General features: G+C 69.6%; 53 protein-coding genes (1 of these 53 only partly in view). 19 read left to right on the top strand and 34 right to left on the bottom strand.

What is annotated here, in order from left to right; genetic code table 11:
• Positions 1–627 precede the first annotated feature (627 nt).
• The 5 genes from ODE13_RS05580 to ODE13_RS05600 all read right to left on the bottom strand — a co-directional run bounded on the left by ODE13_RS05580 (position 628) and on the right by ODE13_RS05600 (position 6,719).
• Positions 628–2,103, bottom strand: a complete 1,476-nt coding sequence (locus tag ODE13_RS05580; RefSeq protein ID WP_322478367.1) for a maltokinase N-terminal cap-like domain-containing protein — start codon at positions 2,101–2,103, stop codon at positions 628–630.
• Between the two features lie 132 nt (positions 2,104–2,235).
• Complete coding sequence (gene rlmB, locus ODE13_RS05585) at positions 2,236–3,231, bottom strand: 23S rRNA (guanosine(2251)-2'-O)-methyltransferase RlmB (RefSeq protein ID WP_322478368.1); 996 nt, start codon at positions 3,229–3,231, stop codon at positions 2,236–2,238.
• Entirely contained in the window at positions 3,224–4,690 is a 1,467-nt protein-coding gene (gene cysS, locus ODE13_RS05590) for a cysteine--tRNA ligase (RefSeq protein ID WP_322478369.1), read from the bottom strand. The genes rlmB and cysS overlap by 8 nt, the downstream gene beginning before the upstream one ends.
• A 9-nt stretch (positions 4,691–4,699) precedes the next feature.
• The gene (gene ispF, locus ODE13_RS05595) at positions 4,700–6,145 is read right to left on the bottom strand and encodes a 2-C-methyl-D-erythritol 2,4-cyclodiphosphate synthase (protein WP_416210574.1); all 1,446 of its coding nucleotides are present in this window, start codon (positions 6,143–6,145) and stop codon (positions 4,700–4,702) included.
• Between the two features lie 49 nt (positions 6,146–6,194).
• The gene (locus tag ODE13_RS05600) at positions 6,195–6,719 is read right to left on the bottom strand and encodes a CarD family transcriptional regulator (RefSeq protein ID WP_322478371.1); all 525 of its coding nucleotides are present in this window, start codon (positions 6,717–6,719) and stop codon (positions 6,195–6,197) included.
• A gap of 319 nt (positions 6,720–7,038) precedes the next feature.
• On the opposite strand from ODE13_RS05600, the gene ODE13_RS05605 reads away from it, so the two are divergent.
• A complete protein-coding gene (locus ODE13_RS05605; RefSeq protein ID WP_322478372.1) occupies positions 7,039–7,599 on the top strand; it encodes a hypothetical protein in 561 nt (186 codons plus the stop codon).
• Between the two features lie 97 nt (positions 7,600–7,696).
• Here ODE13_RS05605 and ODE13_RS05610 read toward each other — a convergent pair whose 3' ends face one another.
• From ODE13_RS05610 to ODE13_RS05665, 12 genes are all read right to left on the bottom strand, one after another.
• Complete coding sequence (locus ODE13_RS05610) at positions 7,697–7,984, bottom strand: glutaredoxin family protein (protein ID WP_179541117.1); 288 nt, start codon at positions 7,982–7,984, stop codon at positions 7,697–7,699.
• 154 nt (positions 7,985–8,138) lie between these two features.
• On the bottom strand, positions 8,139–8,237 hold the full coding sequence (locus ODE13_RS05615; RefSeq protein ID WP_081652675.1) for a 30S ribosomal protein bS22: 99 nt from the start codon (positions 8,235–8,237) through the stop codon (positions 8,139–8,141).
• A gap of 99 nt (positions 8,238–8,336) precedes the next feature.
• Positions 8,337–9,554, bottom strand: a complete 1,218-nt coding sequence (locus ODE13_RS05620) for an acetoin utilization protein AcuC (protein ID WP_416210576.1) — start codon at positions 9,552–9,554, stop codon at positions 8,337–8,339.
• A 58-nt stretch (positions 9,555–9,612) separates the two neighbouring features.
• Positions 9,613–10,284: a potassium channel family protein gene (locus ODE13_RS05625; protein WP_179541118.1), complete on the bottom strand. Its 672-nt coding sequence runs from the start codon at positions 10,282–10,284 to the stop codon at positions 9,613–9,615.
• Complete coding sequence (locus ODE13_RS05630) at positions 10,277–11,668, bottom strand: TrkH family potassium uptake protein (RefSeq protein ID WP_322478373.1); 1,392 nt, start codon at positions 11,666–11,668, stop codon at positions 10,277–10,279. Before ODE13_RS05630 ends, ODE13_RS05625 begins: the two co-directional genes overlap by 8 nt.
• Before the next feature lie 10 nt (positions 11,669–11,678).
• Positions 11,679–12,524, bottom strand: coding sequence for a pyrroline-5-carboxylate reductase (proC, locus tag ODE13_RS05635; protein WP_322478374.1), 846 nt, complete (start codon positions 12,522–12,524; stop codon positions 11,679–11,681).
• A complete protein-coding gene (locus tag ODE13_RS05640; RefSeq protein ID WP_322478375.1) occupies positions 12,524–13,393 on the bottom strand; it encodes a sugar phosphate isomerase/epimerase in 870 nt (289 codons plus the stop codon). The genes proC and ODE13_RS05640 overlap by 1 nt, the downstream gene beginning before the upstream one ends.
• Positions 13,380–14,432, bottom strand: a complete 1,053-nt coding sequence (locus ODE13_RS05645; protein WP_179541121.1) for a Ppx/GppA family phosphatase — start codon at positions 14,430–14,432, stop codon at positions 13,380–13,382. The genes ODE13_RS05640 and ODE13_RS05645 overlap by 14 nt, the downstream gene beginning before the upstream one ends.
• A 6-nt stretch (positions 14,433–14,438) precedes the next feature.
• Positions 14,439–17,258: a type I DNA topoisomerase gene (topA, locus tag ODE13_RS05650; RefSeq protein ID WP_322478376.1), complete on the bottom strand. Its 2,820-nt coding sequence runs from the start codon at positions 17,256–17,258 to the stop codon at positions 14,439–14,441.
• Between the two features lie 94 nt (positions 17,259–17,352).
• On the bottom strand, positions 17,353–18,150 hold the full coding sequence (locus tag ODE13_RS05655) for a winged helix-turn-helix domain-containing protein (protein ID WP_322478377.1): 798 nt from the start codon (positions 18,148–18,150) through the stop codon (positions 17,353–17,355).
• A 114-nt stretch (positions 18,151–18,264) separates the two neighbouring features.
• Positions 18,265–19,914 (bottom strand): methyltransferase, encoded by a 1,650-nt coding sequence (locus ODE13_RS05660; RefSeq protein WP_322478378.1) that lies wholly within the window; start codon positions 19,912–19,914, stop codon positions 18,265–18,267.
• 5 nt (positions 19,915–19,919) lie between these two features.
• Positions 19,920–20,861 (bottom strand): rhodanese-related sulfurtransferase, encoded by a 942-nt coding sequence (locus ODE13_RS05665; protein ID WP_322478379.1) that lies wholly within the window; start codon positions 20,859–20,861, stop codon positions 19,920–19,922.
• 104 nt (positions 20,862–20,965) lie between these two features.
• Here ODE13_RS05665 and ODE13_RS05670 point away from each other — a divergent pair, with 104 nt between their 5' ends.
• From ODE13_RS05670 to ODE13_RS05680, 3 genes are all read left to right on the top strand, one after another.
• A complete protein-coding gene (locus ODE13_RS05670) occupies positions 20,966–21,670 on the top strand; it encodes a GNAT family N-acetyltransferase (RefSeq protein ID WP_322478380.1) in 705 nt (234 codons plus the stop codon).
• Between the two features lie 306 nt (positions 21,671–21,976).
• A complete protein-coding gene (locus ODE13_RS05675; RefSeq protein ID WP_322478381.1) occupies positions 21,977–23,026 on the top strand; it encodes a homocysteine S-methyltransferase family protein in 1,050 nt (349 codons plus the stop codon).
• A gap of 44 nt (positions 23,027–23,070) precedes the next feature.
• Positions 23,071–25,464: a DEAD/DEAH box helicase gene (locus ODE13_RS05680; protein ID WP_322478382.1), complete on the top strand. Its 2,394-nt coding sequence runs from the start codon at positions 23,071–23,073 to the stop codon at positions 25,462–25,464.
• A 119-nt stretch (positions 25,465–25,583) separates the two neighbouring features.
• Here ODE13_RS05680 and ODE13_RS05685 read toward each other — a convergent pair whose 3' ends face one another.
• The 4 genes from ODE13_RS05685 to ODE13_RS05700 all read right to left on the bottom strand — a co-directional run bounded on the left by ODE13_RS05685 (position 25,584) and on the right by ODE13_RS05700 (position 30,836).
• Positions 25,584–27,890 (bottom strand): hypothetical protein, encoded by a 2,307-nt coding sequence (locus ODE13_RS05685; RefSeq protein ID WP_322478383.1) that lies wholly within the window; start codon positions 27,888–27,890, stop codon positions 25,584–25,586.
• Between the two features lie 267 nt (positions 27,891–28,157).
• Positions 28,158–29,027: a MetQ/NlpA family ABC transporter substrate-binding protein gene (locus ODE13_RS05690; RefSeq protein WP_322478384.1), complete on the bottom strand. Its 870-nt coding sequence runs from the start codon at positions 29,025–29,027 to the stop codon at positions 28,158–28,160.
• A 43-nt stretch (positions 29,028–29,070) separates the two neighbouring features.
• Entirely contained in the window at positions 29,071–29,751 is a 681-nt protein-coding gene (locus tag ODE13_RS05695; protein ID WP_179543034.1) for a methionine ABC transporter permease, read from the bottom strand.
• 29 nt (positions 29,752–29,780) lie between these two features.
• The gene (locus tag ODE13_RS05700; protein WP_322478385.1) at positions 29,781–30,836 is read right to left on the bottom strand and encodes a methionine ABC transporter ATP-binding protein; all 1,056 of its coding nucleotides are present in this window, start codon (positions 30,834–30,836) and stop codon (positions 29,781–29,783) included.
• Positions 30,837–31,490: 654 nt separating this feature from the next.
• Here ODE13_RS05700 and ODE13_RS05705 point away from each other — a divergent pair.
• Genes ODE13_RS05705 through ODE13_RS05720 form a run of 4 tightly spaced genes read left to right on the top strand, consistent with a single transcriptional unit; the run spans position 31,491 to position 35,753 of the window.
• A complete protein-coding gene (locus tag ODE13_RS05705; RefSeq protein ID WP_322478386.1) occupies positions 31,491–31,760 on the top strand; it encodes a DUF4244 domain-containing protein in 270 nt (89 codons plus the stop codon).
• A gap of 2 nt (positions 31,761–31,762) precedes the next feature.
• Complete coding sequence (locus ODE13_RS05710; RefSeq protein ID WP_322478387.1) at positions 31,763–32,248, top strand: TadE family type IV pilus minor pilin; 486 nt, start codon at positions 31,763–31,765, stop codon at positions 32,246–32,248.
• Positions 32,245–32,649, top strand: coding sequence for an Rv3654c family TadE-like protein (locus tag ODE13_RS05715; protein WP_322478388.1), 405 nt, complete (start codon positions 32,245–32,247; stop codon positions 32,647–32,649). Before ODE13_RS05710 ends, ODE13_RS05715 begins: the two co-directional genes overlap by 4 nt.
• Before the next feature lie 35 nt (positions 32,650–32,684).
• Positions 32,685–35,753: an AfsR/SARP family transcriptional regulator gene (locus tag ODE13_RS05720; protein WP_322478389.1), complete on the top strand. Its 3,069-nt coding sequence runs from the start codon at positions 32,685–32,687 to the stop codon at positions 35,751–35,753.
• On the opposite strand, the gene ODE13_RS05725 is transcribed toward ODE13_RS05720, so the two are convergent.
• Positions 35,743–37,284, bottom strand: a complete 1,542-nt coding sequence (locus tag ODE13_RS05725; protein ID WP_322478390.1) for an MFS transporter — start codon at positions 37,282–37,284, stop codon at positions 35,743–35,745. The genes ODE13_RS05720 and ODE13_RS05725 overlap by 11 nt on opposite strands.
• A complete protein-coding gene (locus tag ODE13_RS05730; RefSeq protein WP_322478391.1) occupies positions 37,281–37,946 on the bottom strand; it encodes an NAD(P)H-dependent oxidoreductase in 666 nt (221 codons plus the stop codon). The genes ODE13_RS05725 and ODE13_RS05730 overlap by 4 nt, the downstream gene beginning before the upstream one ends.
• A gap of 183 nt (positions 37,947–38,129) precedes the next feature.
• Here ODE13_RS05730 and ODE13_RS05735 point away from each other — a divergent pair, with 183 nt between their 5' ends.
• The 3 genes from ODE13_RS05735 to ODE13_RS05745 all read left to right on the top strand — a co-directional run bounded on the left by ODE13_RS05735 (position 38,130) and on the right by ODE13_RS05745 (position 40,557).
• Positions 38,130–38,888: a class I SAM-dependent methyltransferase gene (locus ODE13_RS05735; protein ID WP_322478392.1), complete on the top strand. Its 759-nt coding sequence runs from the start codon at positions 38,130–38,132 to the stop codon at positions 38,886–38,888.
• A 110-nt stretch (positions 38,889–38,998) separates the two neighbouring features.
• Positions 38,999–39,955, top strand: a complete 957-nt coding sequence (locus ODE13_RS05740) for an RNA polymerase sigma-70 factor (protein ID WP_322478393.1) — start codon at positions 38,999–39,001, stop codon at positions 39,953–39,955.
• 137 nt (positions 39,956–40,092) lie between these two features.
• Positions 40,093–40,557 carry a DUF6069 family protein gene (locus tag ODE13_RS05745; RefSeq protein WP_322478394.1) on the top strand — a complete coding sequence of 155 codons (465 nt, stop codon included), beginning with the start codon at positions 40,093–40,095 and terminating at the stop codon, positions 40,555–40,557.
• On the opposite strand, the gene ODE13_RS05750 is transcribed toward ODE13_RS05745, so the two are convergent.
• A complete protein-coding gene (locus ODE13_RS05750) occupies positions 40,512–41,093 on the bottom strand; it encodes a TetR/AcrR family transcriptional regulator (protein ID WP_322478395.1) in 582 nt (193 codons plus the stop codon). The two genes, ODE13_RS05745 and ODE13_RS05750, sit on opposite strands and share 46 nt — an antisense overlap.
• 102 nt (positions 41,094–41,195) lie before the next feature.
• On the opposite strand from ODE13_RS05750, the gene ODE13_RS05755 reads away from it, so the two are divergent.
• Positions 41,196–41,606 (top strand): hypothetical protein, encoded by a 411-nt coding sequence (locus ODE13_RS05755; RefSeq protein ID WP_322478396.1) that lies wholly within the window; start codon positions 41,196–41,198, stop codon positions 41,604–41,606.
• An 84-nt stretch (positions 41,607–41,690) separates the two neighbouring features.
• Positions 41,691–42,425, top strand: coding sequence for a PIG-L deacetylase family protein (locus ODE13_RS05760; RefSeq protein ID WP_322478397.1), 735 nt, complete (start codon positions 41,691–41,693; stop codon positions 42,423–42,425).
• On the opposite strand, the gene ODE13_RS05765 is transcribed toward ODE13_RS05760, so the two are convergent.
• On the bottom strand, positions 42,385–42,951 hold the full coding sequence (locus tag ODE13_RS05765) for a hypothetical protein (RefSeq protein ID WP_322478398.1): 567 nt from the start codon (positions 42,949–42,951) through the stop codon (positions 42,385–42,387). The two genes, ODE13_RS05760 and ODE13_RS05765, sit on opposite strands and share 41 nt — an antisense overlap.
• An 11-nt stretch (positions 42,952–42,962) precedes the next feature.
• Positions 42,963–43,124, bottom strand: a complete 162-nt coding sequence (locus tag ODE13_RS05770; RefSeq protein ID WP_322478399.1) for a hypothetical protein — start codon at positions 43,122–43,124, stop codon at positions 42,963–42,965.
• Between the two features lie 22 nt (positions 43,125–43,146).
• On the opposite strand from ODE13_RS05770, the gene ODE13_RS05775 reads away from it, so the two are divergent.
• The 3 genes from ODE13_RS05775 (at position 43,147) to ODE13_RS05785 (ending at position 45,218) form a co-directional block, all read left to right on the top strand.
• On the top strand, positions 43,147–43,665 hold the full coding sequence (locus tag ODE13_RS05775) for a TetR/AcrR family transcriptional regulator (RefSeq protein ID WP_322478400.1): 519 nt from the start codon (positions 43,147–43,149) through the stop codon (positions 43,663–43,665).
• Between the two features lie 57 nt (positions 43,666–43,722).
• A complete protein-coding gene (locus ODE13_RS05780; RefSeq protein ID WP_322478401.1) occupies positions 43,723–44,445 on the top strand; it encodes an aminoglycoside 3'-phosphotransferase in 723 nt (240 codons plus the stop codon).
• 89 nt (positions 44,446–44,534) lie between these two features.
• Positions 44,535–45,218 carry a hypothetical protein gene (locus ODE13_RS05785; protein WP_322478402.1) on the top strand — a complete coding sequence of 228 codons (684 nt, stop codon included), beginning with the start codon at positions 44,535–44,537 and terminating at the stop codon, positions 45,216–45,218.
• A gap of 46 nt (positions 45,219–45,264) precedes the next feature.
• On the opposite strand, the gene ODE13_RS05790 is transcribed toward ODE13_RS05785, so the two are convergent.
• On the bottom strand, positions 45,265–45,615 hold the full coding sequence (locus tag ODE13_RS05790; RefSeq protein ID WP_322478403.1) for a helix-turn-helix domain-containing protein: 351 nt from the start codon (positions 45,613–45,615) through the stop codon (positions 45,265–45,267).
• 88 nt (positions 45,616–45,703) lie between these two features.
• Here ODE13_RS05790 and ODE13_RS05795 point away from each other — a divergent pair, with 88 nt between their 5' ends.
• Together ODE13_RS05795 and ODE13_RS05800 are read left to right on the top strand one after the other, a co-directional pair.
• Positions 45,704–46,525 (top strand): NAD(P)H-dependent oxidoreductase, encoded by an 822-nt coding sequence (locus tag ODE13_RS05795; RefSeq protein ID WP_322478404.1) that lies wholly within the window; start codon positions 45,704–45,706, stop codon positions 46,523–46,525.
• A gap of 63 nt (positions 46,526–46,588) precedes the next feature.
• Positions 46,589–47,290, top strand: coding sequence for a 2'-5' RNA ligase family protein (locus ODE13_RS05800; protein WP_322478405.1), 702 nt, complete (start codon positions 46,589–46,591; stop codon positions 47,288–47,290).
• Here ODE13_RS05800 and ODE13_RS05805 read toward each other — a convergent pair.
• The 6 genes from ODE13_RS05805 to nth all read right to left on the bottom strand — a co-directional run bounded on the left by ODE13_RS05805 (position 47,280) and on the right by nth (position 53,165).
• Positions 47,280–48,002, bottom strand: a complete 723-nt coding sequence (locus ODE13_RS05805; protein WP_322478406.1) for a type II secretion system F family protein — start codon at positions 48,000–48,002, stop codon at positions 47,280–47,282. The genes ODE13_RS05800 and ODE13_RS05805 overlap by 11 nt on opposite strands.
• On the bottom strand, positions 47,995–49,098 hold the full coding sequence (locus ODE13_RS05810) for a hypothetical protein (protein WP_322478407.1): 1,104 nt from the start codon (positions 49,096–49,098) through the stop codon (positions 47,995–47,997). The genes ODE13_RS05805 and ODE13_RS05810 overlap by 8 nt, the downstream gene beginning before the upstream one ends.
• Complete coding sequence (locus ODE13_RS05815; RefSeq protein ID WP_322478408.1) at positions 49,095–50,318, bottom strand: TadA family conjugal transfer-associated ATPase; 1,224 nt, start codon at positions 50,316–50,318, stop codon at positions 49,095–49,097. The genes ODE13_RS05810 and ODE13_RS05815 overlap by 4 nt, the downstream gene beginning before the upstream one ends.
• Positions 50,311–51,492 (bottom strand): hypothetical protein, encoded by a 1,182-nt coding sequence (locus ODE13_RS05820; RefSeq protein WP_322478409.1) that lies wholly within the window; start codon positions 51,490–51,492, stop codon positions 50,311–50,313. The genes ODE13_RS05815 and ODE13_RS05820 overlap by 8 nt, the downstream gene beginning before the upstream one ends.
• Before the next feature lie 121 nt (positions 51,493–51,613).
• On the bottom strand, positions 51,614–52,363 hold the full coding sequence (locus tag ODE13_RS05825; protein ID WP_322478410.1) for a CoA pyrophosphatase: 750 nt from the start codon (positions 52,361–52,363) through the stop codon (positions 51,614–51,616).
• A gap of 7 nt (positions 52,364–52,370) precedes the next feature.
• Positions 52,371–53,165 (bottom strand): endonuclease III, encoded by a 795-nt coding sequence (gene nth, locus ODE13_RS05830; protein WP_322478411.1) that lies wholly within the window; start codon positions 53,163–53,165, stop codon positions 52,371–52,373.
• A gap of 278 nt (positions 53,166–53,443) precedes the next feature.
• On the opposite strand from nth, the gene acs reads away from it, so the two are divergent.
• Positions 53,444–55,456 carry an acetate--CoA ligase gene (acs, locus tag ODE13_RS05835; RefSeq protein ID WP_322478412.1) on the top strand — a complete coding sequence of 671 codons (2,013 nt, stop codon included), beginning with the start codon at positions 53,444–53,446 and terminating at the stop codon, positions 55,454–55,456.
• Positions 55,457–55,636: 180 nt separating this feature from the next.
• Here the strand turns inward: acs and ODE13_RS05840 are convergent, their stop codons facing one another.
• Positions 55,637–56,022 carry the final stretch of a rhamnogalacturonan acetylesterase gene (locus ODE13_RS05840; protein ID WP_322478413.1) on the bottom strand. The gene runs 427 nt beyond the window's last position, so the window shows 386 of its 813 coding nt (coding positions 428–813); its start codon lies off the right edge, out of view — the gene reads right to left on this strand; it ends in the stop codon at positions 55,637–55,639.

The following is a 56,022-nucleotide window of genomic DNA, read 5'->3' on the forward strand; positions in this document are numbered from 1 at the left end:
TACGTGACACCACCACGGGGGTGGCAGTATCACGCCAACCAAATAATCAATACTTTGGTATCAACAAACTTGGCACACTATTGAGTTCTCAAACAACAGGCGCTCCCGGCACCACCGGAAGAAAACCGCTTACCTAGAATATCATATCATATTCTGTGTTCTTAGTTTTCGTTTCCGGATCGCTCCGAAGCAACTTTTCCATCCTAGAACATTTCGTTTCCGGCTGTCAAACCCGGTCCCGATCCATCCTCTGGACGGCAACTTCTCTATCTTACCTGGCCGATCCTGCCTTGTCAAAATCGCTCTGCGCGAGCTCTTCGATCCAGCAGCATGACCTCAAGGACTTCGAAGTCTGCGCCTGGCCTCTCGGCTGTGCCGGTCACCCTGGCGCGGAATGAAACTCTAGCACCATCTCTGAGCGAATGTAAACTTCGCGTGAAGTCGGCTTCGGATCCTTGTCCTGACGGGGATCCAGCCGGGTCGAGCCCCTTCTTCTCAAGCTCTGTCCCGTCTCTGTGCCCTCACCTCTCGGCGATGGTCCTCGGCCCTTCAGAAGGACCAGTCAGCACTCGACTTCTCCGGAGTCGATTCGCCCGCGCCCACCTCACCCCGCGGGGTGACCATGGATCAGGACTCAGCCTGCAGAAGCATCGAAGGGCGGAAGACCCACTGTCCCTGCCAGCGAGAGAAGAGCTCGAGCGCCTCCGCGAGCATGGCCGCACGGAAGAACACCGAATCGATCGCGGTGACATCGGCGTCGCTCTGCCGGTACCCCTCCAGGAACACCTCGGAGACGTCCTCGTACCACTGCCCCAGGTTCACCGGGTCGCCCTCGGAGGTCTTCCCCGCGGCGGGGTCCTCACTGGCCACCTCCATGACCAGATTCGCGAAGGACATCAACATGGTGACCACATCGCGAAGCGGCAGAGCATGATCGGACATGCCGCCGTCCTCGTTGAAGATCCAGCGCTCCCCGTCACCTTCGGCCAGATGAGCATGTGCCAGGCCCAGACCGCCGTGAACGCGCTGCAGCATCATCGGTTCGTCGACCTCGCGCAGCTGAGAGCGCATCACGTCGATGACCTCACTCATGTCCGTGCGCTCGTCATCGTCGAACTCCTCGCGCACCTGCTCCCACTGCTCACCGAGCGCGGCCTTGGCGTTGCCGGACATCTCCCTGAGCTGATCCCGGGTCTGCGGGTGCGCGCCGAAGGCACCGGCGAGATCCGCATGGAATGTCCCCAGAGCGAGGCCCATCTGGCGGGCCAGACGCTTGAAGGTCTTCCCCTCAGCCATCGCTCTCTTCGCCAGACTCCTGCCGTCAGGCGCCTGGCCGGTGGCATCGCGGATGATCGCCAGGTCCCCGGTGACCCAGGTCTCCTCGCCGCCGTCTGCCAGGGCTGCCGCCCGGTCCTCCCAGGAGCAGCTGACGATCCCCAGCACCTGCGAGATCGACGTCGCGTGCGCATCGGTCAGGGTCAAGGCGGTGTCCAGCTCCACGTCCCGTTCCGCACGCGGCCGCCGCTGGAACTCGACCACCACACGCTGATCCAGGCCTGCGTCCTCGGCCACAGCCTCCGGAGTGATCATGGTGCGCGTGACGGGACGCAGCTTCGACTCGCTCGCGGTCCGCCGGAGCTGCACCGTGAAAGGTGCCCACTGGTCGAAGTCGCCGTAGGCCTCCCCGCGCGACCGACCGTTGCGACTGCCCTGACGCCGTCGTGCCATCTCCAGCCAGGCGGCGAGGAACGCACGGTCCCGGGCGCCGTCGTAGAGCCAGACCTCATCACCGTGAGCCGCCGTCAGACGTCCGATGAAGGCGTTCTTGCCCGCCAGCGCGGACGGGCGACTACGGACAGCCACCGGCACCGCGACCCGGTCACGATGCCTTTCCCGGCGGCTGGCGACGTGGTCGACGTCGAAGATGTGCATCTCGAGGAAGAGCTGGGGGTCGGAATCCCCTGCAGGAGTGGGAAGGCGAAGTCCACCGACACGAGTCAGGCTGCGACGGCCGCGACGAGCGGGGAACCAGGGCTGATGGACCAACCAGCTCTCCATGACCTCCAGAAAGCCAGGCTGTTCCTCGCCACGCACTCGCGCCATCCACGCCTCCTCCGCCACTGATCCGACTGCCGCTCTGCGTCTTCTCCGACGGTACCGCAGGACGCCGGCGATCCGGCGCTGATCCGACCCATCTGCCGCGAATCGCTCCGGCGGACCCTCAGAGAGGCGGGATCAGTCCTGACTGCGGCGCAGCCTCGCCACTTCGTAGAGAGAGATCCCCACAGCCATGGAGGCGTTGAGCGACTCCGTGGACGAGGCGATGGGGATCGAGACGATCTGATCGCAGGTCTCCCTGACCAGTCGAGAGAGCCCTCGACCCTCGGAGCCGACCACCAGCACGATGGGTTCCCCCGCGAGCGCCAGCCCCGGCAGATCCACATCACCGTCGCCGTCCAGCCCCAGCACGAAGTACCCCTGCGCCTTCGCCTCACGCAGCGCGACGGTCAGGTTCGTCGCCCGGGCGACCGGAATGCGCGCGGCGGCCCCGGCAGAGGTCTTCCAGGCGGTGGCCGTCACCCCGGCACTGCGCCGTTCGGGGACGAGCACGCCATCGGCGTCGAAGGCCGACGCCGCACGCAGGATCGCCCCCAGATTGCGAGGGTCCGTGATGGAGTCACAGGCGACCAGCAGCGGCTGATGTGGGATGTGGCCCTTCTGCGCCTTCTGCAGGAGAGACTCGATGAGCTCCACGGCGTCGGCGTAGTCATAGGGCTCCAGGACCAGTGCGATGCCCTGATGCACGGCGTCGCCGGTGGTGTTGTCCAGCTGACGACGAGAGACCTCCTTGACGCGCACGCCCTGCTCTGCGGCATGGCCCAGCGCCTCACGGACCCGCCCGTCGGAGTCGACGTCGGTGGCCACATGCATCTCTCGAGCGGGGACCCGCTCCACGAGTGCCTCCAGCACCGCGTTGCGTCCGGCCACGACATCATCGGTGCCGTGACCTGAGCCCCGGCGCCCCCTCGAATGCTGCCCCTGCTGCTTCGACTGGGCGCGCTCGGCCAGCACCTTCTGCCGGTGCGCCTTGTGGTAGACGCGGTCCTCAGCCTTGGGAGTCGGGCCCTTGCCTTCGAGCTTCCGACGGCCCTGCCCGCCGGAGCCTGCGCTGGCGCCCTTCTTCTGCTTCTTCCGCACTGCGGCGGAACGGGGGCGAGAATCCTTAGCCATGAATGGCCTCCTTCTGGGACGCGCGAGTCAGCACCCAACGGGCGCCGTCGCGGGAGTCCTCGATCTGCACGCCGACCTCGGTCAGCTGGTCACGGATGGCATCCGCACGGGCAAAGTCCTTCTGCGCCTTGGCCTCGGCCCGCTCCGCGAGAAGCGTCTCCACCAGAGAGGACAGCGCCGCGTGGGCCGGGCCGCCCTCCGCAGCCTCCGGCTCGGGAACATCCAGGAGTCCCAGGACCGAGCTCATCGCGGCGACCTCCTGCGCCCGGGCGGTGGCCGCCTCGCCGTCCCCGGAGTCCAGGGCCGTGTTGCCGGCGCGGACCGTCTCATGGAGCACAGCCAGGGCGGCCGGGACGTTGAGGTCGTCATCCATGGCGGCGGTGAACGCCTGCGGCACGATGCCCTCATGGGTGACGCCCGCTCCTCCATCGGCACGCGCCAGGAAGGTCTCCACACGTTCGACCGCGGCCTCCGCCTCAACGAGGGAGCTCGGGCGGTAGTCCAGCTGGGAGCGGTACTGCGCCTGGCCCAGGAAGTACCGGACCGCCACCGGCCGGGCCGCGGCGAGCATCTCCTCCGGGGAGACCGTGTTGCCGAGGGACTTCGACATCTTCTCGCCCTGAAAGGTCACCATGCCGTTGTGCAGCCAGTATCGGGCGAAGCCGTCACCGGCGCCCGCGGACTGGGCGAGCTCGTTCTCGTGGTGCGGGAAACGCAGGTCCAGCCCGCCGCCATGGATGTCAAACGTGGAGCCCAGGTACTTCGTGGACATCGCCGAGCACTCCAGGTGCCAGCCTGGACGGCCTCGGCCCCAGGGCGAGTCCCAGGAGGCCGTCTCCGGCTCACCGTCCTTGTGGCCCTTCCACAGTGCGAAGTCCCGCGGATCACGCTTGCCGCGCGGATCGGCGTCGGGCGCATCCTGCATGTCCTCCACCCGCTGCCGGGTCAGCTCCCCATAGGAGGGCCAGGACCGGACGTCGAAGTAGACGTCGCCGGAGCCGTCGGCCGCCGGATAGGCGTGCCCGGCGTCCAGGAGCCGCTGGACCAGGGTGAACATCTCGGTCATATGACCGGTCGCACGGGGCTCATAGCGCGGACGGCGCACCCCGAGGGCGTCATAGGCCTCATGGAATGCCTGCTCGAAGCGGTAGGCCAGGGCGAACCACGGCTCCTGCTCCGGGTAGTCCGGCTCCGCCGCGAAGTCCGGTGCAAAGGAGGCCGCCGACTTCTCCAGGATCTTGTCATCGATGTCGGTGACATTGCGGACCGAGAGGACGTCGTAGCCGCTGTGCTCGAGCCAGCGGACCAGGATGTCGAAGGCGACGGCGGAGCGCACATGTCCCACATGAGGGCGACCCTGGACGGTGGCGCCACAGTAGTACAGCGAGACCCGGCCCTCTTCGAGAGGCTCGAAGTCGCGGACGGTCGCCGTCTTGGTGTCATAGAGTCGCAGTGCCACGGGGAAAGCCTATCCGACCTGTGCCGTCAGGGTCCGTGCCCCTTCGTGCCGGGGGATCAGCACTGCGGTGGCAGTGGCCGACACGCCCTCGCCGCGGCCGGTGAATCCCAGCCCGTCCGAGGTGGTCGCACTCAACGCCACCGGAGCCCCTGCCGCCTCGGTCAGCACCCGTTGGGCCTCCACCCGCCGCGGGCCGAACTTGGGCCGCTTGGCCACGAACTGCACGGAGATGCTGCCTATCTCGAAACCGGCATCCCGGACGATGCGGGCAGCCTCCTGCAGCAGCCGGGCTCCGGAGGCGCCTTCCAGCTCGGGGCGATCCGTGCCCAGAGTGTCCGCGCCGAAATGCACGCCCAGGTCTCCGACCCCCGCCGCGCTGAACAGCGCGTCGCAGGCTGCATGGGCCACCGCATCACCGTCAGAATGACCGGTCAGCCCCTGCTCGCCCGGCCAGTGCAGTCCGGCCAGCCACATCTCGCGCGGTTCGGAGGCCGGGGCGACGGCGTGGACGTCGTGGCCGATACCCACCCGCGGGGTGAGCACCATCGGGACACCCGGCCCCGTCTCAGCAGGGGCGGGCGCCGACACCGGCGCGAAGTCATCGTGAGCAGCTCCCGACGCCTCGGCGACAAGAGCCTCCGCGGCGAGCAGATCCGCAGGCGTGGTGATCTTCAGGGCACGCTCATGCCCCGGCACCACGACGACGTCGACCCCGAGCGCCTCGGCGATCATCGCCTCATCAGTCAGTGCCTCGGCCTCTGCGTCAGCGATGTCCCCCAGGTGGGCGAAGGCCCGCTGTAGGAACGCCAGGGTGAACCCCTGCGGAGTCTGGACCGCGCGCAGCTCAGCGCGCGGCACCGTCTCGCGAACCTGCTCAGCCTGCAGCTCGACGCCTGCAGCGCGGGATTCCGCCTCCTCGACAGGAAGGACCCGCTTGATCGTGTCGGTGACCGGGACCGCGGGCACCACGGCCTCCGAGCCCGCCTCGACCTGGCGGGCGACCCGGTGGGCGACATTCCCTGGGGTCAGCGGACGCGCGGCGTCATGGACCAGCACCGTCAGCCTCTCCGCATCCCAGCCGTGCCGGCGGGCATGGTCGGTGACGGCGTCCACGCCCCGCGCCACCGAGACCGGTCGTGAGCTCCCGCCTTCGCAGACCACGACCTCCACCCCGGTCCGGCGAGCATGGTCGGCGCCGAGTGCGGCGAGCTGCTCACGCGCCTCCGGCTCTCCGGGGAGCACCAGCACCAGCAGCTCGAGCTCCAGTCCGGGCGCGGCCTGGGCGCTCATCGCCTCCAGGGCGTGCGCCAGCAGGGGGCGTCCGCCGAGGTCCACGAGTGCCTTCGGCATCCCCTGTCCCAGACGCTGTCCGCTCCCGGCCGCCACCACGACGAGCGCCCGGTGCTGTTCAGCATCCGGGCGCTTCGTCTCAGCCGGTGCGACCTGGGGCCCCACCTGATGATTCACCTGTTCTGTGCCTCGCTGTGTGTTCGGGGCCGCAGGGTCATTTCTTCGCGGACGCCGGTTCGACGTCCTTGGGCTTCGGAGCTTCGTCCAGGACGTCATCCAGAAGCTTCTCAGCCGCATCCTCCTCGAGCTTCTTTGCCAGTGCCAGCTCCGAGACCAGGATCTGCCGAGCCTTGGCCAGCATCCGCTTCTCTCCGGCGGAGAGGCCCCGATCGTTCTCCCGACGCCACAGGTCTCGAACGACCTCGGCGACCTTGTTCACGTCGCCGGAGGCCAGCTTCTCCAGGTTGGCCTTGTACCGACGCGACCAGTTCGTCGGCTCCTCGGTGTACTCAGCCCGCAGGACGTCGAAGACGTGCTCGAGGCCCTCCTTGCCGACCACATCCCGCACGCCGACCAGGTCGACGTTCTCTGCAGGAACCTCGATGGTCAGGTCACCCTGGGAGACTCGGAGCTTCAGATACATCTTCTCCTCGCCCCGGATCGTGCGCATCTTGACTTCCTCGATGGTCGCCGCGCCGTGGTGCGGGTATACAACTGTCTCGCCGACCTCAAAAATCATGTAATTGTTCCCCTTTCCCGCAGACAAGTTTATCACGGATCACACATGAGACAGCGTGTCGAAGCACACCTCTGTCGTCGCGCGGCATAAGGTATGCCGCCGCAGTTCTTCGACAACGTGTAGAATCGCCGAAGACACCCGCCCACCGCGCGGGCCCGAGGTCGACGTCGATCTCGGGCCAGGTCAGCACCCTCCCCCGGGTGCCGACCCCCTTGTCCCCGCGCGGTCACCCTGCGGCGTGACGACTCCTGGCTCGGTCTGCGATGACGTAGTCTGGAATCGATCACCGTCGCACCGACATCGTGAGGAGACTCTCGACGTGAAGCTCGCCCCCTCCCAGGTCCGCCGTGCGGCCACGGCCTCCCTGGCGGCCATCGCCGTCATCGGCATCACCGGCTGCAGCGCCGTCAACTACCAGGCGACCACGCATCAGTACTCCGGCTCCGACGGGGTGCGCGCGGAGATCGACGACGTGAAGTTCCGCCACATCGCCTTCGTGGGCGCCGAAGAAGGCTCGCCCGCCCGTGCCATCGGCACCGTGAACAACGGCGGCACCGAGGACGTCGAGATCGCGATCAGCGCCGACGGAGAGTCCCACACCTTCACCGTCCCGGCCGGCGACGCCGTCTCCCTGGAGCACGACGAGGAGTTCATCATCGAGAACTTCCGCGGAGCCCCGGGCGACGTGCACGAGATCACCGTGAGCGTGGACGGAGAGGGCAAGGAGGTCGGCGCCTCCGTGCTCGACGGCGTCCTTCCCGAGTACCGCGCCCTGCTCCCCGACGGCTACGACGAGGCCGTGGTGGAGCACCTCGAGCACGGCCCCGACACCTGGGGCAGCGGCGCCGCGCACCACGACCCGGACGACGACGGCCACTGACCCGCCACCGGACGGAGCACACCGCCAGACGGTGCCCAGACACCAGGGAGGGCCCAGCCGAAGATCGGCTGGGCCCTCCCTGGTGTCTGGGCACTGTTCAGGCCTTCAGGGCCTCACCCAGCAGACGGCGCAGGCGCACCGGATCCACTCTCCAAAAGTCGCGCACCTGGCCGTCGATCCGCAGCACCGGGATCTCCTCGGCATGACGCGCCAACGTCTCGGGGTCCTCGGTCAGATCCACCTCGACAGGCTGGACGCCGAACTCCGCGCACACCTCGACGGTGACCGCCACAGCCTCCTCACACAGGTGACACCCCTGCTTGGTGAGCACCTCGACGAGCACCGACCGGTCATGCTGCTGCCCCGGGGACGTCTTCTGGACCATCCAGCCCTCCTGCCACGATGAACGGATCTGCCGCGGCTGCGCGCGGCGGGTACGGTCGGTCCGGAACGCTCTCAGGCCCGGACTGACATGCGTCGGAGACGACAAGACCCCGGGAGCGAAATCGCTGCCGGGGTCCATGTCAGCTCAGCGGAGCTCACTTCTTGTTGCGCCGCTGGTGACGAGTCTTGCGCAGGCGCTTGCGGTGCTTCTTCTTCGCCATACGCTTGCGGCGCTTCTTGATCACTGAGCCCATAGGGTGCAGATCCTTGTCTGTCGGTGAATAGTCGAAAGGTCTCGGAACAGTGTAGCGGTTCCGGGGCCCATGACTGGAATCGAGGGCAGCGCCCGGCCCTCAGTCGAACCAGGGGTCCAGGCCGTAGAGCGGGAAGAGCTCCCGGCGCGTCTGCATCACCGCGCGGTCCACCGCATCCGAGGGGTCGTAGCCCAGCTCCCAGGACCGCCACCACAGCTCGGCGTCGTCGTTCATACGCTCCGGAGCCTCCACCCCGCAGGTGCGCCGGACATGCTCGCGCCACGGCTCCGGGACCAGGGTGCGCAGGGGAATCGGGTCCCCGGCGGCGATCGCCGTCAGATGGGTCCAGCTGCGCGGCACCACCCGGTGCACCGAGTAGCCGCCGCCTCCGGTGGCGATCCAGCGGTCCCCACAGACCTCCTCGGCCAGCTGAGCGATGTCCAGGGCCAGCTGCCGCTGCCCGTCGATGCTCAGCCGCAGATCCGTCAGCGGGTCTTCCTCATGGGTGTCACAGCCGTGCTGGGACACCATGGCATCGGGTTCGAAGGCCCGCACCAGCGCCGGGACCACCGCATGGAAGGCCCGCAGCCAGCCGGCGTCCCCGGTCTGCGGCGGCAGCGCCACGTTCACCACGGTGCCCTCTGCGCTGGTGCCGTCCGGGGCCCGTCCGCCGATCTCTGCGGGGAATCCCGTGCCCGGATACAGCGAGACGCCGGTCTGGTGCAGTGAGATCGTCATGACCCGGGGATCGTCGTAGAAGATGTCCTGGGTGCCGTCCCCATGGTGGGCGTCCACGTCAAGGTAGACCACCTTGGACAGCCCTCCGTCCAGCAGCCGCTGGATCGCGACGGCGGCGTCGTTGTACACGCAGAACCCTCCGGCCCTGGCGCGCGCCGCATGATGCAGGCCCCCGGCGAAGTTCACCGCGTGCACCGCCTCCCCGGCGAGGATCGCCTCGGCGCATTCCAGACTCCCCTGCGCGATGCGGGCGGCTCCAGCATGCAGCTCGGCGAAGACCGGAGTGTCCTCGGTGCCCAGCCCGTGCACCGACGAGGCTGGTCCACCGGAGGCGGCGATCTTCACTGCGTCGACGTAGCCGGCGTCGTGCACGCTGAGCAGGGTCTCGTCCTCAGCGATGCCCGGGGAGATCACCCGGACCAGAGGATCATCGAGGATCCCGAACTCCCGGCACAGCCGCTGGGTCAGATCCAGCCGCACAGGATCCATCGGGTGGGTGGCGTGGAAGCGATACTCCAGCAGCGCCGGATCCCAGACCACGGCGGTGGGCACGGCAGCTCGGAACGAGGTCGGAGTCACACCGCGAGCCTACGCCAGGGGCACTCGGCCCGGCGATCCAGGACGGGATGTGTCACGCTCAGGCGCTCTCCGCGAAGTGCTCCAGCTTTGTGACGTCTCCGGAGACGATGATGGTGTCCCCCGGAGAGACCAGGGTGTCCGGCTGGGCATAGACAAACTCCCGGCCTGGGGACTTCACCCCCACCACGTTCACGCCATGGCGGCGTCGCGGCTGGCACTGGTCGATGGTCTTGCCCTGCAGGTCCTTCGGCGGGCGCATCTTGACGATGGCGAAGTCGTCGTCGAACTTGATGAAGTCCATCATCTGCCCGGACACCAGGTGCGCCGCACGCACCCCGGCGTCATGCTCCGGGTAGATCACATGGTGGCAGCCGATCCGCTTGAGGATCTTCCCATGGGTCGGGTTGATGGCCTTGGCCCAGACGTGCTTCACACCCAGGTCGACCAGATTCACCGCGATCAGCACCGAGGACTCGATGGAGGTACCCACCCCCACCACCGCCGAGTCGAACTCGTCGGCACCGATCTGGCGCAGCGCCTCGATGTCGGTCGCATCGGCCTCCAGGACATGGGTCAGCGTGTCCGAGTACTTCTGCACCAGCCCGCGGTGCCGCTCGACGGCCAGCACCTCCTTGCCCTGCGCGATGAGCTGCTCGGCCAGGGCTATGCCGAACCTGCCCAGCCCGACGACCAGGACCGGTCGGTTGCGTTGTTGGCGGCGATCACCCAAGGATCGGCCTCCCCTCCGGATAGCGGTAGCGCGTGCTGCGCTGACGCACGGTCAGCGCAGCCGCGAATGAAATGATGCCCACACGGCCGGCGAACATCAAGGCGGCGAGGATGTACAGGCCCGACGGCGGCAGCTCCGAGGTCAGCCCTGAGGTCAGCCCCACCGTCCCGAACGCCGATATCGACTCATACAACGGCCGCTCCATGTCCAGCCCTGAGATGCTCATCAGCGCCAGCGTGGAGAGGAGCACCATGGTCGCACCCATCGCCACCACAGAGACTGCCACACGGACCGTCGAGGACGGGATGGTCCGGGCATGCGCCACCGATTCCTTGTGCCCCCGCGCCTCAGCCAGGAACGCCAGCCAGATCACCGCGATGGTGGTGACCTTGATGCCGCCCGCCGTGGACACCGAGCCCCCGCCGGCGAACATCAGGGCGTCGGAGATGAGCATGGTGGTGGAGTTCTCCTCGTTGGAGGTCACCACCGAGAACCCTCCGGAACGCATGTTCACCGAGGCGAACAGCGAGCTCTGCAGCTTCTCCCACATCGGCATGTCACCGATGGTGGCGTTGTTGTTCCACTCCATGAACGCGTAGATCGCCGCCCCCGCCACCATCAGCAGCGTGGTGACCTCCACGGTGAGCTTGGCGTGGATGTTCCAGCTGCGGAAGTGCCAGCGGAAACGCCACAGCACATAGAGCACCGGGAAGCCCAGGCTGCCCAGGAAGACACCGATCATGATCGTCCACACCGAGATGGGGTCATAGCCGATGCCGGCCAGCCCGTCCGAGTGGATCACGAATCCGGCGTTGTTGAACGCGGAGATGGCATAGAAGACCCCGTGCCAGAGGCCGGTGAGCACGTCACCCTCGATGGCGATCAGCCGCGGCACCAGCACCGCGGCCAGCGCCGCCTCGATCGCCAGGGAGATGATGATGACGATGCGGATCAGACTGGCGACCTCGCCGAGCTGGTCAGTCTTCCAGCCCTCCTGCGCCACCAGCTTGGTGCGCACGCCCAAGCTCCGCGAGACGCTGGCTGCCAGCACCGACGCCACCGTGAGGATCCCCAGCCCGCCGAGCTGGATGGCCACGATGATGATGACCTGCCCGGCCAGGGACCAGTGGTCCGCGGTGTTGACCGGGGTCAGCCCTGTCACCGAGACGGCGGAGGTCGCCACGAACAGCGCCTCGGGCAACGACGCGGACCGTCCGCTGGAGGTCGCCCACGGCAGCATGAGCAGGGAGGTGAAGACGGCGATCGCGAAGGCGAAGATCAGCAGCGCCGCACGCGCCGGGGATGCCCCGGCGATGCCCTTGAGCCAGCCCACGAAATCGGTCCGCAGGCCTCCCCCGGCCTGCGGCTGTGCGTCCCTCTTCATGGGTGAAAGCCTAGACCTGTTCGTTCAGTTCCGCGGTCATCTCTGCGGAGCGGTGCGCGCTGGCCTTCACGGCCGCCACCACTGCGGCGGCGACGCCATGTTCGTCCAGCCGACCGATGGCCCGCTCGGTGGTGCCGTTGGGCGAGCAGACGGCCTTCCGCAGCGCCGCAGCGTCGGCCGCTCCGGCGTCATGGTTCTCCACCAGCATCCGGCCTGCCCCGTGGACCGTGTGGGCGGCCAGGTCGGCGGCCAGGGCAGGGTCCAGTCCGAGCTCGACCCCGGCGGCCGCCATGTGCTCGGCCAGGTAGAAGGCATAGGCCGGCCCTGAACCGGAGATGCCGGTGAGGGCGTCGATCTGCGCCTCCTCGATCACGTGGACGGCTCCGCAGGCCTCCAGCAGGCCCTGGACTGCGGCGACCTGCTGCTCCGTGGCATGGGCGCCGGGCACCAGCCCGACGACGCCGATCCCCACCGAGAGCGGTGTGTTCGGCATCGAGCGGATCACCGGCTGGTCCGCGCGCAGGGCCCCCTGGATCATCTGCAGGTCCACGGCAGCGGCCACCGAGACCACCACCGCCTCGGGCTTCACCGCCTCGCGGATCTCCTCGCACAGCGCCACGATCCCATGCGGCTTCACGCCCAGGAAGACGACGTCGGCCTCGGCCACCGCACGCCGGTTCGCCTCGGCGTCATCCTCTTCCGCGAGCACGGTGATGCCGTGCTGCTCGGCCCGCGCCTGCGCGGAGGCCGCCGATCGGGAGGTCGCGACGACATGGTCACGGGCCACTCCCGAGGCAAGAAAGCCGGCCAGGATGGCTCCATTCATAGAACCGAGTCCGAGCATGGCGATGCGCATCAGTGGGTCTCCTCATCCGTGTCATGGGCACTCCCCGAGGCCTGAGCCCGGGATGCCCCTCGTGCCAGGTGGTGCCGGGCGAACTCCAGAGATTCTGCCAGCCATCGTTCCTTCTCGCCCACCTGCTTCGCTCCGCGGGTGGCCACCTCGACCGCGACGACGCCCCGGAAGCCCTCGCCGTCGGCGAAGTCCGGAGAGGCGATGAGCTCCAAGGTCTCGGCCACCGGCTGCTCCCCGTGGCCCGGGATGAGGTGATCGTCCTTGAACCCGTTGGACCAGCCGTCGGTGAGGTGGACGTGCTTGAGCCGACCGCCGAGCCGTCGGCAGGACTCCAGGGAGTCCGCCTCCGCCGTGGCCGCATGGGAGAAGTCCCACGTCACATGGGGATAGTTCTGATCCACCGGGTCCCAATGCGGCAAGTACATCGCCGCAGTACGTCCGCCGGCCCTCCACGGGTACATGTTCTCCACGGCGAAGCGGACGCCCGTGTCCTCCTCCAGCGTGGCGATGCCCTCGGCGAAACGCTCCGCGTAGCCCGCCTGCCAGCGGAAGGGCGGATGCGCCACCACCGTGTCGCATCCGACGGCGGCCGCGAGCTTGGCGCTGCGCCGCAGCTTCTCCCAGGCCGAGCCCCATACCTGCTGGGTGAGGAGCAGCGTCGGCGCGTGGATCGCCGTCACCGGCAGCCCGAAGCGCCAGGAGAGCTCGTTGAGCACCGCAGACTGCTGGGTCTCGGCCCTATGGGTGACCATCACCTCCATGGCGTCGTAGCCGAGGTCCTCCGCGATGGAGAATCCCTCGGCCACCCCGAGCGGGTAGATCGAGGAGGTCGACAGGGCCACCGGAATGCGATGCTCAGCGGTGGGCATGCTCAACCGCCGCTCGTGAGGCCGCGACGTCATCCCGCCTCGGCCGGTTCAGTTCACGGGCGAGGTCCACATGGCCCACGCCGGGAGCATGGGAGACCTCCACCGCGTTCTCTCGCACCAGCGCGTCCAGCCGGCGCAGGATGAGCCCCTCGCGCAGGGCCCAGGGACAGATCTGCAGCTCCTCGACGCCGAACGCACGCATCGCCGTCTCGGCCACCAGAGCTCCTGCGAAGACCTGCCGGGCACGGATCGTGGAGACGCCGGGCAGCTCCGCCCGCTCGGCCGCGCTCATCAGCCCCAGCCTCTTGACCAGCGCCTTCAGATCCTTGTGCGTCAGGACCCGAGGCTCGTACGGTCCGGCCGCCGACGGGGCGGCGCCGGTCATCCGGGCCAGGGAGCGGAACGTCTTGGAGGTGGCCAGCACCTCGGTGTGCGAGTTGGGCGTCGGGAACTCCAGACGGGCCGCCTCGACCTCCTCCCGCACATAGGTCTTCAGCGCCTTGATCTGGTCCTTGGTGGGCGGATCATCAGGCAGCCAGTCTCGCGTCAGCCGACCGGCCCCCAGCGGCACCGACATCGCGGAGGTGGGCAGCTCGTCCTGCCCGTAGGCGATCTCGAAGGAGCCGCCGCCGATGTCGAAGTTCAGGATGTGCCCCGCGCTCCACCCGCGCCAGCGGCGCGCCGCCAGGAAGGTCATCGCCGACTCCTGGGCACCGGTGAGCTCCATGAGCTCCACATCGGTCTGGGCGGCCACCCGGGCCAGCACCTCGTCGCCGTTGGTGGCCTCCCGGATCGCCGAGGTGCAGAACGACAGCAGGTCCTCGGCCCGATGACGGGCCGCGAAGCGGGCGGCCTCATCGATGAAGCCGATCAGCTCCTCCTGCCCCTGAACGGTGATCGCACCATCGGAGTCCAGATGCCTGACCAGGGAGAGCGGGCGCTTGTGCGAAGCGAAGGCCTCCGGCTTGGCCCCGATATGGGCGTCCACCAGAAGCAGATGGACGGTGTTGGAACCGATGTCGAGCACGCCCAGACGCATGGTGCCCTACTTCCCCGAACCGGCGGTGGCCGCCTTCTTGGTGGAGGCCTTCTTCGCTGAGGAGCTCTTCTTCGCCGACGAGGACTTCGAGCCGGAGCCCGCCGTGCGACCGCCCTTCTTCGCCGGCGCCTTGGCCCGCTTCTCGGCCAACAGCTCGAAGGCCCGATCCTTGGTCAGCGACTCCACCGAGGTGCCCCGCGGGACCGTCATGTTGGTCTCGCCGTCGGTGACATAGGGCCCGAAACGACCGTCCTTGACCACGACGGGCTTCTCCGACGTGGGGTCCTGCCCGAACTCGGCCAGCGGCTTCGCCGCCTGACGCCGTCCACGCTGCTTGGGCTGGGCATAGATCGCCTGGGCCTGCTCCAGCGTGACCGTGAACAGCTGCTCCTCGGACTCCAGCGAGCGAGAGTCGGCGCCCTTCTTCAGGTACGGGCCGAACCGGCCGTTCTGCGCGGTGATCTCCTCGCCGTCGGCGTCGAGGCCGACCACCCGCGGCAGCGAGAGCAGCTTCAGCGCATCCTCCAGCGTCACGGTCTCCAGGGACATGTCCTTGAGCAGCGAGCCGGTGCGCGGCTTCACCTTCGCCGGCTTCTTCTTCGGCTTGGGCTTGCCGTTCTTGTAATACTCGGTCGGCTGCGCGTCCATGTGCGCCTGGACCTGCTCCTCGGTCATCTCCTCGACGACCTCAGTCACATAGGGGCCGTAGCGACCGTCCTTGGCGACGATCTCCCGGCCTGTCTCCGGATCATGGCCGAGCACCCGCCCAGAATGCTGGGCCTGCTCGAAGAGCTCCTCAGCGCGTGTGGCGGTCAGCTCGTCCGGGGCCAGCTCCTCCGGGATGTTCGCCCGCAGCGGCTGTGCCGCCTCGTCGCCCTCAGCGGCCGGACGTTCCAGATAGGGTCCGTAGCGACCCACTCGCAGCGTGACGCCCTCGGCGATCTCCATGGAGTTGATCGCCCGGGCGTCGATCTCGCCGAGGTTGTCGACGACATGTCGCAGGCCCTCTACGCCGCTGTCGGCACCGAAGTAGAAGCCCTGCAGCCAAGCCTCACGCTCGATCTCCCCGCGAGCGATCTGGTCGAGGTCGTCCTCCATCCGGGCGGTGAAGTCATAGTCCACGTAGCGGCCGAAGTGCTCCTCCAGCAGACGGATCACCGAGAAGGCAGTCCAGGAGGGCACCAGTGCGGAGCCGCGCTTCGTGACATAGCCACGGTCCATGATGGTGGAGATAGTGGGCGCATACGTGGAGGGGCGGCCGATCTCCCGCTTTTCGAGCTCTGCGACGATGCTCGCCTCCGTATAGCGAGCCGGCGGTGTGGTCTCGTGCCCCTTGGCCCGGACGTCCTCGCCGGTGATGGACTCGCCCTTCTCCAGCTTCGGCAGGCGCTTGTCCCCGGATCCGGAGGCGTCGTCCTTCTCCTCGCCGTCACCGGCGGTCTTCTCCCGGATCTCCTCATAGGCGGCGAAGAAGCCCGGAAAGGTGATGACCGTGCCGGAGGCGCCGAAGGTGGCCCTGCGCCCGTCCGCGGCCTGCCCGGTGAGCCGCACTGAGGCGGTGAAGCCCTTGGCGTCGGCCATCTGCGAAGCGATCGTGCGCTTCCAGACCAGCTCGTAGAGGCGGAACTCCTCCTTGGACAGCTCCCCGGCCACCTGGCCCGGCGTGCGGAAGTGGTCACCGGCCGGACGGATAGCCTCGTGGGCCTCCTGGGCCGAGTCGCTCTTCTTCGCGTAGTGGCGCGGCTTCTCCGGCACCGACTCCGGCCCATACAGCTCGGCGGCCTGACGACGCGCGGCGGTGATCGCCTCCGTGGACAGCGTCACCGAGTCGGTACGCATATAGGTGATGTAGCCGTTCTCATACAGCCGCTGGGCCACCTGCATGGTGACCTTGGAGGAGAAGCGCAGGCGCCGAGAGGCCTCCTGCTGCAGCGTGGAGGTGGTGAACGCCGGTGAAGGACGGCGGCTGTAGGGCTTCTCCTCGAGGGAGTCGACCTCGAAGCTGGCCTTCGTCAGACCCTCGGCCAGCGACTCTGCCGCCTCTCGGTCCAGCACCGTGACCTCGGACTTCGAGCGAGTGGACTTCAGCTGCCCTCGATCATCGAAGTCGGAGCCGGAGGCCACGCGGGCGCCGTCGACGGCATACAACTTCGCGGAGAAGGACTCGTCACCCTCCGTGGTGAAGGTGCCCGAGAGGTCCCAGTAGGAGGCCGGGATGAACGCCATGCGCTCACGCTCACGTTCCACGACCAGGCGGGTGGCCACCGACTGCACACGGCCCGCGGAGAGTCCGCGGCCGATCTTGCGCCACAGCACCGGCGAGATCTCATAGCCGTAGAGGCGGTCCAGGATCCGACGGGTCTCCTGTGCGTCGACCAGGTCCTCGTCGATCTGGCGGACGTTGTCCAGGGCCCGGGTGATGCCTTCCCTGGTGATCTCGGTGAAGGTCATCCGGTAGACCGGGACCTTGGGCTTGAGCACCTCGAGCAGGTGCCACGCGATGGCCTCGCCCTCGCGGTCGGCGTCCGTGGCGAGATAGAGCTCGCTGGCCTCCTTGAGCGCGCGCTTGAGCTCGGCGACCTTCTTCTTCTTCGACTCGGAGATCACGTAATAGGGCTCGAAACCGCCCTCCGGGTTGACCGCGAACTTCCCGAACGGGCCCTTCTTCATCTCCGCAGGAAGGTCCGAGGGCTGCGGCAGATCACGGATGTGTCCGGCCGAGGCGTCGACGATGAAGTCGTCACCCAGGTACTTGGCGATCGACCTGCTCTTGGCGGGCGACTCGACGATCACCAGCTTCTTGCCTGCTGCGGCCTTGGGGGGCACTGCTCTCCTCGACGTCGGGTTGGGTGGGCGGCGGTGCTCAATATATCAGTGCCCCGGATCGGTGCCCCCGCCCCCGTCCAGGGCCCTCCGCGGCCTACGGGGACGAGGCGTCGGCCGGAGCGACGGGGGAAGCCCCGAACTCAGGTGCCTCCCCGGAGCGTCCCCCGGAATCTGCCCCAGTGTCTTCCCCGGTGTCTTCCCCGGAGTCTTCCGCGGAGCCCGCCTGGGCAGGCGTCGCGGCGGCGGAACGGACAGGTTCCTCGATGGCGGAGACGAAATAGTGCAGCCGCATGTCCGGGTCCTCCTCGGGATGCTCGTTGCAGGCCTGCTCGTACTCGGCGACCAACGCATACAGACGCTGTTTGAACTCCTGGGCCCGATCCCCGTCCAGCGAGAGGATCCCCGAGGAGAGGATCGGATGCAGCTCTTCCGAGGAGGGGCCGCGCTGCTCGCGGCGCAGGATCTCGTCACTGATGCGCCGTTGCAGCGACTTGATCTGCGCGTTCGCATAGGCGTTCTTGGCATGCGCCGAGGAGTCGAAGCCCGAGATCCGCAGCCGCCGGGCGGCCGCCTGCCAGTAGCGGTTCCTGCCGTCGCCGTGACGCTCCACGCGGCGGATGTAGCCGTACTTCTCCAGGGCCCGCAGGTGGTAGCTCATCGCGGAGGGGGTGACGTCGCACTGCTCGGCCAACTCCGTGGCCGTATAGACCCGGTGGGTGCCGAAGAGCTCGTCCAGGGCCGTCAGACGCGCCTCATGGGCGAGCGCGCGGATCGCCTGGACATCCTTGATGACGACCGCGGGCGGCAGATCGGCATGGTCGTGCCCTGCCTCCGGGGCAGGCGCACCCGTCGACACGTCGTCCTGATCTGCGAATGCGGCGCGAGGTGACATGCAGGAAGTCTAGACGAGCAGATGTGACGCACACATCACGGGACGTCATGGAACACCCCTGGACCACCTGTGATGAGCGGCGGATCGACACGGCCGGCCCTCTCGGGAGCACCTTCAGAAACGCCCCGCGCCCTCTTCAGACGCCTCGGTCAGGAACCCGTCCACATAGAGGTCCAGGATCTCGCCGCGCAGACCGGCGGTGAGCTCGGCGACGTCGACCGTGCCGTCGTCGAGCAGCGCACCCACTGCGGTGATCAGCTGCCCCACGGCGAACTCGCCGTCGGCCGCCCCCAGCACCCCTGCCGCCCCGGAGGAGACCGGCCGGATGCGACGAAGCCCTCCGCCCTGCCGGGCGAGGATGACCTCCGGATCGGCGGCGCCGAAACGCTGGTGCCGCTCTTCGGTGACATCTTCGGCGACGACGAGCCTGAGGTCCAGCACAGCGTCCGGCTCCCGCGCCACGGCGAGCGCACGCTGGGTGGTGCGCCCCAGCGCCGGGCCCAGCGGCTGGTCGACCGGGTGGGTGATCTCCTCCGCCCGGCACCATCTCACCGAGGAGGAGTCATCGTCGCCCGCCTCCGGACGATGCAGCCAGACCATGCCGAATCCCACGGCGGAGACACCCCGGGCGGCGAAGTCCTCCACATAGTCGGAGCACCGGCCGCGGTAGTCGTCGATATCTCGCTGCTCGGAGGCGTCGCGAAGCCATGTCTCCGCGTAGCCGGGGCCGTCCTGCAGATCCCGTTGGATGAACCAGGCGTCCAGGCCGGCCTCCTCTGCCCAGCGACGCGGCCGCTGCTGCCAGTCGGCCTCGCCGTGGACCTCCCAGTTGCCCAGCATCTGGGCCGTCCCGCCGGGTGCCAGCACCGCCGCAAGCCCAGCGACCAGCTCTGCCATCAGCTCGTCACCGGTGCGGCCTCCGTCGCGATAGGTATACCGCTCCCCCACCCTGGCCTCGGTGGCGCGCGGGGTGATGACGAACGGCGGATTGGAGACGACCAGGTCGAAGCGCTCCCCGGCCACCGGCTCCAGGAGGCTGCCCTCACGCAGCTCGACGCGGGCATCCAGCCGGGCGGGGTCCAGCCTCAGCGCCTCGGCGTTGAGCAGCAGGTTGAAGCGGGCGAAGCCCAGCGCACGCGAGGAGATGTCGGTGGCGACCACATGCTCGGCGTGGTCCAGCAGCTGGAAGAGCTGGATGCCGCAGCCGGTGCCGATGTCCAGGGCCCGCCGCACGGGCCGCCGGTGAGTGATCGAGGCCAGCGTCAGACTGGCCTGCCCGATCCCGAGCACATGCTCGGCAGGCAGCGCGCCGTCCACCTGATGCGAGGACAGATCAGAGGCGACCCAGAGGTCCTCGGTCGAGGACCCGCCCGCCACCTGGAAGGGGCGCAGGTCCACCGACGGCCGACACAGCGGACCGTCCCGGTGGGCCAGGCCCAGCCGGACCAGCCCTGCGGCACCGACGCCGGGCAGCGCAGAGTCGACGACGACGGCGGGCACCTCCACGTCCAGCAGCCACAGCGCGGCCAGCACCGCCCCGGGATCCGGCCGCTGAGCGGCGAGCAGCCGACCCACCTGCAGCTGCCCCGGGGCGATCTGCTCCCGGCCCAGGGCCGCCACCGCGTCCTCGCCGAGCAGCTCGGCCACGTGCAGGTTGGTGAAGCCGGCGGCGAGCAGTTCGCCGCGCAGCGCGGCCACCAGGTCCAGATCTGCGGAGGAGGGGGCGGGCAGCGCCGCGGCGGACTCGCGGGACAGGCGGGGCATCGGTGTCAGGACCTCTCCAGGGGCACGGGAGCAGGGAGCTGCGAGGGCCGGGAGAGCCGGTCCTCACACGCCGCGCAGCGGGTCGTCTCAGGGATGTGGCGGCAGTCCTCGCAGTACAGCTGAAGAGTCGAGCAGCCGCGGTCGAGGCAGTTGTGGAAGGTGCTGGTGGGAGCCGCACAGCGCGTGCACTCTCCCACGGTGACGGAGTCCTGGCTGAACCGGGTGTTCATCCGCCCGTCGAACACGTACAGCTCGCCCTCCCAGAGGCCGGAGTCCCCGTAGGTCTCCCCGTAGCGCACGATGCCGCCGTCGAGCTGGTAGACCTCCTCGAAACCGCGGTTGCGCATCAGCGAGGAGAGCACCTCGCAGCGGATGCCCCCGGTGCAGTAGGTGACCACCGGCTGGTCCTTCAGATGGTCGTACTTGCCGGAGTCCAGCTCTGCGACGAAGTCTCGCGTGGTCTCGGTCTCCGGGACCACGGCGTCCTTGAACCGGCCGATCCGGGCCTCCACCGCATTGCGTCCGTCGAAGAAGGCGACCTCCACACCCTCGGCCCGGCGAGCCTCCACCAGCTCATGGACCTCATGCGGCGTCAGGTGCTGCCCCCCGCCGATCACTCCGGACTCATCGACCTGCACCTCGTCCGGGACGCCGAAGGCGACCAGCTCCGGGCGGACCTTCACCGAGAGCCGGGGAAAGTCCTCTGCGCCGCCGTCGGACCATTTGAACTCCATGTCCCGGAACGGGCCGTAGGTGCGGGTCTGCTTCACATACTGCTTCACCGCGGAGAGCTCGCCGCCGACAGTACCGTTGAGACCATGGGGAGACACGATGAGGCGCCCCTTGAGCCCCAGTTCGCGGCACAGGGTGTGCTGCCACAGCCGCACGGCCTCAGGATCCGAGAGCGGGGTGAAGGTGTAGTACAGGACGATCCGGGAGATGCTCACGGCAACCCAGGATACCGATCGGAGAGGCCTCCATCGGCGCAACTTTATGAACTCGTTGCCTCATCCCCTCCCACGGGCAGGCGTTTTATTCATATAGTCGTGACATGACTTCCGAGCTGAACGACGCACTCGTCCGCACCTGGGTGACCGGCTGGGCCAGGACCCACGACTATGACGTGGACCATGCCGGGTCGGTCCACTCGGCCCTGCGCTCCGGCGACTCGGATGAATGGGAGTACGTCCTGTACGCCCCGGACGAAGCCGACCTGCAGAAGGTCATCGCCGAGGTCACCAAGAGTCCGCGGCGCCTGCTCACGCTGATCGCTGAGCCTGGCGACGTGCGCCTGAAGGACTCTCTGAACGGCCTGGAGCGGATCAGCGACGAGGAGAAGCTGATGGCCGTCGACATGGACACCCAGGACGTCGAGGACCCCATCACACCCGAGGGCTACTCCACGACCCGCGACGACCACGACGGGTGGACGCTGTTCACGGTCCTCGACGGCGACACCGTCGCCGCCCGAGGCCGCGTCGCCATCGTCGACGAGCACGCCATCCTCGACCGGATCTACACCAACCCCTCCCACCGGCGGCAGGGACTGGGCACCTTCGTGACCCGCGCGCTGGTGGCCATCGCGCTGGAGGACGACGTCGAGATCGGCCTGCTGGTCGCCAACGCCGAAGGCCTGGAGCTCTATGAGTACCTGGGCTGGACGCTGCTGGGCGACGTGTACGTCTACGGCTCGCCCGACAGTGACCGCACCCGCCCCTCGCACTCCCAGTTCGACGATCTCAAAGGCCAGGCCTGAGCAGCGGAGGCCGTCTCCACGCCTCCGCACGACGTCCGCCGATCGAGGTCCGCGCCCCCGCCGTTCCGCCCGCTCCGGGCGGTCTCCCCGGCCGGGACGCGGCCCTCAGCCGTGTCCGGGGAGACCCTCGATGACCACCGCTGAACATAATCTTCCGCTGTGCTGATCATTCCTGTATTGTCATCGGCACTGCCACGACAGATTCATGCGCACGGCCGGTCCGTGCGCACGGCCGGACATGCGAGGCCTCGCCTCGGCCGCTCCTTCACGTGGCAGCTTCACGTCCCATGACTGAAAGGAGCGGTGATGACCGCCCACCCCTCGTTCACTGACCGTCTCGACGCCGGCCCGGTGATCTGCGCCGAAGGCTTCCTCTTCGAGCTGGAGCGCCGCGGATATCTCTCCGCCGGGGAGTTCGTCCCCGAGGTCGCCCTGGAGCATCCCGAAGCCCTACGCTCCCTGCACGTGGACTTCCAACGCGCCGGCTCGGACATCGTCGAGGCCTTCACCTACAACGGACACCGCGAGAAGATGCGGGTGATCGGCAAGGAGGAGCTGCTCGAGCCGTTGAACCGAGCTGCCCTGCAGATCGCCCGCGACGTGGCCGACGCCCGCCTAGGGGACCTCGTGGCCGGCAACATCTCCAACTCCAACATCTGGGACCCCGCCGACGCGACGAAGCAGGCTGAGGTGCGCGGAATGTTCGAGGAGATGGTCGGCTGGGCAGCGGAGGAAGGTGCCGACCTGATCGTCGGGGAGACCTTCTACTATGCCGGCGAGGCGCTGGCCGCCCTGGAGATCGCCCGCTCCGCCGAGCTGCCGGTGGTACTCACCCTGGCGCCGATGGCCTTCGAGGAGATGGCCGACGGCCTGGGCGTGGTGGAGACCTGCCAGCGCCTGGAGCAGGCGGGAGCCGACGTCGTCGGGCTCAACTGCTTCCGCGGGCCGGAGACCATGATGCCCTGGCTGCGGCAGATCCGGGAGGCTGTGTCCTGCCACGTGGGTGCGCTGCCGATCCCCTACCGGACCACCGAGTCGGAGCCCACGTTCTTCAACCTCTCCGACGACGGCGCGGCCGTTCCCTCCCCCCACGGGCGGACCTTCCCCACCGCGCTGGACCCGCTGTTCACCAACCGCTACGAGATCGGCGCCTTCGCAGCGGAGGCCCACGCGCTGGGGATCAACTACCTGGGCGTGTGCTGCGGCGCCGCTCCGATGCACATCCGTCAGGTGGCCGAGGCGGTGGGCCGCACCACGGAGGCCAGCCGGTACTCGGAACGGATGGAGAACCACTTCATGTACGGCTCGCACGACCGGCTCCCGGGGCACATCGCGGAGCTCGGCTCCCGCGCCTGACGGAGCACGACGGAGGACGGCGGCGGGGCGAGTACCCTGGCGGGATGACCCGCCCCGCAGCCGATCCCGCCGTCGATCCGTTCGCGCTGCTGCGCCGTGCCGGGCTGCCCTCCACGGTCAGCGAGTCCGGCCCGCTTCGTCACGTGCACACGCTGCCGGCACGAGGGGAATCCCGCGCCGACTGGCCCGGATGGACCCCGTCGGCGCTTCGCGAGGGGTACGCCACCGCTGGCATCGAGCACCTCTACACCCATCAGGCGACCGCCGCGGAGGCGCTGCACGCCGGTGAACACACGATCCTGGCCACCGGAACCGCCTCCGGCAAGTCGCTGGGCACCCAGCTGCCCGGGTTGGCCTCCGTGCTCGCCGAGGGCGGCACGGTGCTCTACCTGTCCCCCACCAAGGCGCTGGCCGCCGACCAGCTCGACGCACTCACCGACCTGGCCCGCCAGGTGGGCCACGCCCTGGACTCTCTGGAGACCCCCGACCCGGCGCTGCGCGCGGCCGACGGCGGGATCCGCCCGGCCGCCTACGACGGCGACACCGACCCCGAGGAACGCCGCTGGGTTCGCCAGCACGCCAATGTGGTGCTGACCAACCCTGACATGCTCAACATCGGGATCCTCCCCAACCACCGGGCCTGGGCCCGGTTCCTGTCCCGCCTGCGGCTGGTCATCATCGACGAGGCGCACAGCTGCCGGGGGATCTTCGGCTCCCATGTGGCGCTGCTGCTGCGTCGGCTGCGCCGGGTGGTGAGCCACTATCGGCACGGAGCTGAGCCCGTGTTCGCCGGCGCCTCGGCCACCAGCGGGGATCCGGCGTCGTCGTTCGCCCGGCTCATCGGCGTGCCCGCCGACCAGGTCACCGCCGTGACGCAGGACGGGTCCCCACACGGCGCCGTGGACTGCTACCTGTGGGAGTCCACGCTCTCTGAACAGACCGGCGACGGCGGCGCCCCGCTCAAGCGCAGCCTCACCGTGGAGGCCGCCGATGTGCTCACCGACCTCATGGTGGCCGGACACCGCACCCTGGCGTTCATCAAGTCCCGCCGCGGGGCGGAGACCATCGCCCGCATCGCGGCCGACAGCCTCGCCGAGATCGACGCCGACCTGATCGGCCGGGTGGCCGCCTACCGGTCCGGGTATCTGAAGGAGGAGCGTCGCGAGCTCGAGGATGCGCTGCGCGACGGTCGGCTGCTGGGCGTGGCCTCCACTCCAGCACTGGAGCTGGGCATCGACATCTCTGGGTTGGATGCGGTGATCATCGCCGGCTGGCCCGGGACCCGGGCCTCCTTCTTCCAACAGTTGGGACGAGCGGGCCGCTCCGGACAGCGCGGCGCCGCGTTCTTCATCGCCGGGGACGATCCCTTGGACTCCTACCTGCTGGAGCACCCCGAGACGATCTTCGAGACCCGAGTGGAGGACGCCGTCATCGACCCCTCCAACCCGCATGTGGCAGCCCCGCACCTGCTGGCCGCCGCCCAGGAGCTTCCCCTGACCCTGGCCGACGTCGAGCTGTTCGAACCCGGTCGGTGGCTGATCGACGCGCTCACCGAGCAGGGACACCTGCGGCGTCGGCCGCGAGGCTGGTTCTTCGCCCACGACGACGCCTCCGCGGCCGGCTGGGTGCGGCTGCGCTCCGACGGGGGCGGGCCCTATACGATCGTCGACGCCGAGGACGGCTCGGTGATCGGTGACATGGGTGCCGCCCAGGCCCAGCCGCAGGCGCACCCGGGAGCGGTGTACGTCCACCAGGGACGGACGTTCATCGTGGAGGACCTCGCCCTGGACGACGGCGTGGTGCTGGTGTCCCGGGCCTCGCCGCCGTACTACACCCAGGCCCGGGAGACGACCTCGATCGAGGTGCTGGAGACCTCCTCCTCGGAGACCTGGGGGCGGTTCGAGCTGCACTTCGGGCAGGTGGAGGTGACCTCCGCCGTCGTCGGGTTCCAACGGAAGGCGCTGGGCAGTTCCGAGGTGCTCTCCGACGAGCCGCTGGAGCTGCCGCCGTCGAGGCTGCAGACTCAGGCCGTATGGATCACCGCCCCGGAGACCGCTCTCGCCGCCGCCGGCGTGGTGCCCGAGCACGTGCCCGGGGCGCTGCACGCCGCGGAGCACGCGATGATCGGGCTGCTGCCGCTGATCGCCTCCTCGGACCGCTGGGACATCGGCGGCGTCTCCACCGCCCTGCACGCCGACACCCAGCTGCCCACGATCTTCGTCTACGACGGCCACCCCGGCGGGGCAGGATTCGCCGAACGCGGACACGCCGCCGCCTCTGCGTGGATCTCCGCGACCGCCCAGACGATCCGCGGCTGCGGCTGCGAGGCCGGCTGCCCCTCCTGCGTGCAGTCGCCGAAGTGCGGCAACCGGAACTCGCCCCTGGAGAAGATCTCCGCCCTGCATCTGCTCGAGGCCCTGCTGGCGGCAGCACCCTGAGCAGCACCCGCTCCGGAGACCAGTTGGCTCTGCGGAATGGGCCCTTATCCAGCGGAATTTCGCCTCATAAGGGCCCATACCGCAGAGCCAACGTTCAGGATGGGTGGAGGGCTCTCAGATCACTCGCAGAGGTTCAGCTCCGAGTTCTCCAGGGTGAGGTTCTCCGTCACGATGTTCTCCCCGCAGGGGCTCTCATTGATCGCGGTGTCCCGCAGCAGCAGGTTCTGGAAGGTGATGTCCGAGGTGTTGGCGAACTCGCTGCGCGCCGAGATGCGGATGTCGCCCGGACCCTCCACCACGCCCTGATCGGTGGCCAGGGTGATGTTGTGGCAGTTTTCGATCAGCATCGCGTTGGAGCCGGTGTCGCGGATCTCCAGCTTCTCGATCTCCACCCCGCCGGACTCGGAGACGCAGAAGAATCCGCGGCCGCCGCCGTCGGCGATCAGCTCGCCCACCCGGATGTTGGTCGGATACTCACCGTCGATCTGCCCGTTGCGGTTGGCGGTGCGGAAGGTGGCGTAGCCGGTTCCGGCGGCCGCGCCGTCGCCGACGACGCGTTCGATGTCGGCGTTGACGGTGTCGTTGAGCAGCAGCCCGGCATAGCCGGTGTCCACCGCGGTGACGGTGCCGACGGTCAGCCCGTCCACCCCGTAGGTCTCCACGCCGTGGGACTCGGTGCCCGAGACGTAGACGTCATCAATGGTGATGTTCCGTGCCTCGCGCACGGAGTCGTCGTCGCGGCTGTCGATGCGCATCCCGTGGCCGCCCGAGAGCTGCAGGTCCATCTGGCCGAAGTGCACGTCCGAGGAGGTGCGCAGGTAGACGCCGAAGTTCGGGTTGCCGGTGACGGAAAGGAACGGCACGGAGACGTCCTCGGCGTGCCGGATCCGCACCACCCCGACGTGCTCCTCATAGCTGAAGTTCGACTCGTTGCCGGCCACGTGGATGGTCCCGCAGACCGAGAAGGACGTGTGGCTGGGCAGGTCGACCGCCGCATCGGCGGGCATGGTGCCCGAGCCGCGCACCACCACGGACTCCTGATCGGTGCGACCCTCGGAGAGGCTGTCGACGGCGGCCTGCATGGCGTCGACCATGGCATAGCTCTGGTGGACGGTCTCCCCGCCGTTCATGGCCCGCCAGGTGTCGCCGTTGCGCAGCACCGTAGCGTCGGCGCCGTCCACGGAGCACTCCTCGAACGGGTTCCCGTTGCTTCCCCGCGCGGTGACCGGGGTCAGCAGGGGCTCCGGCTGCTCGGAGATGCCTCCGGCGTTGACCGCGAGGACCGTGTAGTAGTGGTTCACCTCGCTGGCGCCCTGGGCCGTGTAGCTGGTCCCAGTGGTCTCCGCGACCCGCTCGAAGCCGCGATCCGCGTTCAGCGAGCGATAGACGTGGTACTCCCACGCGGCGTCGTCGCCGGTCCAGCTGATGGAGGTGCCCCGCGGGTTGGCCCGGTCCAGCCGCAGGTCCTGAGGAGCCGCAGGCGCCTCCACCGCCAGGTCGACGACGGCGACCGTGTGGGCCTCGCTGTGTCCCGACTCCACCCCGGCGGCGCTGGTCTGGGTCACCACATAGTCGTAGGAGTAGCCGAGCTCGACGGCCTCGTCGGTGAGGCTGACGGCCTCGGTGGTGCCGACGGACTCGTATTCACCGGCTCCGGCGTCGGAGCGATAGAGCGTGTATTCCACGGCCCCCTCGGTGGGCTCCCAGGACAGGGTGACAGAGGGCGGCTGAATGCTCACCTCGTCGGTGTGGAGCCCGGCGGGCGGGGCGACCTGAGAGACCTCCACGCCATTGATGCGTCCGTCGCTGAAGACCTCGAGGACCAGCGAACCGTCCTCAACAGTGGTGTACACACTGTGCTCAGCGAACTCACCGGAGCCGCGCGGATGCAGACTGCCCTGATCCTCTCCTTGAACAGTCAGCTGGGTGTTGTTCGAGGCGATCTGGTCCCCCGAGATCACGGTGACGTGGTACTCACCGTCGGGCAGGTCCACCTGGAACTGCTCCCCGCCGGCCAGGACGAAGTTGCGGCGGACGTCGTCCGGAGCGCCGCGGTCCCGGCAGGCGGCCGGGGCGCTGAGTCCGAAGCCGGCGTCGACGTCGTAGAGCGTGGAGGCGGTGACCTCGAGGCTGCCCTCAGCGACCGGGTCCCCGGCGCAGCCGAAGTCGAAGGCCAGCACCTCACCCGCAGGGATCCCTTCGGACGGCGAGTAGCCGGTCTGGGTGGTGACCGTCTCGGTGGCGACTGTCTGGGTAGGGCCGCTGGGGTTCTGGTCGGTCGGGGTCGGACTGGTCTGAGCGGTGCTGGAGGCCGCGCCCAGCGGTGCGAGCAGGGCCAGTGCGGCTGCTGTCGCGAGTGTAGTGCGGCGTCTGGTGCGAGACCGCGCTCCTCGAGACCTCGGAGGTCGGACAGGGGTCGTCGACATGCTCATCTCCCTCAGTGAGTGATGCGTGCGAGTGATTCAGGTCACGTATTGAAACGTTGCAATAGAACCTACGGAATGCGCTCGCCGCCCACAAGCTCGATGCGCGATGGGCATCACCGAGGGCTTCCCCGCACGTCAACGTCATCACGTCCCACTCCGGAAGCTGACCGATGTCGGATGACAGCCGCCACTGACGGCCGCTCCCCACAGACGAGGAGGGCCCCTGCACCGCCTGGTGCAGGGGCCCTCCTCGTCTGTGGCTGAGGATCAGAACGCCGGGGCGACCTCACCGTCGGGCCAGGTCTCCTCGATGAAGTCCCGAACCTCGTCGGAGTGCAGCAGCTCGTCGAGCTTCTGCAGGTTCTCATCGTCCTCGGTGCCCTCACGCACGGCCAGGAAGTTGGCGTACGGGCTGCCCTCGGGATCTTCGACCAGCAGGCTGTCCTGGGTCGGAGAGAGCCCGATCTCGAGGGCGTTGTTGCCGTTGATCACCGAGGCGTCGACGTCGTCCAGAGTGCGGGCCAACGAGGCGGCGTCAGCCTCGATGAACTCGAAGTCACGCGGATTCTCGGCGACGTCGTTGATGGTCGCCTCGGCCGGGTCGACGCCCTCGGCGATCTCGATCAGGTCGGCGTCAGCCAGCATCGCCAGGGCACGGCCCTGATTGGAGGGGTCGTTGTTGACCCCGATCTGACCACCCTCGGGCAGCTCCTCGAGGGTGTCATGCCGCTCGGAGAACAGCGCGAAGGGCTCCACGTGGACCCCGTCGTAGTGGGCCAGCTCGTAGCCCTGGCCCTCCACCTCAGACTCGAACCACGGCTGGTGCTGGAAGTAGTTGGCGTCCAGCTCCCCGGCGACCAGCGCCGGGTTCGGCTCGGTGTAGTCCTGGTACTCGACGACGTCGAGGGCGAGGCCGGCGTCGGCGGCCAGCTCCTCATCGATGAAGCGCAGGATGTCGCCCTGCGGGACTGGGGAGACCCCGACCGTCAGGGTGGTGGTGCCGTCCTCGTTCTCGGTCCCGACGGGGAATTCGTCGTCGGCGAAGAGACCGCAGCCGGTCAGCGCGAGGGCGGAGACGCCGACGACGGCCGCCGCGGTGGAGAGACGCAGGGTGCGTCCGGAGTGTGCAAATGCCATGGATGTGCCTTTCTGGATGCGAGTAGAACGTGCAGAGTCAGGGTCAGCGGTGGTCGATGCCCCGGGCGATGCGGTCTCCGGCCCACTGGATCACCGCGACGATGATCACCAGCAGCACCACACAGGCGATCATGGTGTCGCCCTCGTACCGCTGGTAACCATAGTTGTAGGCGAGCGCACCGAGCCCGCCGCCGCCGATCGCACCGGCCATGGCCGTGTAGCTGATCAGGGCGACCACGGTGACGGTGAATCCGCCGACGATGCCGGGCAGGCCCTCACGGACCTGGACCTGGCGGGTGATGTGGCCGGAGGAGGCACCCATCATCTTCACCGCTTCCACCTTGCCGGCGGAGACCTCCCGAAGCGCGTTCTCCACCAGCCGGGCGAAGAAGGGGATCGCCCCGATGGACAGCGGCACGACGGCGGCCTGCCAGCCGAGTGCGGTGCCTACGATGAAACGGGTCAACGGGATGAGGGAGATCATCAGCACGATGAACGGGATCGAGCGTCCGATGTCCACGACGAGGCTCACCACCCGGTAGACGGGCGCGTTCGGGGTGAGGCCCTTGGGGCCCAGATTATGGAGGAGGATCCCCAGCGGGAGGCCGAAGATCGCCACGATGATCGCGGTGGCACCGGTCATGAAGAGCGTCTCCAGGATCGCGGCGGGCAGCTGGTTGTGGAAGACCGGGTTGTCCAGAAACCGACCGGAGGCGAGCGGCATCGTGCCGGTCAGGGTGGCTGCGGTGGTGCTCACTGGTGCTCCTCCTGCTGCTCGGCGCGGACGTCGTCCTCTTCATGGGCGGCCCGCTCGGCCTCGACCTCGGCGCCGGTGGTGATCTCGGCGTGGATGCCGTTGTCCCGGAGAACACCGGCGATCTGCTCCGCCTCGGTGCGATTCTTCGGCGTGATGTGCAGGCGCCCGACCTGCCGGCCCTGGATGGTCTCGATGGTGCCGGCCTCGACTCGGGCGTCCAGCCCATGGGAGGACAGCAGCGCGAAGAGCTGGCCGACGTCGGCCACATGGCTGCCCTCAGCCATGAGCACCTCCACCAGAGTGGCCCCGGGCTGCAGCGTCGCGGTCGGGGGCAGGGAGATCAGCTCCTTGGACAGCGAGGAACCGGTGTCCTGGATGACGTCGAGCAGCGCCCCGGTGCGCTCGATGCGCCCTTCGGAGAGCAGCGAGACGGAGTCACAGATCTCCCGGACCACCGACATCTCATGGGTGATGATGATGACGGTGATCCCGAGGCGGTCGCGGAGACGGCGGATCAGGTCGAGGATCTGGCGAGTGGTGCCGGAGTCCAGTGCGGAGGTCGGCTCGTCACAGAGGAGCACCCGCGGCTCGGCGGCGAGGGCGCGGGCGATGCCCACGCGCTGCTTCTGCCCCCCGGAGAGCTGAGCGGGGTGGTTGCGGCGGCGGTCGGTGAGCCCGACCAGGTCCAGCAGCTCCTCCACCCGGCGCTTCCGCTCCTTGGCAGGCACCCCGGCGATCTCCAGCGGGTGGGAGATGTTCCTCTCCGCCGTCCGCGAGTCCAGCAGGTTGTGATGCTGGAAGACCATGCCGATGCTGCGGCGGGCCTTCATCAGCTGGCCCCCACTGGCCTGGCCGAGGTCGACGCCGTCGACGCTGATGCTCCCCGAGGTGGCGGGGTCCAGACCCGTCAGGCAACGGATCAGCGTTGACTTGCCAGCGCCAGAGCGGCCGACGATGCCGTGGATCTCTGCGTCGGGGATGGTCAGGTTCACCTTGTCGAGCGCGGTCACCCCGCCGGGGTAGACCTTGCTGACCTGTGTCAGTTCGATCATGCGGACTCCATGGGTCTGGGCGTGGGCGGACCGCCCTCGTGAGGCAGGAAGATCCACCCGGGGCGATGCGCTGCGGCAGTCCCCAGTTTCTGGGCATGGGGGCGCCTCCGGGCCCAGATCATGGGCCCACGGCGGCGCTGGTGAGATGGAGTGGGGGGCGGGAAGGACACCTGGGTGTGCCGGCCGCAGTCGTTCCTTTCGTCGCTGCTCTTGCCCGTTCCATCCAGTGCTGGGGACCAGCGAGAACAGGCCGCTTCTGTCGATCCGGACCACCCGTGAACATGGGGTTGGTGAGTGACCTGTGCTGGATCGGTCAGAGACGCGAAGTCTCCGGGTCACTGCTCGTGAAGCACTCCCAGCCTAGCCGAGGGGGCGGGCACCGTCATGCTCGGCACCGCGCCGTCGTCGCGCCGCGTCACAGATGATGTGCAGATCACAGCCGCCTGGCCGAGCAGATCACCCTTGGAGCGCGACGGCGGGTGCGCCTGACACGTTGCTCCTCCACAGGCACGCCGGTGCGGCCGGGACACGCGCAGCTGTCCACAGAGCGCAGTGCGGGCATGGTCCTGGGCCTGGCCCGCGAGCAGGATCGACTCATCGCCCGGATCCCCGGGCGGCGCATCGAACCGCAGGACAGTGGAAGGACTGATCGCCATGCACTCCGTCACCACCCACCCCGTACCCCTCTCCCCCACCCCGGCACTGCCCGCCCCAGCGGAAGGGATCATCGATGAGGCTCGCCCCTCGGGCGTGGAGGAGATGCTCCGCGATCTGCACCAGGAGGAGGAAGGGCTCGCGACCGCAGAGTACGGAATCGTGATGCTGGCCGCCGTCGGCTTCGCCGGGCTGCTCGTGGTGGTGCTCTCCTCCGGTGAGGTCCGGGAGATGCTCGCCGGTATCGTCCAGCGGGCGCTGACCCTCTGACCATGCCTGCCGAGGAACAGATCGTGGCAGCTCCGGAAGTGCCAGCTCCCTCTGTCCGCGGGCAGCAGAGGAGGGTCCATCGGAGTCCTCTCGCCGACGAGCGCAGAGCCGAGGACGGCGGGGTCAGCGCAGAGTTCGCGGCTGCGCTCCCCGCCGTGGTCCTCGTGCTGGGCCTGCTGCTCAGCCTCGGCATGCATGCGGCCGCGCAGGTCTCCCTCGAAGGGGGTGCCCGCGCGGCCGCACGCGAGCTGGCCCGCGGGGAGTCGGAGTCCTCCGCCGTGGAGGCCGCGCAACGGATCTCCGGAGAATCCGTCCACGTCGCGACCACCTCCGAGGGGGAGTACGCCCGGGTGACGCTGACTCGCCCGGTGCGGCTCCTGGGACTGGTGGAGATCTCGGCCGAACAGACGGCCGCCGCTGTGGCCCGCGTGGAACAGCCTGCCCACAGGCCACCCTCCGGACGCTCCGCGCAGGGAGATCGGTCATGAGCGGCGTCCCCTTCCGTGAGGAACGCGGCTCCGGCACCGTGCTGGTCCTCGCCATGATCGCGGCATTGGTGATGCTCATCGGCGTGGTCCATGTGCTGGGAACAGCGGCGGTCGCGGCGGCGCAGGCGGCACGCGGCGCAGACCTGGCCGCCTTGGCCGGTGCGGACGCCGCCCGAGGCCTCACCCCAGGGGACCCCTGCACGGTCGCCAAGGCGGTGGCCGAGCGCAACGTGACCCGTCTGGACAGCTGTCAGGTCACCGGGCGGGACGGCACCGAGGTCCTCGTCAGCGTCAGTGTCGGCGTGCCGGTGCTCCCCGCGTCGCTGAGCGGGGAGCACCGGGGGCCATGGGAGGCCACCCGCACCGCACGGGCCGGGCCACCCTCGCCGGCAGAAATGTGACCCCGGCGACAGTGCACGCGCATAGAATGTCGACCATGAGGATAGAGGTCCTGGGCCCCATCGGGCTGCGGGCCTCCACGGGGGAGACGGTGGAGGTCCCCGAACGCAAGGTCCGTGCGCTGCTGGCCGCGCTCACCGCCGACCTCGGAGACGCCGTCCCCTCCGACACCCTCATCGAGCGCGTGTGGGGCGCCGACCTCCCCGCCCACCCGATTCGGGTGCTGCAGGCCAAGCTCTCGCAGCTGCGCTCCGTCCTGGATGCAGCGCATCCCGGCGGACGAGCTCTGCTGAGCAGCGGCCCCGGAGGCCACCGGCTCGCCGCCTGCCTCGATCGGACGCCCGACGTCGAGCCCTCCCGGCACGGGCCAGGGACCGACGCTCCCGACCAGGAGGAAGCACCTCCGGAGAGCGCTGAGATCCGGCTCGAGGTCGACGCTGAACAGCTCCGCACTCTACTCTCGGCGGCCCGCGACCATGACGATCCGGCGGAGAGGGCTCCACTGCTCCGTGAAGCACTGGGCCTCTGGCGCGGTGAGCCCTACGCCGAGCTTCGTGACGCAGCATGGCTCGCCCCGACCATCCAGCAGCTGCGAGAGCTGCGCCTGGAAGCCACGGAGATGCTCGGCGCCGCCCTCCTGGGCCGGCACGAACCGCAGCAGGCCTCACAGGTGCTGCTGCCGGCGTTCGCCCAGAACCCGCTGCGGGCCGAGCTCTGCCGACTGCTGATGCTGGCCCTGCATCGAGCACGCCGCCAGCCCGATGCGCTCGGGGTGTTCGCACGGCACCACCGGCACCTGGTGGAGGAGCTCGGAGCCGACCCCGATCAGGACACGGCCGCCCTCCACGTCCGGATCCTCCAGCAGGACCCGTCCCTGCACAACCCCGGCTCCGTGCAGGCAGGCTCTGCGTCCGACCTCCGCCCTTCTGCCGCACCGATCGCTGGGGCGCGGAGGGTCCTTCCGACCTTCGCCTCCAGCTTCCTGGGCCGCTCTCAGGAGCTGCGTGAGGTGGACCGTCGGCTCCAGCAGGGACCGCTGACCACGATCCTGGGCGTCGGCGGAGTGGGCAAGACCCGCCTGGCGGTCCGGGCCGCCGAGAGATTCATCGAGCACTCCGGCCACCCAGCCCGATTCATCGACCTCACCAGCCTCGACCCCGAACCCCCAGCCATGGAGGAACCACCGGGAGGTCCGGCCCTCGGCGACAACCGGGTCGCCCGCGCCATCGCCGAGGGCATGGGACTCACCGTGCCCCGCCGCGAGGCTCCGGACCTGCTGTCCCAGCTCGTGACGGCTCTCCAGGCGAGTCCCGGACTCCTGGTGCTGGACAACTGCGAGCATGTCGTGGGCCAGACCGCAGCCGTCGCCGATGCGCTGCTGGCCGGCGGTGCCTCGCTGCACATCCTCGCCACCAGTCGCGAGCCCCTCGGCCTGCCCGGCGAACAGCGCATTCCCCTCGACCCTCTGCCGATGGCCGGGACGGTGGAGAGCGCCATCGAGTTCTTCCTCACCCGAGCCCGGGAGGTCAGACCGGACCTCCCGGACGATCCGGCGGTCAGAGCATCCGCCGCTGAGCTGTGCCGTCGCCTGGACGGGCTGCCGCTGGCCCTGGAGCTGGCCGCCGCGCAGACCGTGGCGCTGGACCTCGACACGCTGCTCGCACGGATCAACGACCGACTCGATCTGTTGCGCCGCCCCGGACGCGGTGCGCCCCGCCGCCAGCAGACCCTTCGCGGAATGCTGGACTGGAGCTGGTCCCTGCTCGACGAGCCCGAGCAGATCCTGCTGCGGCGCTTGGCGGTGCACCCGGTCTCCTGGACGTTGGAGACCATCGAATCGATCTGTGCCGATGCCCCAGGGGATCCGTTGCGCTGCGGACAGGTCATGCCGACACTGATCAGCCTGGTCGAACGCAGCCTGGTGGTCGCCGAGGACGGCGACCACGGGCGGCGGTACCATCTGCTGGAGTCCGTCTCTGCCTACGCCGCGGAGAAGCTGCACGAATCCGGAGAACGTGAGCACCTCGCCCTGATCCACCTGCGGCATTGGCGGGACGAAGTCGCCTGCGCCCAGGAGCACCTCTTCTCCGCCCACGCCAGAGACTGGGTGGTGCGCCTGCAGCAGGAGCGGACCCACATCATCCACGCCTTCGACGAAGCCGTGGAACAGGAGCGGGGTGACGACGCCGTCGGACTGGCCAACTCCTGGTTCTGGCATCGATGGATGACCGGCGCCGTCGTCGGACTGGGTGCGGAGCTGCGACGTGCCGCGGACTGTCCCGGCCCGCGGGACGCCGCCCATGCCCAGGTGCAGCTCCTCGCGGAGATCACCGACGCTCGACGACCGGACCTCCATGGACGCATCCTGCGCGCTCTGGACGAGTTCTGCTCGCTGGAGGGCGGCGGTCCGCCCTTCCAGCCCGCGGCCGAGGTTCGCCTGGCCCGCATGCAGGTCCAGTGGTTCGCCGCCACAGCGTTCCTGGCCTCCCGAAAGCGCCGGCCGCTGGGACGTCGACTGGCTGATGAGGCCGTGGAGCATCTGGTCGACGCCGGGGACCTCCGCGGCGCGGCCTTCGCCTCGACCCAGCGCGACTGGTTCCTCCTCGACGCCGGGGAGACCGCCGTCGGGATGCCTGGACACCACGACGCGGAGCAGATCCTCCGCGCCCACGGAGATGCCTACGGACTCATACAGATCCTCGGCATGAAGCACCTCCAGGCTGAGCGCGACGACGACCGAGGCGCCTCCGCCGCCGCTGCCCAGGAAGCCGCCGCACTGGCCCGAGAGCTCGGAGCCCTCGGCGAGGAGTCCTACTGGGAGACCGTGCGCGGCCTCCATGCACTCACCGACGCTGATCCGTCCGCCGCCCGAGCGCATCTGCAGCGAGCCCAAATGCTGAGCCTGCACTGCGGCTTCGGAGCCGAGGCCGCCTTCGCCGAACTCGCACTGGCCGAGCTCGCCGACCACGAGGGCGACGACGCACAGGCTGCCCTGCACCGCTCCAAGGTCTCCTCACGGACCCCCGAGAGGTGGGTCCGCCGGGTGCTGGAGGCGACGACGCCGGACGTCCGGCCCTCAGACCAGCAGCGCCCTCTCAGCCCCTGAACCGGCGGCCGAACACCACGATGCCCACGGCCGTGAGCAGGACCACCAGGGAGAAGACCAGGTAGCCCGCCTGGGTCGCCGCGGTGAGGCCGGCGTCGGCTGCATGGAGCAGAGCGTCAGCATCGGAGGCCTCCAATCCCACGGCCGCCGCCGGGGCCGCGCCGAAGCTCTCCCCGGCGGCGTCGACGACCTCAGGGTCCAGACTCCCCGGGGCCGCGCTCCCCAGGACGGTGCGGTGAATCATCAGGGCACCGGCACCCATCAGCGCGATCGACGAGGCGCCCCCCAGGCTCGCCGCAACCTCCTGCAGCGCAGTGGCGGACCCCGTCTTCTCCACCGGGGCGGCCCCGATGAGCCGCTGGGAGAGCAGCGTGATGTACGGGGCAGCCATGAGCATCGTCACCGCCAGCAGCGCCGCGAGTTCGACCACGCCGCTCTCGGGCAGTCGCAGAGCCAGCATCAGGCCCGCGGCTCCTCCGATCCCGAGCAGCAGCCCGCCGACCACCGGGCCCCCACGATCTGCCAGCGGTGCGGCCGCGGTGCCCACGGTGGCTGCGACCGCCGGAGCCAGCAGCACCAGCCCGGCCTCCCACGGGCTCAGTCCACGGACCATCTGAAGGTGCTGCGCCATGAGCATGTCGACGAACATCGTCCCCAACATCACGAGGAAGAGCACCACCAGGAGCCCGGAGAACACCCGGCTGTGGAACAGCGAGAGGTCCAGCAGCGGGTGGACCGTACGTGCCTGGCGCCGCAGGAAGACGAGCACCAGGATCATCCCGAGCACCGCCGAGGCCACGCTGATCGGGTCGGGACCGGATGCGGCGATCTCCTGCATCCCGTAGACCAGGGCGAGGATCGCCGCCACGGAGAGCAGCACGCTGGCCAGGTCGATGCGGACCGTGCGGTCGGCGTGGTTGCGGGGAAGCAGCAGCGGTCCGCTCAGCAGCAGGACCGCGGCGATGGGCACGTTGATCAGGAACACCGTACCCCACCAGAAGTGCTCCAGGATGAAACCGCCGAACGGTGGTCCTGCCGCCATCCCTCCGGAGAAGGCGGCCATGAACAGGGCGAAGGCGATCCCGTACTGCCGATCATCCTGGAAGGTGGTCCGAATCATCACCAGCCCTGCAGGGGTGAACGCGGCGGCTCCGACGCCGAGCACGGCCCGAGCGAGGATGAGCATCTCCGCATCGGCCGCAAAGGCCGCCGTCAGCGACGCGAGCCCGTAGGCGGCCACCGCCCCCAGCAGGAGCCGTCGAGCACCGATCCGCCGGGTCAGCAGCCCGAAGGTGATCATGGTGGCCGCCGTGAGGAACTCCCCGATATGCAGGATCCACAGCGACTGGGAACCCGTGGGAGCAAGATCAGCACTGATCGCCGGCATCGCCAGGTACAGAGCTGTGACGTCGGTGGCGAGCATGAACAGCGGGACCACCATGATCGTGAGCCCGAGCCACTGCCGCGCTGTGGCCTTCGGCGCCCGAGCCCCGCCTCCGGTGTGGCGTTCACCCGTGACCGCGGTGCTCATTCGGCGATCCCCGCCGGGTACTCGCGCCGGGCCCGAGACTCCTTCAGAGAGAGCGCCCACCAGGTCAGCTGATCGAGCAACTTATGCGCCCACCGACCCATCCGTTCGGCGTCGACGGCGCGCCCATCGTGGTCGAAGCGCTCCCAGAACCTCTGGAGCACGACCGCGTCACGCAGCGGGACCGCGTTGAACTCCACGAAGACGCCACGCAGGTGCTCGATGGGAGGGAAAGCCCCGAAGTGGCCGCCATAGGCGACGAAGCCGACCGGCTTCAGGCTCCACTCGGAGTAGAACCAGTCGATGGCTGTCTTGAGCACCGGCGCGTAGCTGCGGTTGTAGGTCGGCGTCACCACGACGAAGGCGTCGGCGCGCACCAGCCGACGTCCCAAGGCTGCGACGTCCTCGGGAAGCGCCGCCTCCGGATCGTTCCCTCCAAGTCCGGGCGGCAGGTCGAACCCGGCCAGGTCGACGAGGTCGACGTCGAACCCGGCGTGCTTCTCCGCCTCCCGAGCGAACCAGGAGGCGGGGGTGGGCCCGAACCGGTCCGGGCGGGTGCTGCCGATGATGACGACCAGCCGCGGCCGCTCCTGGACGGTCTCGACGGCGTCGACGGTGCCACCAGGAGTGGCCTGAGGGCCTGTGGTCTCAGTGCTCGCAGTCATGGGATCCTCCTTCTCGGTGTGGATGGGTGAGGCCGCACGTGGTGTCGTGCGGCTCATCTGCGAGCGTGACGGACACCCGCTCCGAGAGTGCTCCGGTGATGCTCCGTGGATGCTCCGGCGGCGTCGGGTGCCAGGCCTTCCGCCCGGTGCGACCGTCCAGTACCCTCCTGACCAGGAGGTTCCATGAACCATGCAGAGACCGACCACCGGCCCAGCAGCCAGGTGTGGAGCGAAGCCACGGCCCGCCGGTACGACGACACGCTCGGCTGGATGGGCACCTCGGAGGCGGTGGAGCCTGTGGTGGACGCCTTGGCGAGACTTGCCGGGAGCGGGCGAGCGTTGGAGTTCGCCGTGGGCACCGGCCGGATCGCGGTGCCCCTCGCCGCCCGAGGCGTGCCGGTGGAGGGCATTGAGCTCTCGGCCCCTATGGTCGAGAAGCTGCGCACCAAGGTCGACGCCGGGACCGTGCCCGTGACACTCGGGGACATGGCCACGACGCGGGTGCCCGGGGAGTTCTCGCTGGTCTACCTGGTCTACAACACGATTTCGAACCTGTTGACGCAGCAGGAGCAGGTGGAATGCTTCCGCAATGCGGCCCGACATCTCATCCCGGGTGGTCGCTTCGTGATCGAGCTCGGTGTCCCGCCACTGCGCCGCCTGCCGCCAGGCCAGCTGGCATGCCCCTTCGAGGTGACCGAAGAGCATCTGGGCTTCGACGTCGTCGACCCGGTCACGCAGAGGCTGACATCGCACCACCACTGGCCTGCCCGCGGTGTGCACGGGCTGAGTGAACATCGCTACATCTGGCCGGCCGAATGCGACCTGATGGCCCAGATGGCAGGACTCGCACCCGAGCACCGGGCCGCGGACTGGCACGGTTCCGAGTTCACCGCAGAGTCGGACTCGCATGTCTCCGTGTGGCGCCGACCAGCATCGGGCTGAACGGGGCACCTCATGCTCCCGCCCGTCACGTGGTGGGCCCAGCTGCTCAGGCGGCGGACCTGTCCTCCCCTGCACGGCACGGGCTACCGTACCCCCGAAAGGGGTGCTCGATGACCGACCGTGAGCAGCGGACCGAGGAGTTCATCGAGCTGCGCCCTCTGCTGTTCTCCATCGCCTACCGGATCTTGGGCAGCGCGGCGGAGGCCGAGGACGTCGTGCAGGAGGCATGGCTTCGCTATGCGAGCGCCGACGCCGTCGTCGAAGCACCTCGGGCGTTCCTCACCACGGTGGTCACCCGGCTGGCCGTGGACGTGCTGCGTTCAGCCCGGGCGCGTCGGGAGCAGTACGTGGGGCAGTGGCTTCCGGAGCCGATCCTCACGGATGACCCCGACGGCCCCGAGGCCCGGGCCGAACTCACCGAGTCCATCTCCATGGCGTCGTTGCTGCTGCTGGAGAGGCTCAGCCCCCTGGAGCGTGCGGTGTTCGTGCTGCGTGAGGTCTTCGACGTCGACTACGCCGAGATCGCCGAGGCCGTGGAGCGTTCCGAGGACGCCTGCCGACAGCTCGCGAGCCGCGCTCGGCGCCACATAGCCCGGCAGCGTCCGCGATTCGACGCCGACCAACACGATCGTCAGGCGCTGACCGAGAGGTTCATGGCCGCCTTCCGGGAGGGCGACGTGGAGGGGCTGCGGAGGCTGCTCGCCGCCGAGGTGACCATGGTCGGCGACGGCGGAGGGAAGGCTCCCTCGTTGCCCCGCCCGGTCGCCGGTCGGGAGAAGGTCGCGAGCCTGTTGGCTTCGGTCGGCCCGCCGATGGTCTCCATCGGGGTGACGCTGCAGCTGCGCGAGGTCAACGGGGCGCCGGGCCTGATTACCCGTGCCGAGGAGGGAACGATCGTCAATGTGGTGGTCCTCGACGTCGTCGACGGACGCATCCAGACCATCCGGTTCATCAGCAATCCCGACAAGCTGAGGCATCTGGGCGCGGTCAGCGACATCTGGCGACTGAAGGACGAGTTCCAGCAGGCCCGCCGCGCCGCACGCGAGGAGAGCGACACGTCCACCTGATCCTGCGGGTCCCGTCGGGTCAGGCGCCCAGGTGTCCTGATGTCACAGATGAGGTCATGTCACAGACCAGGCCCTCCTCTCGTCCTCAGAGGTGACAGGCGGCGGTCTCCCCGCCGCACCGCATCTGGGAGGACATCATGAAGACCACCGCTGACCGCAGTCTCAAGACCTCGCCCCGCTCTCTGCTGAGGGAAGGAACCCTCGTCGTGCTGGCCGCGACCCTGCTGAACCTCGCTCTCTACGCCGCCGCCCGGGGGCTCGGGGCGACCATACTGCTGGACCCGCCGGCTCAGGAGCCGAATCATCTCATCGTGTGGTTCGACGTGGCGTGGAAGACCGCCCTGCCGCTGGTGTTGGGAGTCGCCGTCCTCGGACTGGTGCGCCGCTCACGCTTCGGGCTGACAGCTCTGCTGATCGCCGTGCTGGTGATCTTCGTGCCGACCAGCGTCGTGCCGGCGGTGGTCGCCCATGACGCGATCACCAGCACCACGCTGCTGCTGTTCCATCTGCTGCCCACCGCGGGATTCGCCGTCCTGGCCCTGCGCGTCCGGCAGACTCAGCCGGAGACCATGCCCCGGGCGGAGCGGAGCGTCTCCACATAGGCATGGCGCCTGGCCGCGTCGTCACCGGGGATCAGGCCGTTGAGCTCGAGGCTGACCAGGCCGTGGGCCAGCGCCCAGATCCGCAGGGCGGCCTGCTCGGCGGAGCCTCGATCATCTGGAACGCCCAGCGCCCTGGCGACGGCGGCCCGCAGCACGAGGAAGGTCGGCGAGACCGGGGTGGCGGGACGGTCGAACGTCTCGTCCAGAGCATCGAACATGATGCGGTAGAAGTGCGGATCGGCCAGGGCGAACTCCCGGTAGGCGACCCCCAGGGCGAGCAGGTCTGCACCGGGGTCCGCAGTGTGCGCGACGTCGGCGAGCGCGTCGCCGAAACGACGGAACCCTTCCTCCACCACGGCCTGGATGAGCGCGTCCCGGCCACCGAAGAGGGAGTAGACGGCTGCGGTGGTGGTCTGTGCGCTGCCGGCGACCCCCCGCAGCGAGAGTCCCTGCGCTCCGGAGGAGGCGATGACGTGGGAGGCCTCCTCCAGCAGCCGGGTCCTCAGCGACTCGTCATGGGTTCGGGGGCGGGCCATGGTGAGGAGTCTACTCTTGACACGAGGTTTTCTCACGCCGTTATATAACAGTGTCATAGAACGTCGCCGTCACCCATGGGCGCACCATGAATGGAGTCGACCATGATCGACCTCTCCCCCGCCGCGCAGACCACCGCAGGCATCGTCATGCTCGCCGCGATCACTGTGGCCTTCGGCGGGCACTTCCTCACCAAGGTGGTCCGGGGCCACGTCCCCGCCACGGATTTCCAGGTCTCCTTCTTCCGCGCCGGCCATGCACACGCCGGCGTCCTGATCATCCTGGGGCTGATCTGCGTACTGTTCGCCGAGACCACGAGCCTGCCCGGGGGCTGGCAGTGGCTCGCCCGGTCCGGGGTTCTCGTGGCGGCCATCCTCATGCCCGCCGGCTTCTTCCTCTCAGCTGCCGGGGCGGGGCGCACTGAGCCGAACCGACTGATCGTCCTGCTGTGGATCGGCGCCACGTTCCTGGTGGCCGGGCTCGCCACGCTCGGCATCGGGCTGCTGATCAGCTGACCCCACGGGCTGCGCCGCCGAGTGCCGCACCAGCACCGGACCCTGACCGGTGACCCGAGCCCCGCCGCTGACTACGCTGGGCCCATGGACACCACCTTGCCGCTCTACGACGACGCCGGACTCTCCCGGGTGCTGTGCGTCGCCGCACACCCCGATGACCTCGAATACGGGGCCTCCACCGCCGTCGCCCGCTGGACCGCCCGAGGAGCCAAGGTCTCCTACCTGCTGCTGACCGCCGGCGAGGCAGGCATGCGGTCCCGCGATCCGGAGGAGGTCGCCGCACTGCGCAGCGCCGAGCAGCGGCGGGCCTGTGACATCGTCGGCGTCGAGGACCTGGTGATCCTCGATCTGCCCGACGGCATGCTGCAGGCAGACCTGGACACCCGACGCCTGATCGCCCGCCGGATCCGGCAGGTCCGTCCTGACGTCGTCGTCACCCAGCCGTGGGAGCTGAAGGTGGAGTGGGGCCTGAACCATGCGGACCACCGGGCAGCCGGCATCGCCGTCGTGGACGCTGTGCGCGACGCGGACAACCCCTGGGTGTTCCGCGAACTGTTGGAGCAGGAGCGGCTGGAGCCCTGGGGCGCGAAGGAGCTGATCGTCGTGGGCGCCGAACCCACTCACCTGGTGGACGTCACCGGAGAACCGCTGGAGAAGGGCATCGCCTCACTGCAGGCCCACCAGGAGTATCTCGCGGAGCTGGGCGGGGACTTCGACGTGCGCGGGATGCTGGAGGGGTTCACCGCAGAGCTGGGAGCCTCCGCCGGCGTCGACGGCATCACCCACGCTCTCGGGGTGGCGGTCCACCCGATGGGCTGAGGCGGGTCTCTGGCGCCGGCGCCGCTCCCGGCAAGCAGACCGTGCGACGAGCCAGCAGAAGCTCCCCGATCAGCGGCGGGATCAGGAAGAAGATCGCGCTCACTGCCCCGAAGGCCACCCAGACGAGCAGCCCGACGTCGGGGTCGAGGATCCCCCGCGCTCGCCCGTCCACCCAGACCAGCGTGGCGGCCAGGCAGCCCCCGGCGAGCGACCAGGCGGACAGCCGTCTTCCCGCGGCCGCGAGGACGAGGGCCACCAGCATCGGCGGAAGCGTCAGCCCGAACTCATAGCCGCTGAGGATGTACGCCACATACGAGCCCGCGCAGAGGAGCGCCGCCGCCCTCGGTGCACGGGACAGGCCGAGCAGCGACAGACAGCCGACGCCCAGCAGCAGCCATGCCCCGACGGCGGGCTCCCGCGTGGCTCCCCAGCCTTCACCGAGGGCCACCGGGGCGCCGGAGAGGCTGCCCAGGAACGCCCCGAGCTCGAGGAGGATCGCCACCGGGACGCCGACCCTGAGCAGCACCGACGCCCCTCTCACCAGATCACCGCCGTCACGACGGCGAGCAGACCCAGGGCGCCGGCGGCAAGATCGGGCACCACGGAGCGGACCTTGCGCCGCGAGGCCGTGGCCAGCACGACGGCGCCGGGCAGGAGAAGTCCAGACCAGGGCCCCCGACCGTCGGCCCGGGAACGCATCCTCGATGCGGCCGCCGACGTCATGCGCACGGACGGGTTGGCACGGGCGACCACCAAACGGATCGCGGGCGCAGCCTCCTGCTCCGAGGCCCTGCTGTACAAGCACTTCCCTGAGAAGCAGGACATCTTCCTCGCCGTCTTGCAGGAGCGATCCCCACGCCTGCCTCTACTGGGGGAGGCCGCAGGCGCAGGCGAGGTCCGCGACATCCTCACGGCGATCACCGCTCGGCTGATCGCCTTCTACGCCCTGAACTTTCCCATGGCCGCCGCCCTGTTCGGCGACCATGCCCTGCTGACCGCCCATCGCGCCGCGCTGGAGACACGCGGGGCCGGGCCCCAGGCGCCGTCGTCGTCGATCACCGCCCACCTCCAGGAGGAGATCGCCCGGGGCCGGGTCTCTGCCACCTGCGACGCCGACGCCACCGCTCGGCTCCTCACCGGAGCTGCACTGCACGAAGGCTTCCTCTCCGGCTACACGGGCACCCCGGTCGACGATGCTGAGGGCCTCGCGGCGCGGCTCGTGGGCTCGCTCGCCCTCTGACGCCGCAGGGGCCCTCGCTGCCGCACAGCGCCGCACCGGCTGTGGTGAGATGGAGCCATGACCGATGCCACCCCCGGCCTGGACGACCTGCCTGCCCCTGTGCGGCGGCTGATGGACGGATCCACCGCGTCCCTCGTGTGGACCAACGAGCTCGGCGGGCGGACCTTCCGGCTGGAGGACGGCGGCCGGACCCGGTACCTGAAGTGGCAGCGGCGCGCCGGGCTGACGACGCGGCAGCTGGCCGACGTCGACCTGGTCGAGGAGGCACGCCGTCTCGGCTGGGCCGGCCGATTCCTCGCCGTGCCGCAGGTGCTGGCCTGCGGGTCCGAGGACGACGGCGCCTGGTTGCTCACGGACGGGATCGAGGCGGAGAACCCGTTGGCCCAGCGGTGGCGGACCGATCCTCTCCTCGCGGTGCCGGCGATCGCCCGCGGACTGCGACGACTCCACGACACGCTGCCTGTAGCCCGGTGTCCATTCACCTGCCGCTGGCTCGACGGGCGGCTTGCCGACTCCCCTAAGCCGGAGCGCCTCGTGGTCTGCCACGGTGATCCCTGCGTCCCGAACAGCCTGCTCGACGACCACGGCGACGCCGTCGCCCACGTGGACCTGGGAGGACTCGGTGTGGCCGACCGATGGGCTGACCTGGCGATCGCGAGCATGAGCATCGGCTGGGACATCAACTTCGGCCCCGGCCACGAGGAGCTGTTCTTCCAGGCATACGGGGTGGAGCCGGACCGGGAGCGGATCAGCTTCTACCGGAGACTGTGGGAGGGCTGACCGCCCTCGGGAGACCGACGACACCTGGAGTCCGCGTCCCCGGTGGACGACAATCATTCCACGAGACCCCACGCTGGAGGAGGACGACGATGCCCGACGCCCGTGTGACCGTAAGCCTCAGCTCCCGCCTCGGTCCCGCCTTCACCGTGGCGGGCGCCGCCCTGGGCGGGGTGGCGGCCATGCTGATCCGCCCGACCACCAGCTGGATGATGGATCGGTTGGACGGCTCGCCGGCTCCGCTGCGGCTGCTCGACCAGCTGCCGCTGTCCTGGTCGGTGCCGCTGCTGGCCGTGCTGGGGGCCGTCGCAGGGTTCCTGATCTACGCGGCGTGGAACCACGACGTCGGCACCGTGACCGTGGATGCCCAGACGGTGACGGTGGACCAGAAGACGGGCGCCGCCGTCTTCCGGCATGCAGAGATCTCCGACGCGTTCCTCGACAAGGATGACCTGGTCCTGCTGGCTCGAGATTCCCGCGAGCTCTCCCGCACACCCTCCGAGAACGGGCTCGCCTCCGAGCTGAAGGAGGCCTTCGGCATGTTCGGGCTGCCCTGGTCAGGGACCACGGACCCTCGGGACGTCGAATTCCACCCCTGGGTGGATCGCAGCAGAGAGCTGGACGCCGAGCTGCACACGATGCTGCGGGAGCGCCGCCGCGCGCTCGCAGACGGCCGGAGCGGGGAGGCAGAGTCACTGCGCGACCAGTTGACCGCCCACGGCGTCATCGTGCGCGATCGGGGCGGGGCCCAGCAGATCCGGATCCTGCCGGACTGAGCCACACCCGCGGCGGCGGAGCACAGCGGTCAGGCACAGTCGGGGATCAGACCACCTGTCCACGGTGACCGATGCTGTGTGCGAAGGCGGCGCCCCAGGCGTCCATGGCGGCCACGATCGGGTCCAGGCTGCGTCCGAGCGAGGTCAGGGAGTACTCGACCTTGGGAGGGACCTCGGCGTAGACCTCGCGGTGCACGACGCCGTCCTCCTCGAGCTCACGCAGCTGACGGGTGAGCGTCTTGCGGTTCGCCTCCGGCACCCGTCGGCCCAGCTCGCCGAAGCGGAGCGGGCCATCGGACAGCTGCTTGACGAGGGTGAGCTTCCAGGTGCCGCCGAGGACCGAGACGGCGACCTCGACGGGACAGACCTCCATGGCTCGCCGGACGGGGAGTCGCATCGCATTCTCCAGTTCTTCTCGGGCCTGGCCCACCGGGACAAAAATCTCCGTACTGTCGCTCCCTACCCTAGCGAAGCAGACTGGTCTCATGAAGACTTCCTGGGACTCACCGACCTCAGCCCCGACCTCAGCCCCGGCCTCGCGCACCGTGCTGTGGGTGAGCGCCCACCCGGAGTCCGACTCGCTCAACGGGCGGCTGCGCCGCGACGGCATCGCCGCGCTTCACCGACAGGGCCACACGGTGGTCGAATCTGACCTGTACGCGATGGGATGGGATCCGGTGATCCGCCCGGAGAACCTGGACCGGCGCGGTCGGGTCTCCCCCACCCGCGTCTCCGCCGCTGGGCGACGGGCGCAGCTGGAGGACGCCCAGCCTGATGATGTCGCCGCAGAACAGCTCAAGCTGCGCCGGGCAGATGCCGTCATCGTGCAGTTCCCGCTGTGGTGGTACGGCATGCCGGCGATCCTGAAGGGTTGGTTCGACCGGGTGTTCGTCTCCGGATTCGCCTTCGGCACGGATCCGCACACGGGGCGTCGGCTGCGCTTCGAGCAGGGGCCCTTCCGGGCTGTCAGGGCCCTGACCGTCATCACACTGGGGGACCGACCGGCGTCGATCGGACCCCGTGGCAAGAGTGGCGAGCTCCACGAGCTGCTCTTCGGACTGCTCCACGGAACCTTCGCCTACACGGGGATGGAACCGCTGGCGCCGTGGGCCCTGCCGAGCGCGGACTTCACCGATGCGGACTCCCACGCGCGGGCTCGGAGTTCGCTGCGCGACCGGCTCGTGCGTCTGTTCGACGAGGAGCCGCTGCGCTATCGGGAACAGTTCACCGGAGACTACACGGACCAGTGGGAGCTGCAGCCCGAGGTGCTTCCTGGGCAGACAGGGCTCTCGGTGCATCTGCGGTGATGCGGCCCGAGCTGGGTGCAGCCCGGGGTTCCCGTCCGGCCCGATCAGCGGCATGCTGATCACATGCGGCTGTTCGTGTCCCTGACTCCACCGGACCACGTGCTGGAGCACCTCGACGGCGCTCTGGACTCGGTCCGGACCATGGCTGCCCCGGAGTCCGGCAAGGGTCCCCCGGCGCTGCGGTGGGTGCCCGATGAGCTGCGCCACATCACCCTGGCGTTCTATGGGGAGATACCCGCGGGCGCCGTCGACGAGCTGATCGCCGGTCTGACCCTGGAACTGGCCACGCATCCACCGCTGGACCTGCGGCTTCGCGGGGCCGGGGTGTTCTCCTCTCGCACCCTCTGGGCCGGGGTGCAGGACCAGGCTCCTTCGACCCACAGTCGCCGCAACGGCCCGCTGGTCGACCTCATGATCGCCTGCGAGCAGGCCGGCCGAACGGCCGGCTCGAACCTGTCACGGCACGAGCGACGCCGCGCCCACCTCACCCTGGCCCGGGCCCGGGGGCGTGTCGGAGCGGACCGCCGCCACCGCGGGGGAGCCCTGCATCGAGGAGAGCGGGGCCACCGAGGAGAACCGGGACATCATCGACCGGCCGCGCCGGGGGCCGCAGTGCAGCTGCGTCAGTTCGCCGAGGCACTCGCCGTCTACGAAGGCCCGGTGTGGACCGCCGGTGAGGCCCATCTGATGCGTTCCGAGCTCGGCGCCGGGCCGGGTGGCGGGCCGCAGCACCGGTCCTTGGCGGTTCTTCCACTCACAGGCTGAACACCTGCGGCAGCAGACCCAGCACCACGGGGATGACGCCGAGCAGGATGAACGCCGGCAGGAAACAGGCCCCCAGCGGCAGCACCATCTTGACCCCGAGCTCCTCGGCACGTCGCTCTGCCGCATGACGACGCCGACGGCGCAGCTGACGTGCGCCGACCTGCAGAAGCTCCGCCGTCGGTGCTCCGGTGGCATGGGCGAAGGACAGCTGAGCACCGAGCTCGGCAAGCTCCCCCGACTGCCCCGCCCAGGCCTGCTCCCAGTCTGCCCCGGCGACCAGCGACCGATGCACCGCCGCCAGCGGTGCCGCGCCAGGAATGGTGCGAGCCAGCCTGTCCAGGGCCGCCTCGATGCCGACGCCGGCGGTGAGCAGGGCAGCCGTGAGATCCAGCAGCATCGCAGCATCAGCCTCCCCGGGGGCCTCCCCGGCAGCCATTGCAGACGCCGTGCCCGCTCCGCGGGTCGGGCCAGGGGCGATGATGACTCCGTGGCCGCGACCGTGACGGTGAGCAGGGCCGCTGCCCGAGCCTCGCCGGCGGCGGCCGCCCTGCACCCGGTCGGTGTCTCGGCGCTCTGACCACGGCCGCCGGGGACGGACCACGAGCAGCGGCGATGCTCGGGGCACCAGCAGGAGGACGGCCACGGCGGCCAGCAGGATGCCTGCAGTCAGAGGACCCAGTGTCCCCTGCACGTTCGTCGACCATTCACCCATCGCCGGCCACCGCCCGGATCATCCCTCGGCTCCACCACACTCCGGCCAGCATGAGCGCCCCGCCCGCGCTCAGGCAGAAGAGTCCGGCGGGTGAGCCGAACAGCACCCCGAGCACATCGGCGCCGATGAGCTGGCCGACGAGCAGCCCACCCACCGGCAGCGCGGCCAACACCACCTGGGTGAGGCGCGGTCCGGCCACTGCGGAGCTGATCGCGGCGGCGACCTCGCCGTCGTCGTCGAGGGTGGAGGCGAGTTCCTCGGCCAGTCTGGACAATGGCGCCCCGGTGTCCTCTGAGAGCCGGAGCAGCCCGGCCAGCCGGCTGGCCACGCGCAGCAGCCGCACATCGTCGCGCCGGGATCCTGCCGGGGACGCAGAGCCTGAGACAGACCCCGAGCCCCAGGGCTGCGCAGACAGGTGGTGGAGCGCAGACCTGCGGGGAGCACCGGTCCGGTGGAGGCGCAGAGCGCCGGTCCACAACGCCCTCGGCCCGATGAACCGACGGAGCGGGCCGGAGGCATTGAGCCGTTCGCGCAGTTCCGCCGTGAACCGGTCCAGCCCGTCGGCGGCACCTCTCCCGGCCCGATCGGCAGCGGCGGCGCGGGCACACAGCTGTGCCAGAGGATGCTCCATCGGGAGGTGCTCCACAGCGCCTCGCCGGGGATTGACCACCGAGGTGCCCTGGCCCCGGGCGGCCCACTGGTGCGCCAGATCCGCCCAGACCTGGCCAGGGCCGCGTCCCGACTGTAGCAGCGCCGACAGCTGGCGGAGCAGCATCGCCGCATCCCGAGTCACCCCGGCACCACGACCGCCGTCGATTCCGAGCATCCGCAGGGCGCGCCGGCGCGCGCCCTCGCGGCGAGCGCGCGGCATGGGCAGGGCAGTCTCCCGCTGGTCCGCACCGCCCTGGACCGGCCCACCCCGGATCAGGCTGCCCCGGATCAAGCCGCTCCGGATCAGGCCTCCGACGGCCGGCTCCGGGCACGGGCCTGCGAGGCCCTGACGCTGGCCTCTCCGGGGAGATCCCGAGACCAGCAGCAGCATCGCCGCCACGCCGAGCACCCCGGAGGAGAGGACGAGCAGCGCCGTGTGCATCATGCTCCGTCCCTCCACGTCTGGCAGGCCGATCCCCCGCGTTCCGCCTGCCCGCTGCGCTCGGTGATCCCGGCACGGACCCTCAGCTCCTCCCAGGCGGGACCCTGGGGGCCCACGGCGTCGTCCACCAGTGCAGGTTCCATGTGCAGGCGCCCCTCCCGGTGCCGGACCACGGATGCCGCCACGGGCATGCGTCGACCACCCCGCCGCTCCACGTGGATGACCACGTCCAGGGCGGCGGCGGCCTGCAGAGCCACCGACTCCGGCGCCATGCCGGCGAGCGCCCCCATCGCCGCCAGCCGGGCGGGCACCGCTTCCGGGGAATTGGCGTGCACGGTCCCCGCGGCCCCCTGGTGCCCGGTGTTCATCGCCGCCAGGAAGTCTCGCAGCTCGGCGCCCCGGCATTCCCCGACGATGAGTCGGTCCGGCCGCATCCGCAGGGTCTGCCGGACCAGCTCGCCCATCTCGATCCGGCCGGCGCCTTCGACGTTGCCGGCTCGGCCCTGCAGGTGCACCACGTGCGGGTGGTCCGGCAGCATCTCGGTGGTGTCCTCCACCACGATGATCCTCTCGCCCGAGGGGCAGGTGCCCAGCATCGCGGCGAGCAGGCTGGTCTTGCCGGAGCCGGTCGCCCCGGAGATCAGCACGTTCATGCGTTTCTCCACGATCCCGCGGATCAGGGCCAGCCACTGGTCACGAGCCGCCCACTGGCGGGCCAGGTCCTCCAGCCCGGCCTGGGCGCCTCGGGCGACACGCACGGAGATCAGAGTTCCTTCCACCGCCACCGGGGGGACCACAGCATGGATGCGGCAGGGACCCAGCCGTCCGTCGGCACAGGGGTGGCCTTCGTCCAGGCGTCCGCCGGAGAGCGAGATGAGCCTCCTGGCCAGGCCACGCGCCTGCTCCTCGGATTCCAGACGCACTCCGGTGTCGGTCAGCCCGCCGGTCCCGTCGATCCATATGCGCCGCCGCCCGTCCACCAGGACGTCGGTCACGTCAGGCTGATCCACGAATCGCTGCAGCGGCCCCAGTCCCACCAGTTCATCCCGCAGGGAGGTCACCAGTCGGCGCGTGGTCTCGGCCCCCAGCGCCCGCCCGGAGGTGCGTACCGCCTCGGCGATGCGCGCCGCGGTAAGCGGTTCCGTGCCGGCGGTCAGCTCCTCGCGCAGCCGTGACAGCACCTCGTCGACGTCGTCCCGGAGCACGCCGAGCCGCTCAGCCATCCCGCTCACCGTCGCTGACCAGCCCGGCCGCCTCGACCAATGCGCCGGCGAAGGCCGCACCGCGTCGGCTGCGGAGAAGCTCATAGGCCTCCGCAAGCTCCCCGCTGCGGCGCAGCCAGCGCTGTTCAGCCAACTCAGCCGCGACCCGAAGCCCCAGCCGACGACCCACCTCCTTCGGAGTGATCCCGCCGCGCGAGGTCCCATTGACCACCACGGACCAGTCGACGTCGTGACCTTGCAGCGGAAGCTCACCCACCGCTGCCACACCCCGCGGAGACGGTTCCGTGACCAGCAGCCCTGCCTCAGGCGGGCCTCCCAAGACGTCCAGGACGCCGACTCGACGTCCGGCGTCGACCACGACAAGGTCCACGGCACGGCGCGCGGCGACGACCACCGCCGAGACAGCGGTCGGCACCGCGTCGTCCTCGGCAGGTTCCCCGGTGATCAGCGAGATGCCGTCCACTTCGGCGAGCGCTCCTGGCAGCTGGGCGGCGGAGAGGGGCCCGTCCATGCGATCCAGCTCCTGCCAGTCCAGGGCGGCCGCCGCGCCGACCAGCGCCCCGGTCCGGCGAGCCTGGTCCCGGAGGGCGCGAAGCCCGCTGCCGGCGTCCGGGTCGGCGTCCAGCAGCAGGACCCTCAGCCCACGAGCAGCTGCCTCGGCGGCCGTCAGATAGGCCACCGTGGAAGCACCTGCTCCTCCCACAGCGCCGAGCACCGCAAGCACCCGTCCGGGGAGTCGGTCCATCACCAGGGAGGCGAGGTGATCGGTGAGCCACTGCTCCCCCTGCGGCAGCGGCACGGGCCGCAGCTGGGGATGCCGAGCCGCCAGCTCCCACAGGTTAGGACGCCCGGCACGCACCTCGCCCGGACGGACCGGAACATAGGCAGGCCCTGCCTCCGGCGCCTCGACCGAGACCAGCAGGACCTCGCCGCGCCACCTCTCCGGCGGAGGCGCATCCGGACCGCAGAGCACCGCCGCCCAGCTCTCGGCTGAGATGGGAGCCTCACTCCAGATGGAGCAGACGTGCAGACGCGCTCCGAGGACGGCCGCCATCAGGGCGACATCGTCTCGGATGTCCTGCTGAGCGGTGACCAGCAGCAGCTCCGGATCCTCTGCCTCCGCAGGAAGCAGGGAGAGGGCGGACCGGCTGAGATCAGGGGGACGGGGCGGCATGGCTCAAGCCTCGTCGACCGAGACCACCCGGACCAGGGGGCCTGCGGCGCCTGTGGAGAGCCGGGTGTGTCGGAGGATCTGTGGAGGAACGGCACCTGCGGCGGCGGCCCCTGCCGGGGGATCAGAACAGCGGCTGGTACTCCCGCGGGTCCACGCTGGCCTCCTGGTCCCAGGGTTCCTCCCAGCCGAGCCGGCTGAGGATCCGGTCCAGCAGGATCCCGGTGAAGCCCCAGATCAGCGTGCCGCCCACCAGGAATGCCGGAGCACGATGAGTGGTCCCGTGGCGATGGATCACCGAGGTGCTGCGATTGACCGGGTCCACCAGCTGAGGCACCGGCACGCGGATGACCGCTTCCACCTCGCCGACCTGCGGGACCAGGACTCCCGTCTCCCGGACCACACCGACCACCGGAGTGACCATGAATCCACTGACCGGCACGGGAGCCGGCGGAAGCTGCCCGATGACCTCCACCCGTGAGGGCTCCAGGCCGATCTCCTCGTGGGCCTCCCGCAGCGCGGCGGCCGTCGGGTCAGCGTCGAAGGCCTCGACGGCTCCACCGGGGAACGCCACCTGCCCGGGGTGCTTGGCGAGGCTGCGGGAACGCTCGGTGACCAGCACGTAGGGTGGCGCGACGTCGCCGGCCCCCGCAGCCGCCGTCCCGGCACCACTGCTCGGCCCCAGGCAGAAGAGCACCAGCACTGCTGCCTCCCGCCCCTCGCCGGGGAGCATCGCCGGCTCGGCCGGCGGCGTCGTGGCGGGCTCGGGTGTCCACCACCAGCCGCCCAGCTCAGCCGCCTCCGGCCATTTCACGGCATATTCGCCCGCAGAGGCCACGAGCCGGCTCAGCTCATCGACCATCGACGCGTGCACACCAGACTCATGCACTGAGCGGATGCCCTTCATCACGCAGCTGCCGGCGGGTCCACCCGGCACGCATCTTCTCCAGCAGCTCTTCCCTGCCAGGGGCGAGCTCATACTTAAGCAGCTCGCGGGCCGCCTGCGGCTCCACCTCGCCGACCCCGTAGGACGGGCACCATCGGGCGATGGGGCAGGCGCCGCAGGCCGGGCGTCGGGAATGGCAGACCCGGCGTCCGTGGAAGACCAGTCGGTGGGAGAGCATCGTCCAGTCCTTGGGCTCGAAGAGCTCGGCGACGTCACGCTCCACCTTGACCGGGTCTTCCTGGTCCGTCATCCCCAGACGGCGGGCCAGCCGCCCGAAGTGGGTGTCCACGGTCAGGCCTGGTGTGCCGAAGGCGTTGCCCAGCACCACGAACGCGGTCTTGCGGCCCACTCCGGGCAGCTTGACCAGGGCGTCCAGTCGGCCGGGCACCGCGCCGTCGTGCTCCTCCACCAGCGCCTGGGACAGGCCCAGCAGGGAACGGGCCTTGGCGCGGTAGAAGCCGGTCGGACGGATCAGCTCGGAGAGCTCCCGCTCATCGGCCACCGCCATGGCGTGGGCGTCGGGGAAGCGCGAGAACAACGACGGCGTCACCTGGTTCACCCGCACATCGGTGGTCTGGGCGGAGAGCACCGTGGCGACCAGCAGCTCGAAGGGGTTCTCGAAATCCAGCTCCGCCACGGCGTAGGGGTAGGTCTCGCCCAGCACCCGGTTGATCTTCCGCACGCGGCGAGTGGTCGCCAGCGGGGTCTCCTCGCGCATCATCGAGGCCATTCTACGGGTGCCTCGGCAGGCGCGAGGGAGCCGTCCAGGAAACCGCTCGTCGCAGAATACCTACCGCTCATCACGACCGCTCGTGAAAAACTCCAGGTCAGCATGCTGTGTGCTGTGTCATACGGTGAGTGACACCTCGCCCTGGGCGCCCGCCGCGCGGTATTGTGATCGGCGACACAGGAAGGTGTCGGACGGCGTCGCGCGCACCGGCCGACCCGGGGGTCACCGGGCGGCACACCGCGTTGCGACGCACCTGGAGCACCCTAGGAGGACAGCGCATGACCCCCACTCCCCCGGCAGACAACCAGCTGGACAGCATGCTCAAGGAGAACCGCTCGTTCCCGCCGAGCGAAGACTTCGCCGCGAACGCCGTGGCTACGGCAGACCGTTATGAGAAGGCACAGGCAGACCGTCTCGGATACTGGGCCGAGCAGGCCCGCTCCGTGCTGAGCTGGGACACCGATTTCAGCGAGACCCTCGACTGGTCCGAGGCCCCCTTCGCGAAGTGGTTCGTCGGCGGCGAGGTCAATGCGGCCTACAACGCCGTGGACCGCCATGTGGAGGCCGGCGTCGGGGACCGCGTGGCGATCCACTTCGAAGGCGAGCCCGGCGACACGCGCTCGATCACCTACGCGGAGCTCAAGGACGACGTCTCCCGCGCGGCCAACGCCTTCGAGTCCCTCGGCGTGGCCAAGGGCGACCGGGTGGCCATCTACATGCCGATGATCCCCGAGACCATCGTGACCATGCTGGCCTGCGCCCGCATCGGCGCCATCCACTCGGTGGTCTTCGGCGGGTTCTCCTCCGACGCGCTGCGCTCGCGGATCGACGACGCCGAGGCCAAGCTCGTGGTCACCGCCGACGGCTCCTACCGCCGCGGCAAGCCCTCGGCTCTGAAGCCGGCCGTGGACGAGGCCCTCGCCGCCCCCGGCCACACCGTGGAGAACGTGGTGGTGGTCCGCCGCAACGGCGAGGACACCGCGTTCCACGAGATCGACACCTGGTGGCATGATCTGGTGCCGCAGCAGTCGCCCGAGCACCACTACGTGCCCCACGACTCCGAGCACCCGCTGTTCATCCTCTACACCTCCGGCACCACCGGGAAGCCCAAGGGCATCCTGCACACCACCGGGGGCTACCTCACCCAGACCGCGGTGACCCACCGGGACAGCTTCGACCTGAAGCCGGAGACCGACGTCTACTGGTGCACCGCCGACGTCGGCTGGGTCACCGGGCACTCCTACATCGTCTACGGCCCCCTGATCAACGGCGCGACCCAGGTGGTCTACGAAGGCACCCCGGACTCTCCGCACAAGGGCCGACTCTGGGAGCTCGTGCAGAAGTACAGGGTCACCCAGTTCTACACCGCACCCACGTTGATCCGGACCTGCATGAAGTGGGGCCGGGAGATCCCCGACCAGTACGACCTCTCCAGCCTGCGGGTGCTCGGCACCGTGGGCGAGGCCATCAACCCCGAGGCCTGGATGTGGTACCGCGAGGTCATCGGGGCGAACAACGGCCCCGGGAACGCATCGAAGGAGCACCCCGCCCCGATCGTGGACACCTGGTGGCAGACGGAGACCGGTGCCCACATGATCGCCCCACTGCCGGGGGTGACCGCGACGAAGCCCGGCTCCGCCCAGGCAGGGGTGCCCGGCGTGGAGATCGGCGTCGTCGACGAGATGGGCACCCCGCTGGGCAGGGGCGAGGCCGGCCTGCTGGTCGTCAAGGAACCGTGGCCCGCCATGCTGCGCGGCATCTGGAAGAACCCGGAGCGGTACCAGGAGACCTACTGGTCACGGTTCGGGGACGTCTACTTCGCCGGTGACGGCGCCCGCACCGATGACGACGGGGACATCTGGCTGATGGGCCGGGTGGACGACGTCATGAACGTCTCCGGCCACCGACTCTCCACCACGGAGATCGAATCTGCGCTGGTCTCTCACGAGGCGGTGGCCGAGGCTGCCGTGGTGGGCGCGAAGGATGCCACCACCGGTGAGGCGGTGGTCGCGTTCGTCATCCTGCGCGGCGACGCCGAGGGCGGTGACCCCGCGCAGACGGAACAGGAGCTGCGCACCCACGTGGGCAAGGAGATCGGCCCGATCGCCAAGCCCCGCAACGTGCTGGTGGTCCCGGAGCTGCCGAAGACCCGCTCCGGGAAGATCATGCGCCGTCTGCTCAAGGACGTGGCCGAGGGCCGTGAGGCCGGTGACGCCTCCACGTTGGCCGACCCTTCGGTGATGCTGCAGATCGCCGAGGACATGCGCGCCAAGCACGGCGCCGCCACCTGAGCCTCAGCTGCGAGGCTCGGGGAATGCGGGTCGCAGGGTCAGGGGCCGTGCTGCTCAGCCGCCGCGCGCGATGCGCACCGCAGGACTGAGCAGCGCGGCGGCGTCGGCCTGGGTGCCCTCGAGATGGGGTGCCGGCGGCGCCTCAGGTGGACGGCGCGTCGGGCCGCCGTCGAGGTGAACTCACCGTCGTCGAAGATGGCCGGGCCCCACCGCCATAATGCGGGCATCGCCGAGGGGCCGCTCGGAGGGCCAGTGCAGCTCGCCCAGCGGATCGATCTCCTGCTCCAGCCGGGTGAACCAGCTGCCGCCGACGATGCCCCGCTCCACGAGCCCGCGGGCCACCAGCCGGGCGACGGCCAGTGCCCCGGCGGCCTGGAAGTGGGTGTCGTCCTGGGCCCCGTCCGGGTGCTGCGGGTGGCTCCCGGGGGCCAGGTGCATGAAATGCTCCAGAGTTCCCTCGGGGCCGAGCTGCTGCCACAGCGACTTCGAGGAGGCGGTGAGATCGACCAGCGGGACCTCCAGCGTCTCGGCGAGCTCCCGCATGGCACGCGGATATGCGCCGTGGG

The organism is Nesterenkonia sp. HG001 (assembly GCF_034438835.1).
Taxonomy (GTDB): domain Bacteria; phylum Actinomycetota; class Actinomycetes; order Actinomycetales; family Micrococcaceae; genus Nesterenkonia; species Nesterenkonia xinjiangensis.

Bases quoted from the DNA above. Each gene is read 5' to 3' on its own strand.
- ODE13_RS05580 (WP_322478367.1), bottom strand. From the start codon at position 2,103: ATGGCGCGAGTGCGTGGCGAGGAACAGCCTGGCTTTCTGGAGGTCATG.
- ODE13_RS05660 (WP_322478378.1), bottom strand. From the start codon at position 19,914: ATGCCCCGCCTGTCCCGCGAGTCCGCCGCGGCGCTGCCCGCCCCCTCC.
- rlmB (WP_322478368.1), bottom strand. From the start codon at position 3,231: ATGGCTAAGGATTCTCGCCCCCGTTCCGCCGCAGTGCGGAAGAAGCAG.
- ODE13_RS05615 (WP_081652675.1), bottom strand. From the start codon at position 8,237: ATGGGCTCAGTGATCAAGAAGCGCCGCAAGCGTATGGCGAAGAAGAAG.
- ODE13_RS05685 (WP_322478383.1), bottom strand. From the start codon at position 27,890: ATGTCGACGACCCCTGTCCGACCTCCGAGGTCTCGAGGAGCGCGGTCT.
- ODE13_RS05610 (WP_179541117.1), bottom strand. From the start codon at position 7,984: ATGGTCCAGAAGACGTCCCCGGGGCAGCAGCATGACCGGTCGGTGCTC.
- ODE13_RS05745 (WP_322478394.1), top strand. From the start codon at position 40,093: ATGAAGACCACCGCTGACCGCAGTCTCAAGACCTCGCCCCGCTCTCTG.
- ODE13_RS05670 (WP_322478380.1), top strand. From the start codon at position 20,966: ATGACTTCCGAGCTGAACGACGCACTCGTCCGCACCTGGGTGACCGGC.
- ODE13_RS05655 (WP_322478377.1), bottom strand. From the start codon at position 18,150: ATGTCACCTCGCGCCGCATTCGCAGATCAGGACGACGTGTCGACGGGT.
- ODE13_RS05735 (WP_322478392.1), top strand. From the start codon at position 38,130: ATGAACCATGCAGAGACCGACCACCGGCCCAGCAGCCAGGTGTGGAGC.
- ODE13_RS05770 (WP_322478399.1), bottom strand. From the start codon at position 43,124: ATGCGTTCCCGGGCCGACGGTCGGGGGCCCTGGTCTGGACTTCTCCTG.
- ODE13_RS05680 (WP_322478382.1), top strand. From the start codon at position 23,071: ATGACCCGCCCCGCAGCCGATCCCGCCGTCGATCCGTTCGCGCTGCTG.
- acs (WP_322478412.1), top strand. From the start codon at position 53,444: ATGACCCCCACTCCCCCGGCAGACAACCAGCTGGACAGCATGCTCAAG.
- ODE13_RS05725 (WP_322478390.1), bottom strand. From the start codon at position 37,284: ATGAGCACCGCGGTCACGGGTGAACGCCACACCGGAGGCGGGGCTCGG.
- ODE13_RS05780 (WP_322478401.1), top strand. From the start codon at position 43,723: ATGACCGATGCCACCCCCGGCCTGGACGACCTGCCTGCCCCTGTGCGG.
- nth (WP_322478411.1), bottom strand. From the start codon at position 53,165: ATGGCCTCGATGATGCGCGAGGAGACCCCGCTGGCGACCACTCGCCGC.
- ODE13_RS05810 (WP_322478407.1), bottom strand. From the start codon at position 49,098: ATGATGCACACGGCGCTGCTCGTCCTCTCCTCCGGGGTGCTCGGCGTG.
- ODE13_RS05675 (WP_322478381.1), top strand. From the start codon at position 21,977: ATGACCGCCCACCCCTCGTTCACTGACCGTCTCGACGCCGGCCCGGTG.
- ODE13_RS05730 (WP_322478391.1), bottom strand. From the start codon at position 37,946: ATGACTGCGAGCACTGAGACCACAGGCCCTCAGGCCACTCCTGGTGGC.
- ODE13_RS05775 (WP_322478400.1), top strand. From the start codon at position 43,147: ATGCGCACGGACGGGTTGGCACGGGCGACCACCAAACGGATCGCGGGC.
- ODE13_RS05695 (WP_179543034.1), bottom strand. From the start codon at position 29,751: ATGCCGCTCGCCTCCGGTCGGTTTCTGGACAACCCGGTCTTCCACAAC.
- ODE13_RS05640 (WP_322478375.1), bottom strand. From the start codon at position 13,393: ATGCCCACCGCTGAGCATCGCATTCCGGTGGCCCTGTCGACCTCCTCG.
- ODE13_RS05815 (WP_322478408.1), bottom strand. From the start codon at position 50,318: ATGGCTGAGCGGCTCGGCGTGCTCCGGGACGACGTCGACGAGGTGCTG.
- ODE13_RS05760 (WP_322478397.1), top strand. From the start codon at position 41,691: ATGGACACCACCTTGCCGCTCTACGACGACGCCGGACTCTCCCGGGTG.
- ODE13_RS05720 (WP_322478389.1), top strand. From the start codon at position 32,685: ATGAGGATAGAGGTCCTGGGCCCCATCGGGCTGCGGGCCTCCACGGGG.
- ODE13_RS05795 (WP_322478404.1), top strand. From the start codon at position 45,704: ATGAAGACTTCCTGGGACTCACCGACCTCAGCCCCGACCTCAGCCCCG.
- ODE13_RS05710 (WP_322478387.1), top strand. From the start codon at position 31,763: ATGCCTGCCGAGGAACAGATCGTGGCAGCTCCGGAAGTGCCAGCTCCC.
- ODE13_RS05715 (WP_322478388.1), top strand. From the start codon at position 32,245: ATGAGCGGCGTCCCCTTCCGTGAGGAACGCGGCTCCGGCACCGTGCTG.
- ODE13_RS05645 (WP_179541121.1), bottom strand. From the start codon at position 14,432: ATGCGTCTGGGCGTGCTCGACATCGGTTCCAACACCGTCCATCTGCTT.
- ODE13_RS05630 (WP_322478373.1), bottom strand. From the start codon at position 11,668: ATGAAGAGGGACGCACAGCCGCAGGCCGGGGGAGGCCTGCGGACCGAT.
- proC (WP_322478374.1), bottom strand. From the start codon at position 12,524: ATGCGCATCGCCATGCTCGGACTCGGTTCTATGAATGGAGCCATCCTG.
- ODE13_RS05700 (WP_322478385.1), bottom strand. From the start codon at position 30,836: ATGATCGAACTGACACAGGTCAGCAAGGTCTACCCCGGCGGGGTGACC.
- ODE13_RS05805 (WP_322478406.1), bottom strand. From the start codon at position 48,002: ATGGGTGAATGGTCGACGAACGTGCAGGGGACACTGGGTCCTCTGACT.
- ODE13_RS05750 (WP_322478395.1), bottom strand. From the start codon at position 41,093: ATGGCCCGCCCCCGAACCCATGACGAGTCGCTGAGGACCCGGCTGCTG.
- ODE13_RS05800 (WP_322478405.1), top strand. From the start codon at position 46,589: ATGCGGCTGTTCGTGTCCCTGACTCCACCGGACCACGTGCTGGAGCAC.
- ODE13_RS05785 (WP_322478402.1), top strand. From the start codon at position 44,535: ATGCCCGACGCCCGTGTGACCGTAAGCCTCAGCTCCCGCCTCGGTCCC.
- ODE13_RS05690 (WP_322478384.1), bottom strand. From the start codon at position 29,027: ATGGCATTTGCACACTCCGGACGCACCCTGCGTCTCTCCACCGCGGCG.
- ODE13_RS05705 (WP_322478386.1), top strand. From the start codon at position 31,491: ATGCACTCCGTCACCACCCACCCCGTACCCCTCTCCCCCACCCCGGCA.
- ODE13_RS05600 (WP_322478371.1), bottom strand. From the start codon at position 6,719: ATGATTTTTGAGGTCGGCGAGACAGTTGTATACCCGCACCACGGCGCG.
- ODE13_RS05755 (WP_322478396.1), top strand. From the start codon at position 41,196: ATGATCGACCTCTCCCCCGCCGCGCAGACCACCGCAGGCATCGTCATG.
- ODE13_RS05740 (WP_322478393.1), top strand. From the start codon at position 38,999: ATGACCGACCGTGAGCAGCGGACCGAGGAGTTCATCGAGCTGCGCCCT.
- ODE13_RS05820 (WP_322478409.1), bottom strand. From the start codon at position 51,492: ATGCCGCCCCGTCCCCCTGATCTCAGCCGGTCCGCCCTCTCCCTGCTT.
- ODE13_RS05790 (WP_322478403.1), bottom strand. From the start codon at position 45,615: ATGCGACTCCCCGTCCGGCGAGCCATGGAGGTCTGTCCCGTCGAGGTC.